Below are 57,671 nucleotides of genomic sequence, written 5' to 3'. Positions count from 1 at the left end.
ACTTGATAAAGGCGATAAAACACTGGTTGGCGAGCGCGGTTTAAAAGTATCAGGCGGCGAAAAACAGCGTATTGCCATTGCCCGCGCTATTTTGAAAAAATCCCCTATTTTAATTTTTGATGAAGCAACATCTGCACTCGACTCTCATTCTGAGCAAGCAATTCTCGCAGCAATGCGTGAAGTTGCCAGTAACCATACGAGTATTGTTATTGCTCATCGGTTATCTACTATTACCGATGCAGACACCATTATTGTGCTCAAAGCCGGACAAATTATTGAGCAAGGTAAGCACGATGAATTACTTACACTCGCCGGAGAATACGCCCGTATGTGGGAACTACAGCATAAAAAATAAATAGTGTGTGACCCCTCTTAGCTCGGATACCTTCAAGTATTCGAGCTAAATAAAGCGTTTATAGAACCTATTAGCCTTTCTCTTTTCTCCTATATTAGTTTTATCGAGCACTGTGGTGATTCACCTCAAAAGATTTGTTTGTCTGATTAATATCAATAACAATCGATAAGTTAAATATTCGTAACAATAAAAATAATTCACTGCTGCTTTAATTAAATCAGTGATACTCAGGAGTAAGTAATGAAAAAGAGTTTAATTGCCGCAGCATTAGCTGCCACATTTATTACCGGTTGTTCAGAGCCGCAAACAACAAAAACACACGAGCAACAACCTAAAGTAGTCACTGCAGCAGTGACAGAAAAAGCAGAGTTAGGTAGTTTTGGTGTTGATCTAACAGCTCGTAACGAAGCAGTGAAACCAGGCGATGACTTTTTTATGTATGCCAGCGGCACGTGGTATGACAACTACGAAATGCCTGCAGATAAAACCCGCTATGGTGCATTTTCTGGATTAGCTGAGCGAAGCGAAGACGATGTTAAAGCTATTATTGAAGAAATAGCCGCACGTAAAGATTTAAACGCAGAAGAAAAACTCGTTGCTGATTTTTACAATGCCTATATGGATACCGAAACACTTAATAAACTAGGTGTAGCGCCAATCAAGCCATTGTTAAGTGAAATTAGTGATATAGCGTCAACCGACGATTTAGCTGAAATGTTTGGTAAATCTTGGTTAACCGGTAATAAAGCCCCTTTTGGCGGCGGCATGTGGTTTAATCGATTAGACCCTAACAAATATGAAATGTCACTAGGTGCGGGTGGGTTAGGCTTACCAGATCGCTCTTACTACCTTGAGGACGCTGAGCGCTTTGTTAAAACCCGTACAGCTTATGTTGCCCACATTGCTGACATGCTTGAGTTTGCAGGAGTAGAAAATACCGCTGAGCGCGCTCAAGCAATTGTTGATCTTGAAACCAAAATTGCACAAGGTCATTGGCCTCGTGAAAAGCGCCGTAATCGCGATTTAACGCTAAACCAAATTGAACGCGCCGATTTAAGCACTGCTTATCCTGGTTTTAACTGGGATTTATACTTTGCGCAAACAGGTTATAAAGTACCTCAGTTAAATGTATCTCAGCCTGAGCCAATAAAAGCGATGATTGAGCTAATCAATCAAGAAGATATTGCAGTATGGAAAGACTACCTAACGTATCACGCTATTAGCGGTAACGCAGGTTTACTATCAGAAGACGTATTTAATACTAACTTTGCTTTTTTTGGTAAAGAACTAAGCGGACAACAAGAGCCTCGCCCTCGTTGGAAGCGTGCAATCAGTGAAATGTCGGGTACAAGTTCGCTTGGTTTTGCTATTGGTAAAATATACGTAGCACGTTACTTTCCTGAGTCATCAAAACAACAAATGTCAGAGCTAGTTGAAAACCTTCGTACAGCCCTTGGTGAACGTATTGATAACCTAGAATGGATGGGCGATGAAACTAAAGTAAATGCGCGCGCTAAACTGGCTGCATTTGTACCAAAAATTGGTTACCCCAATGTATGGCAGTCTTATGAAGGTTTAAGCATTACTAAAAACGATTTAATCGGTAATGTGAAAAACATGCGTGAATTTTTTCATGCAGAAAGTGTTGAAAAAGAGCTACAAAAAACAGACCGTAACCGCTGGGGCATGACGCCACAACGCGTAAACGCTTACTACAATAGCTCGTTTAATGAAATTGTATTTCCGGCTGCGATATTACAACCGCCGTTTTTCGATCCAAATGCCGATCCGGCTGTAAACTATGGCGGTATTGGCGCTGTAATTGGTCATGAAATGGGTCATGGGTTTGACGATCAAGGTTCAAAATCTGACGAAAACGGTGTGCAACGTAACTGGTGGACTGATGCTGACCGCGCTGCATTTGACAAAAAAGCCGATCAACTGGCTGCGCAGTACAGTAAATACGAGCCAATCGAAGGTAATTTTGTTAATGGTCGAAATAGCCTTGGCGAAAACATTGGTGATGTAGGTGGGCTATCAATGGCTTATCACGCGTACAAGCTCAGTTTAAATGGTAAAGAAGCGCCTGTTATTGACGGCGTTACTGGCGATCAGCGTTTCTTCCTTGCGTGGGCACAAGTATGGAAAGAAAAACGTACTGAGCAAAGCATGCTTAACCAACTGCGTGGTGGCACACATGCCCCAGGTCGCTTTAGAGCACAAGCGCCGCGTAACCATGATGCATGGTACAAAGCGTTTGATGTAAAACCAAGCGATGCGTTATACCTTCCTGAAGATGAGCGTGTACGTATTTGGTAAGTAACACTTACTTTTTATTACTTAGTAAGGCAACCTGTTATACAGGTTGCTTTTTTATTGAATTAAATTTACACATAATAGATATAATTCCAACGTCTAGACCCTCGATGATCCCATTAATAAAATACAGTTTACATGGCTTTTAAACGTTACCGATTTAATCTGTTTTAATACTTACTAGCCCTTGAATGCATTTACCTTTAGAATACGCATTATAATTTTATTCTATTATTTACATATATTAAGGCGAAACGCAGATGGGAAGAGCTTACCAAAACAAAAAAGATTCAATGGCTAAGACTGCGGGTGCTAAAACTAAAGTTTATTCTAAGTACGGCAAAGAAATTTATATTTGTGCAAAAAACGGCGGTGTAGATCCAGATGGTAACTTATCATTACGTCGTTTAATTGAACGCGCTAAAAAAGACCAAGTACCAGCACACGTTATTGACCGCGCAATAGACAAAGCAAAAGGCGGCGGCGGTGAAGACTACGCAGCAACACGTTACGAAGGTTACGGCCCTGGTAACTGTATGATTATTGTTGACTGTTTAACAGACAACAACAAGCGTACCTTTGCTGATGTACGTGTTTGTTTTACCAAAGCGAATGCTAAAATTGGCGCTCAAAACTCTGTTTCACATTTATTTGATCACCTTGCTATTTTTGTATTTGACGGTGATGACGACGAAGCAGTACTTGAAGCTCTTATGATGGCTGATGTTGATGTAACTGACGTAGAAGTAGATGACGGTAAAGTTACTGTTTTTGCTCCTCACACAGAGTACAACAATACACGTACAGCGCTTGAAGAAATGGGCGTGACTGAATTTGACGAAGACCTAATTAGCTTTGTGCCACAAATTGAAACGCCGATTGAAGGCGAAGACGTTGAAGTTATGGAACGCTTTTTAGCAATGTTAGAAGATTGCGACGACGTGCAAAACGTTTACCATAACGCGCAATTCTAAAGAGCGATTTAGTAAGTTAGAACGACTTTAAGCCAACAGCTATGTTGGCTTTTTCATTTTTAGAACATGGTATTAATATGAACTCCCTTAAAGAGCTTAAAAGTGGCAAACTTGTTGGTGCTACTCGCCTGCAATTGGTAGAAGAGCTAACGACATTTCCTGAAGAAATCTTTAGCTTAGCTGACACGCTTGAAGTTCTCGATTTATCAAATAATAACTTATCAACACTACCTGATGAATTTGCCTGTTTAACAAACCTGAAGCGTGTGTTTTTATCGTTTAATCAGTTTAAGCATATTCCTAAAGTGCTCGCTAAATGCCCTGCTTTAATTATGGTCGCGTTTAAAGGTAACCAAATTTCTGAATTTGCTTTAAACAGCCTGCCAAAAAATATTGAGTGGCTAATACTCACCGATAATACGTTAAGCGAATTGCCTGAAGATTTTGGTAATTATACCCAGCTTAAAAAGCTTGCGCTTGCAGGCAATCAACTTAAGCAACTGCCAAGTAGCATGGCGCAGTGTAAAAACCTTGAGCTTGTTAGGCTCTCTGCTAATAACTTAACACACGTAGACGACTGGCTGTTTGAATTGCCTAAACTTGCTTGGCTTGCGTTTGCCGGTAACGATTTTAATAAAGCCCAGTGCCTTACAAAAAGCTGCTTAGAAAATAAGTCTCTTAACGATTACACACTTAGTCATGTTATTGGCCAAGGTGCATCGGGCGTTATTCATTTAGCACAAGCTATTGAAAGTGCTGCAGCGATTAAATTATTTAAAGGCGCAATTACCAGCGACGGCTACCCGCTTGATGAAGTAAATTGCTGCTTACAAGCAGGCGATCACGCTAATTTAATTCAAGTACTTGCCTACATTGAGCAAAGTGATCAGCTAGGTTTAGTAATGGAGCTAATAGATAAAAGCTTTGCTAATTTAGGCCTGCCTCCAAGCCTTGAAACCTGTACTCGTGATACCTTTAATGATGATTGCCATTACTCAACTCACGCTATTTTAAAAATTGCACAGCAAATGGTAAGTACCTTACATCACTTGCATATTTGTAAAGTAAGCCATGGCGACGTGTATGCGCATAACACCATGATAAACAAAGATGCTGATGTATTATTTGGTGATTTTGGTGCAGCCACAAACTTAGCCATGTTAAGTGATTATCAACAAAAGCAAATCGAGTTAATTGAAGTACGTGCATTAGGGTGTTTAATTGAAGACTTAATAGGCACGGTAACTGGCGATGATAAACAAAGTGAGCTCTTTGTTAAAATGTCCGATATGGCAAAATGTGCCATGCAACCTACATTAAATCAAAGACCTACATTTACTGAGTTATTAGCAGAGCTAAAATAAATTTAATATTAATAATATAAGCGAGCAAAATGTAACATCTTACTCGCTTTTATTTTATGTTTATTCGGATTTTCCGTACTTATTTAGTGCGCTTAAACGGGTAAACCTGTTGTTTAAGCATACCTACGGGCATGTAATCCCCGACTACACCATACGCTTGTGGCCACTCTTTTTGGCCTTTAACAGCAGTACCAAACACATAATCTAAAAACGAAAAATGTGCAGCGTAATTTCGGTCAATCGCGGCTTTATCTGACGCATGATGCCAATGGTGAAACTGCGGTGTAACCATAAAATATTTTAGCCAACCAAATTTCACACGCACATTTGCATGGTTAAACACAGCCTGCAAACCCACAATTATTACGTACAAACTAATTATTTGCTGTGAAAAACCAAGTACAAATATAGGCGTGAGCACTAAGCTGCGCGTTACGAGTATTTCAAGAATATGCTGGCGAGAGCCCGCTAACCAATCCATTTCTTTAGCACTGTGATGTACGCCATGAAAGCGCCATAATAAAGGGACTTCGTGATAGGCACGATGCACCCAATACTGCATTAAATCAGCCACGAGTATTATTAAAAACAACTGCACTATAAAGGGTGTTTGCTCTATATAACCTTGTACTGTAGATGATACAGCCCAGCCAAAGCCATAATGCACAAAGTGGTTAGTAACGAGTAATACAAAACCAATAATTAAATGATTTACAAAAAAGTGGTTTAAATCGCCTCGCCATTCGCTACGTAATATTTTTTGATCTTTACGATGAGGTAATAACTTTTCAATCACAATAAATATAAGTGTTGAGCCGAGTAAATCTAAAATAAACCAATCAAGCCCTATATAAGGTGTATCAGAAGCAAATTCGTTTACTTCAACGTTTGGTCCGCCAAACATAATAGCGAGTAAAATAAAAAACCACGCTGTAGCCCCTAAACGCTTATTGGTATTACGTACAAAGTTAAGTAATCCTAAACTGCCCGAGACCAATAATGATGCAAACATAAGCTGACGTAAAAAGTCGACGCTGTAGCTTTTTCTCAGCTCTGGTGTGGTTAAATATTCAGGAAAGTGAAACGCTAATACGCCTAAGCAACTCAGTATTGCTAAAAAGCAGGCTATGTAGCCACTTATGTTGCCCTCACCTATCTGAAGATGATTTGTGCGAAATACTTTTCGCGATAGAGCTCTGATCATTTTTATTATTCCTTGCGTCGTATCATTTTTATTATTCCTTGCGTCGTTGAGTTGATTAAATACAACGAAATTCCATTGATTTACACACCCACATATTAACAAAATTTAGGGTATAAAAAATACAAATAGTTCCCTTCTAATTTTGAATTGCAAATATACAGATAAACTAAACGCAAAAAAGCCACGCAATGCGTGGCTTGGTTGGATAAAGCTAAACTTTTACAAGGTCAATTATAAGTACTGACCTAATGCTTTAACTTGGTCTAACATGCGGTTTGAGAAACCCCACTCATTGTCGTACCAAGCCATTACTTTAACTAGTTTGCCATTGGCTTTAGTTTGCGTTGCATCAAAGATAGACGACGCTGGGTTATGGTTAAAGTCGATAGAAACAAGCGGAAGCTCGTTATATTCTAAAATACTCTTCATTGAACCCGTTGATGCTTCTTTCATGATTGCATTGATTTCTTCTGCAGTCGTATCACGCTTAGTGATAAACGTAAAATCAACTAAAGAAACATTGATTGTAGGTACACGTACCGACATACCATCTAATTTACCAGCAAGTTCTGGTAATACTAAACCAACAGCTGCCGCAGCACCTGTTTTAGTTGGGATCATAGATTGAGTTGCACTACGCGCACGGTATAAATCTGGGTGGTAAACGTCAGATAAGTTTTGATCGTTGGTGTAAGCGTGAATAGTCGTCATGCTACCTTGCTCAATACCTACTGTGTCGTTAATTGCTTTTGCAATTGGCGCTAAACAGTTAGTAGTACAAGAAGCGTTAGAAATGATATTGCTGTCAGCATTAATTACGTCGCTGTTTACACCATGCACTACTGTTGCATCTAAACCAGTACCTGGAGCAGATACGATTACTTTTTTAGCGCCTGCAGTAATGTGCTTAGCGGCGTCATCACGTTTAGTGAAAAAACCAGTACATTCTAAAACGATATCTACGTTTAGCTCTTTCCACGGTAAGTTTGCAGGGTCACGCTCTTGCGTTAACGTAATTACGTCATCCCCAATTAGCATAGTGTTGTTTTCAAGTGTTACTTTTTTTGAAAATTGACCATGAACAGAGTCATATTGCGTTAAATGTGCATTTACGTTAGCTGGTGCTAAATCGTTAATTGCTACAATTTTAATTTCGCTGTTTTGAGCTGACTCATAAAGTGCACGTAAAACATTTCTACCGATACGGCCGTACCCGTTAATTGCTACATTAATCATTTTAGACTCCTATTTAAGTTCACTTGCTTGGCGAGCAAGCGCTTCAATTGCTTGCCAGTCTTTATTTTCAATTAGTTGTTTATCTAGCATCCACGTACCACCAACACAAATAACGTTGTTAAGCGCTAAATAATTAGGAGCAGTTGCTAGGCTAATGCCGCCAGTTGGGCAAAAAGTAATATGTGGTAATGGGCCACCGATTGATTTAAGCATAGCTGTTCCGCCTGCAGCTTCTGCTGGGAAGAATTTTAAATACTTAAAACCATGCGACGCAAGTTGCATAACTTCACTTGCAGTTGCAGCGCCTGGTAAAAATGGTATATCTGATGTTTTAGCTAAAGCAATAAGCTCATCGCTCACACCTGGACTCACCATAAAATCTGCACCAGCAGCAACCGAAAGATCAAAACTTGCCTTATCTACTACCGTACCAGTACCTACATAGGCTTCAGGTACTTCTGCTTTCATTAGCTTTACAGCTTCTGCAGCAATGGGTGTACGTAGTGTTATTTCTAAGGCTTTTAAGCCACCGTTGTATAAAGCTCTTGCAAGTGGTGCTGCATCTTCTAATTTTTCGATTACAACCACTGGCACTACGGGTGCCGATGCTAAGATTTTTTCAATACTCATTACTTGTTCCTCATTACCCAGTATGGCTAATATTTATTCAAGTCCAAAAGCACTCGCGCCTAAATCGGCACTGCTTACGATATTTCTAAATCCAGTAAATAATTCACGACCTGTACCAAATGTTGCACTTGGCAGGCTAAGCTCTGCTTCACGCTTAGCAAGTTCTTCGTCGCTAACGTGTACTTTTAATATTCCGTTTGGCGCATCAAGCGTCACTAAATCGCCTTCTCGGATTTTAGCAATAACGCCGCCTTCTACTGCCTCTGGTGCTAAGTGAATAGCAGCAGGTACTTTACCTGATGCACCCGACATCCGACCGTCAGTAACAATGGCTACTTTAAAGCCTTCATCTTGAAGCGTTGCCATTACTGGCGTTAACTTGTGTAGCTCTGGCATACCTTTCGCTTTAGGGCCTTGCTCTTTTAGCACGGCAATAAAGTCTTGGTTTAATTCGCCACGAGTGTATGCATCTTGCAGAGCACTTTGTGAACTAAATACTTTTGCAGGAGCAGTAACGGTTTGATGTTCTTCAGCAACAGCTGACACTTTGATAACAGCTTTACCTAAGTTGCCAGTTAGAAGTTGCAGACCACCTTGCTTACTAAATGGGTTACTCACTGGGCGAAGTACTTCTTCATCGTGCGAGTTTGCTGGGCAATCTACCCATTTAACTTTAGTTGGGCCAGTTGAGTCGCTCATGATCAAGCTATCGTCTTTATCTAAACGAGGCTCTGTCATGTATGGTGCTAAACCATCGCCAAGCATTGTTTTAACGTCTGTATGTAAGTAACCAGCGCTTGCTAGTTCTCGCATTAAGAAACCCATACCGCCTGCTGCTTGAAAGTGGTTTACATCAGCTGAGCCGTTAGGGTAAATACGTGTAAGAAGTGGTACAACTTCTGATAAGTCAGACATATCTTTCCACGTAACCTGAATGCCGGCAGCTTTTGCTATCGCAACAATATGGATTGCATGGTTAGTAGAACCACCTGTAGAAAGCAGACCCACTAAACCATTTATAATCGTTTTTTCGCTGATCACATCGGCTAAACAAGGGCTTTCTTTATCATCCGTAAGCTGCTTAAGCATAGTTTCTACAGCATTACCTGTAAGGCCATCGCGAAGCTCAGTGTAAGGATTAATAAACGAGCTACCTGGAAGGTGTAAGCCCATTATTTCCATCAACATTTGGTTTGAATTGGCAGTACCGTAGAACGTACACGTACCAGCGCTGTGATAAGACGCACTTTCAGCTTCAAGTAAGTCTTCGCGGCTCACTAAACCTTGTGCAAACTTTTGGCGAATACGTGCTTTTTCTTTATTCGGAATACCTGATTGCATTGGACCTGCTGGTAAAAAGAACACAGGTAAATGACCAAACGACAATGCACCAATTAATAAACCAGGAACAATTTTGTCACAAACGCCTAAACAAAAAACGCCATCAAACACATCGTGCGAAAGAGAAATTGCTGTAGACATAGCAATTACATCGCGAGAAAAAAGTGAAAGTTCCATGCCGTCACGCCCTTGCGTAACACCATCACACATTGCAGGAACGCCACCAGCAACTTGAGCTGTAGCATCGTATTTTGTTGCAATGTCTTTAATTAAATCTGGGTAGTCTTTGTATGGCACATGAGCCGATAACATATCGTTATATGAGTTGATAATAGCAAGATTTGGCTGCTCATCAGCCTTTAAGCGCGCTTTGTCATCACTGCTACATGCAGCCATAACATGGGCTATATTTCCGCAACCTAAACCGGCACGAACTCTTGTTTGTTTTTTTGCGTGCGAAATGCGATCTAAATAATCTTGACGGGTATTTTTACTGCGTTCGATAACGCGCTGGGTAACTTCTTGAATACGAGGATGTAACATAATTTAACTCATCTCTATTAGTTAGAGGATAAAGGCTCAGTAGCAACTACAGACTCCACGTAAATAACTGTACTGAGCATCTTTGATTTACCCGTTCAAAGGTACGCTACCAGGGAGCCTCTCACAACAACCCTGACACCGGTGTCACTGTATTAACGCATAGCAATGACACCGGTGTCAACCCCGAGTAACAAAAATAGTTTAATATTTTAACATGACCGAATAATGACCTAATTGATTTTTAGGCACAAACCATGTTTTAGCAAGTTCAGAGTAAAAAAAGCCCGAATAAGCGTCACTCATATTCGGGCTACTGTGAAAGTGTTTTAAACTCACTATTTTATTGCTGAGGTAGACTCGCGTGTAATCAAGCGCGACTCAAGCGTTACCTGATACGGCTGCTCTTGTGGTTGAGCTATGTGTAAAATAAGTTGCGTTACGGCTTGTTTAGTCATTTCTTCAACGGGCTGTGCAATTGTTGTTAACCCAGGCCAAATATGACGTGCAATGGGCGCATTATCAAACCCAGCTATTGAAATGTCATCAGGCACTTTTAATTGGCGCTGAGTTGCTAATTTAAGTACGGCAGCCGCCATGTAATCGTTTGATGCAAATACAGCGGTTGGCCTAGGGGATAAATCTAATATGCTGCGTGCACTATCTACACCTGAGTGATAACTAAAGTTACCCTCCTCGACTAAGCGCTCATCAAATTCTATACCATGGCTTGCAAGTGAACGCCTGTAACCTTTAAAACGTTGTTGCGTGGCACTGTGATCCGGGTGCCCTTTAATAAAGGCTATAGATTTATGACCGAGGTTAATTAAATGCTCGGTAATCTCAAATGCGCCTTGCTCGTCGTTACTACGCACTGAAATTGAATCATCTTGTAGTAAAGCTGAAGCAACTCTTGCATAAGGAATTTTTTTAGATTTTAAAAAAGAAGCAAGCTCAGCAAAATCACCAAAAGGAGGTGTTAGCACAATGCCATCTAATCGAGAAGTTTGTAGTAATTGCTCAATATTATTTATAAGTGCTTCACCACGAAACTCACAAGGGTGTATCAATAAATTATAGTTGTTTTCTTTACACGCTTCTAAGGCGCCCGTTTGCACTCGGGTAATATAACTTTTACTTGGGTTATCGTATAAACAGCCAATAATAAAGCTACGATTTTGAGCAAGACCTCGTGCAATTGGATTTGGGGTGTAATCAAGCTCTTTAAATACCGCAAGCACCTTTTCTCGGGTGGCGGCACTTACATTAGGCTCATTGTTTAACACGCGTGAGACGGTTTTTTTAGAAACCCCTGCATGGCTTGCTACACTATTTATGGTTACTTTTTTCATCTGTCCATTATCCAAATACAACCTGTAAGACCAAAGCCCTATTTGCTATTGTGTAAACACGCAGCAGCGCCAATAAGCGGTATGTTGTCTTGTGTTACGAGTGTTACAGGGATTTGTCCTGCGTACTGCGACATAATACCCTTTTGCGAAAATCGTTCAACAAAACGACTCTCAAGAAGTCTCGCTTGCATACGAGGTAGTATTCCACCGCCAATAAATAATCCACCTAACGCGCCATAAACAACCGCTAAATCACCGGCAACACTGCCAATCCAATCACAAAACTGGTTTAAGGTTGCATCACACACATCACATTCACCACTATTTGCAAGGCTGCTAATTTGTGCGGCATCTAAATTTTTAGCTGTTACACCCTTAACCGCAGACATTGCTTTGTATAAATGCGTTATGCCAGGACCTGAAAAAACTGTTTCGATAGAAACATGGGGATGATCTTTACGTAACTCATTTAATAATAAAGTATCGAGTTCATTAACAGGTGCAAGTGATATATGCCCCCCTTCTGAACTTAGCACTGCGGTAGATTGAGACGTTCTAACTAAGCACGCGGCACCAAAACCAGTACCTGGACCTATAACACCAATGTTTGCGTTATCATCAGCTTGACCTGATTTAACAATGACATTTTGTTTAGGATCTAAGTAAGGGGCAGCGTAAGCAAAGGCAGCAAAATCATTAATGACTTCAAGTTGTTGTAAATCAAAATGAGTTTTAAATTCACTGACGCTAAAATGCCAACCTAAATTGGTTAAATGCACTTGCCCGGCTTTTATTGGCCCTGCAACGGCTAAACATGCGCGTTTGGGTGCAATATGTGGGACTGTTTGTAAATATTGCTCGAGCGCACTTTCAAGAGAACCAAAATTGGCACTAGGAAAAATATTAATGTGCTCTATTATAAATTGGTTAGTCTGTTCATTAAAAGCAGTTATTAAAGCAAAGCGGGCATTAGTGCCGCCGACATCAGCAACTAAGATGGGATCAAATTGGGCAGAAGCGTTTGGGCTCATAGTATTATCTCTTTTGTTAAGCGACTCATGCTTATTATTTTACAATGGTGTACCATTGTTATTTATACTTTGAGCTATCACCTCAAAGTAGCTATCACAGTAAAAAATGCTGCCTATAAAGATATAGACAGCGAATACGTTTTGACAACAAAATGATAAAACACTGACATTATGACACCGGTGTCAGGAATTTATCAATAAAAATATACGTTAATTCACAAAAAACTTGAAATTATTCATCAATAAACGAAAATGACACAATAATTTATCAATTTAATTAAGTTGTAACAATGAAAGGTAAAGCTACCTCATTTGATATTGCCCACTATGCAGGGGTATCTCAATCGACTGTATCTCGCGCTTTACGTAACAGCCACCTTGTTAATGAAGAAACACGGAAGCGTGTTTTCGATATAGCCAAAAAGCTTAATTATAAAGTTGATAAAAATGCGAGTAACCTTCGCACTCAACAAAGTAGTACGCTTGCATTATTGTTGTTTGAAGATCCTACTTCTGACGAGTCCCAAATAAATCCTTTCTTTTTAGCCATGCTTGGCAGTATTACCCGTGCTTGCGCTAAAGAAGGTTACGATTTATTAGTTTCATTTCAATCGGCCAGTGCTGATTGGCAAGCAGACTACGAAGACAGCCACAGAGCTGATGGCATTATTTTACTCGGGTATGGCGATTACATTGATTACCAACCAAAATTTAACACCTTACTTGAACAAAACACTAAGTTTGTTTGCTGGGGTGCAACGGTAGATAACCGTCCCGATTTAACTGTTTGTTGTGATAACTACGGTGGCGGTAAGCTCGCCGCTGAGCACTTTATTGCGCATAGCAGAACTGATTGCGCTTTTATTGGTGACGCCTCTGATCACAGCCCCGAATTTTTTAGTCGTTTTCAGGGTTTTAAAGATGAGCTATTGGCTAACAACGTTAAAATAAATGAGCGTAAAATGGCTAATGCTATCTCTACTGAAGAATCTGGCTATCACGCAACACGCTCACTAATTGCTAATAATATTAAATTTAACGCCTTATTTGCTGCAAGTGACTTAATTGCTATTGGGGCTATACGCGCACTTAAAGAAGCAAATATTAACGTGCCGAAAGATGTTGCGGTAGTCGGCTTTGATAATATAGCCATTGCAAGTTATGTAAACCCACCACTAACTACAATAGAGCAAAACACCACTATTGCTGGGCAAATGTTAGTAGAGAACCTATTAAAACTGATACGTGGTGAAGAAGTTCAAAGCACCCTGTTGCCTCCTATTCTCATTCCTAGAAAGTCAAGCTGAGCCTTCTCTTTCCATGTATATGCCGATTACATCCATTCACATTCGTTTACAAACAAGAAAACCATTTAAAAACAGACAATTAAAAAAAAAATAGCGAAAAAAATCACTTTTAAGGCCCAAAACTGACTGTTTCAGCACCTATTGCGTAGTTACTCACCATTAACCGCATTTACTATTTAGTTTCAATAATGTAAATTTATTGTGATGCTATATTTCACTTTGTTTAATTTATGATTTATAGCTTAAATAACAATAATATCTCAGGGATTTACATATGTTTAAAACTAAAGCACTATCAAATGCAATAAGATATTCTTTATTGCTAGGATCTGTAGCCTTAGCGCCTAACGCGCTAGCCCAGGAAAATGACTTAAACTCAGACGTTGAACTAGAAGAAGAAGCGCCAGAGCGAATTGTTGTAACAGGTTCGCGTATAAGAAAAGCTGAATTTTCAAATGCATCGCCAATTCAAATTATCAACGGTGACTTATCTCGTGAAATGGGTTTATTTGATGCAGGTTCAATGCTCCAGTCAACCAGCCAAGCGGCTGGTGCTCAAATAGATAATACATTTGGTGGTTTTGTACTAGATAACGGTCCAGGCGCTGCAACAATCGGATTTCGTGGTTTAGGTGCTGAGCGTACTCTTGTACTTATCAACGGTCGAAGAATGGCTCCAGCAGGTGTAGGTGGTGCGCCAACTTCACCTGATTTGAACTTAATACCAGGTGTAATGATTGAGCGTGTAGAGAATTTATTTGATGGCGCATCAACCGTTTATGGTTCTGATGCAGTAGCGGGTGTAGCTAACGTAATATTAAAAAAAGATGTTGAAGGCTTTATTTTTGATGCATCTTACCGTCAACCTAAAGGTGAAGGCGGTGAAGAAACTGTACTTTCGGGTATGTGGGGCAAAACCATGGATAATGGTTTTATCACCGTTGGTGTTGAATATTCAGAACAGAAATCTCAATCTTTAGCTGGCAACCCTTTTGTTAAAGGGTGTGAAGAGCGTATTTGGGAAGCTGAAGATGGCAGTATCGTAACCCGAAACAGTGGCTATGGTCCTGTAGCAAGCGGTGAAGATTCATGTGACATTTTCCCTCTAACAAACCGTATTAGCGTACCATCTTTCTTTGGTAGTGTTTATTATACACCTGACTTTACAAACACTGGTATTCCAAACTTCAGCGAATCAACTGTACCATCAAGTCTTGAAGGGTTTTTACCTTCATGGGTAGCGGGCGATTTTGATGGCGATGGTATAAATGATGGTGTATTTGTAGATGGTAACGGCGATGGTTTCCGTGACGTTGATTTCCAAGACCCTCTATACGCTTTCCAACAATCTGATTATTACAAAAGTGGTGATTACAGAAGTAAAAATGAACGTATTTCACTAATGCTTAATGGTGAATATAACTTCCAAGATGATAACGATACAACTTTCTACTACGAAGGTTTATACGCTAGTCGTAAATCACCAATTTTTAGCCCAGGTGCACAGATATTCCAACAAGTAGCGGCATCAAACCCATATAACCCTTGTGGAACAAACGGTATTGACTGTTTTGGCGTGTTAGGTGTGGGCCCTGGTGGACCAGAAGCCGTTCAGCCAATCATCAATATTCGTGGTGACCGTGATCAAACTGAGGTTGAAGTTTCACAATATCGTTTAGTTACTGGTGTTACTGGTAATCTTGGTATGTTTGAAAACATCGGCTTAGACAATTGGTACTACGACGCATCTGTATCGTACAGCGCATCAAAAGGTACTGACCACCGTGTTGGTATTGATGAAGAGCGCTTAATTAACTCATTAGAAACCGCTGTTCTTAATGATGATGGTACTGTTACCTGTGGTACCGGTTCTGATGGATGTGTTCCTGTTAATTTATTTGCAGATAGTATTTATCAAGAAGGTGGCGGTACGCTTTCACCTGAAGAAGCTGCTTACTTGTTTATCGACCGCGATATCGAAACTAAAGTAAACCAGTTTGTTTTCAATGCATTCATGGGTGGTGATTTCTTCGCATTACCATGGAACAACGAAACTGTTGCAGGTATCGTTGGGGTTGAATATCGTCGTGATGAAATTGAATCAAATCCAAATGCTGCTGCATCTCAAGGCTTACTATGGGGCTATTTTGCTGACCAAGGCGCTGATGGCTCACGTAACTTAAAGGAAATATTCACAGAAGTTGAATTCCCTTTACTTAAAGGTGTTAAAGGCGCTGAAGAACTTACATTTACAGCTTCTGGCCGTGTTTCTGAAGAATCTTTCTACGATGCAGAATCAACTTATAGTCTTAAAACAATTTACCGTCCTGTTGAGTGGTTTACTCTACGTGCAACAAAAGGTACTTCGTACAGAGCACCTAACCTACGCGAGCGTTTCTTAAACGGTACGTCTGGTTTTAATACAGTTGCCGATCCATGTGTTGTTCCGGAAGATGCTCGTAATATCGACCCATTGAACCCAGGTTCAGCAGCTACATATAATGCAGCAGAAGAAACACGTGATACAGCTGTACTAAACGCTTGTCAAGCATCAGGTATTGATCCAACTACTCTTGGTTTAGGTCAAAATGGAACTGACTCATACACTGCAGCTTACAGCGCTGAGATTGAAACTGGCGGTACAACTGAGCTTAGTGCTGAAACATCAGTGGCTAAAACATACGGTTTTATCTTTGAACAACCGTTCACTGATGCATTTGATTTAACAATGTCATTAACCCGCTTTGATATTGAAGTAACGAATAGTATTGCAGAGCCAAGCGCTGGTTACAGTATTGGTCAGTGTTATTCTGCTGATGGTAATGATGCTTTCTGTAGCCGTATCGGACGTGACGAAAATGGTCAAATTGATTTAGTTGATGCTAGCTTTATCAATATTGGTTTAATCTCATCTAAAGGTTTTGATTACAATATCTACTTTGAAACAGATACAGTAATCGCAGAAGAAAACCTAGGTATTACACTAGATCTTCAAGCTACTCGCATGACAGAGCAAGTTTTTGACGTGCTTGGTACTATTGATGACAATATGGGCGAGCCAGATTCTCCGGAATGGCGTGGTACCGCTCGCTTACAACTTAAATACTCTGATTTTAGATTTAACTGGGAAACGCGTTTCATCGGTAAAGGTCGTGAAGATGAGGATGATTTAGGTGAATTTGAAGAAGGCACTGCAGGTTGTCGTGGTTTAACTGATGCTAACGGTGAAGCACTTAAATGTCGCCCAGTTGGTTTCACCGATGACTACTTTGTACATAACATTGGTATGACTTGGTCTAACGATGCTTATAAAGTGAACTTTGGTGTTCGTAACGTGTTTAATGAAGCACCTCCTAAAGTAGATCCAAGTGGTTCTTTTTCAAACACTAATATCCCTCTAGGTGTTGGTTATGACACTTCAGGTCGTAGCCCATACATCAGTTTTACAGCTTCTTTTTAATTAGAATTGGCTGAGTAAATATTCAATCCAGATGGCCTAAAATTTTAGGCCATTTTTTTTGAGGGAATAAAAATGAAATTTAAAAAAAGAATATTAGTAGGATTAACCCTACTAGGCCTATCTTCTTTTGCTAATAGCGAAACTGGAGATGCGGCACAAGTAAGCAGTATTGATGCTTTCTCAATGTCATCTGCTATACGCAGTGTTGTAGCATCACCTGATGGTAAGAAGCTTGCTATTTTAAGAGCGACTACTAAAAATGGTGACTATATAATTGAGATAAGAGATCCAAATAACCTAGATGCAGAGCCTGTAAGATTAGGCGCTGATAAAATGCTAATATCTTCAATCGTATGGTTAAACGATGAAAAACTTGGCGTTATGTTTAGGCAAATATTAGAAGATGGAAGTCGCAAATACTGGGTTAATAAGTTTGCAATAACCGATGCAGATGGTAAAAGCGACTGGCTATTACCATTTAAGAAAAAACGAAATGTTCAATTTAATATAATAAATATACTTCCTGACAAAAAAGATGAAGTATTAGTAGAGGTTGATATTAATAATAACTACATTCCAGATGTAGTGCGCTTTAATATTAATACTGGACGAAGCGTTACTGTAATGCGCGGAAATGAAAAAGTATCAGGCTCATTCGTTTCTGACTACGACGGTGAAATAAGAATAGCCCAAGGTTGGAATAAGTCTGATAACGCAATCGATTATTATGCCCGAGATAAAGGTAATGATGATTGGAAAGTAATTAAGCAAGTTAGTCCTAAAAAGCGTGAAAACTTTGAGATTTTAGGGTTTGCGAAAGGTAACCCTAACGAAGTTTATGTTAATGCCAACTTAGGCGAAAATACGACTGGCATTTATATTTATAATATTAAAACAGGTCAGTATTCTGAACGTCAATTTGGTCTTAAGTCTGTAGATACTGATGGTGTAATACTTGATACCGACGGCACCTTACAAGGCTTTCGCTATACAACTAAGCAACCTAAGTTTTATTTCACAGATCCTAACCTACAAGCACTTAACGAATCTGTTGCGTCTTTATTTAAAGGTAAATTTGTACAAATCATCAGTAGCTCTGATAACGATAATGTATTAGTAGTGAGAGTATCTGCTGACGATAACCCTGGCAGCTATTACATTGTTACTAATAAACAGAAGTTAACTAAGATTGGTGATCGCCTTCCGTTTATTGATAAAAGTAAATTAGGAACCGTTAAATATATCTCTTATAAAGCAAGAGATGGACGTAAAATAAAAGCATACGTAACTATTCCTGCAACTAAAGGTCCTTACCCCGCAATAGTACTCCCTCACGGTGGTCCTTGGGTTCGTGACTCTGTTGTATTTGATGACTGGGCACAGTTACTCGCCTATCATGGTTACGTAGTTATTCAACCAAACTACCGAGGTTCTACAGGTTACGGTTTGGAGCATTGGATAGCCGGTGATAATAACTGGGGCTTGAAAAAACAAGATGATTTAGATGACGCCGCACAATATTTAATAGATAAAGGTTTAGCAACAAAAGATAAGCTTGCTTTATTTGGTTGGAGTTATGGTGGTTATGCTGCATTTGCTGCATCTATGCGTGAAAACAACATATATAAATGTGTTGTTGCCGGTGCGGGTGTAAGTGATTTAAGTCGTATCAATGCAACTCTTAACGAAAATCGCTTTTTAAGTATCTTACAACGCCCTACTATTACTGGTGTCTCTCCTGTAGAGCAAGTAAATAAAGTAAATATTCCTATACTGGTTGTACATGGCGATATCGACAGTCGTGTTCCAGTAAAACACAGTAGAGACTTTGTATCTGAGCTTGAAAAGTACAAAAAAGACTTTAAATATATTGAGCTAGAAGATGCTGATCACTTTTCTGATACGCTTTTCTACGATCATAAAAAAGAGTTTTATACAGAGTTGTTATCTTGGTTTGATAATAAATGTGGCCTCAAATAATGTAATAAAAGGGTGGCATTCATTTCATATGAAGAGCACCCTTCATATCAAATCGCCTAATTCGGTGATCTATTTTGAGGTAAGAAAATCGTACTGATAACAAGATAAAAATTTCGTTATTTAGTTATTACCAACAAATAATTAAGTATTATTGCTGATTCATATTAGTTTAAATACAGAATAACTGAATAGTAAAAAAGGCTTCTAAATTTATTTAGAAGCCTTTTTAATAACTGCAGCTTGCTTTATATTAGTCTTTAAGTGACTCGCCAACCACTGGATAATAATCCCATACTTGTTTATCACTGAGTGAGCGTACAAGCTTAATGTATTCTGCATGTGTCCATGCAAGTGGCGTTGCTGAGTTTGTGCCCTCGCCTAGCTCATAACCAGCTTTATTTACACCGACACCATCCCATACTTGCTCTGGTAGCATTAGCCCTTTATTGGCAAATTGCTCCAAACCTTTAACATAACTATTTTTAATTTGCGCTTGTTTAGCATCATCAAAGGCGTTGTTTGCGTTAGCTGCTGCTATTTCATAGTGGCCACGTTCACCTGTGAAAAACGGCCATACACGACCACGTTGGCCTGGTGTATTACTGCCACCCTCGGCATAGTTTGTGCCCGTTACTTCATCTTCGCCGTAGCCATCATTACCATAGCGGCGGTAGCCTGCAAATGTGCCGCTGCCGTCGTCAAAGCTAAAGCTGTATTTAACTTGTAGGTTATCTTCTAGTGTTTCGTCATCGTACTCAGGTAGTGTTTTAACGATGCTTCCATCATTTGCACCGCGTACGCCATAGCGTACTAGCTCTAAAAAACCGCCATCTAAAATTTGCTTTTTATTAAACCCTTCGCGGCCATTATTAGCGTTAATTTTAGTGTTTGAGTTTGCATCGGTATCTTGGCCTATACGAATAAAGTATTCGCCATCGCTATTCTCGCCTTTTAAGTTACCTTTAGTGGTAAACATTTGCGATTCAATATCGCTGCTGTATTTTTTAGCTGTATCTAAGTAGCGCTTTGCGTTTGTATCATCGCCACTTAGTGTTGCAATATCACTGGCTGTAATAAGGCCAGCTACTATTGCTGCAGTAGTCGAAGGCGAATAACCGCTTTGCTCTTCCCAACGCTCTTGTTGGGTTGCCGGTGGTGTAATTTGCGTGTCGTTCCATAAAATTTTAGCAAGGCCGCCATCAACCAAAAAATCAGCCGCGGGTTTTAACATTTTTCCGTACCAGCTTTTTAGCTCTTCATCACTAAGTACATTGGCTTTATGTAACTTCCAAGCAAGCATAATAGGCATAGCTGTTTGGTCAAGCTGTACGCCGACCCATTCAAGCTCACCATCTACGTGCGTTTTTTGTAAAAACCAGCCTGTATCGCCTTTATTACCTGGTGTTTTGCTATTTACTTGCACTTTTTCAAGGTATTCAAACGCTGTTTTTGCTGTGGCTGTATCGCCGAGTGCCATAAAGGCCATGGCTACTTGATAAAAGTCGCGCACCCATACTGCTTTATAGCCAGTAGAGCCCTCTTTGGCTGAAACAGTTTCGCCCCATGGATTAGATAGAGAAGCAATTAATGCCCCTGCGTGTGTTTTATCTTCTTGTGCTTTTAGAACCATGGCGCTGGTGTATAAAAGCTTACCGTTATCGGCTGTTTGTTCAATCATTTTATTGAGCGGTTTGAGACTTTGGAGGTAATCTTCCCAGCCTAGCGCTTCACCTTTACCGTTATAGTGATCAAGCACCGCTTGGTACCCTTTTGCTAAGCTTTTTTCGCCTTGCTTTATACTTTGCTGCTGCGTTTTACCAAAACTAAGTGCTAAATCAAAGGTGGTATTCGCGCTTATGTCGCCAAGCTCTGCAAGCATGCTTACATTACCTGCTGTATCGCCGGTATTTGTGTATTGTGTATTTATAGATTGCGTAGTTTTAAGTGCGTTAATACCATCGCTTTCACCGGTAAAGCCCACTGTTTTATCTTTAAATGAGGTCGCTGATTGAAGTGATAAATAGTTATCGTCTTCCCATGCGACAAGGCCTTGCTCAGTCGTTTTAGCGAAGTCACCTAGCCCGTTATTATTAATATACGGATTAACAGACACATATGCTTTTAGCCCTTCAAGCTCAGTGTTAAATACACTGCGTACAAATAATGTTTGCCCATCTGGGTCAGTAAAAATGTGTTTTTCTAGGCTAAAGCGCCCTTGTTTATCAGTGCTAGTTACTTTGTAGGCAAGCGATAACGGGCGACCTTGTGCATCTTTATGTAAGTAATCAATGGTGACATCTAAATCATCAGCTTCACTAACGGTAAAGTCTTTACCTGTTACTATAAATTGCATGTCTTTTATTTGAGCTTGGTGAATAAGCCCAAACATGGATTCGGTGATCATACCTTTAGCAATTGAAAACCACACCTTAGATACATCGCCCGTTGCAGCTGAATCACTGTATTGGCCGTTTTGGTATTGCTCGTATGACGTGCCAATACCTGTTTTACCCGCATAAGCCCAAAAAGGCTCTGTGCCTGGGGCGCCTGGTGCTGATGTAACCTGTGCTGTGGTACTTTCGTTAGTTGTGCTTGTGTTTTGAGCGCCGCAAGCGGTTAAACCTAACGTTAAAAGTGAGGCGGTTATAAGGTTATATTTTTTCATTGTGTGTCCTTAATTTGAATTTTTAACGCGCATTACCGCAACGGCAGCGACAACGAACGAGGCTGCACCAATTAACAATGCGTAAATAGGCTGATTAGAAAATACGTGGCGTAAAATGAGCCCTAAAATGCTGGCGGCAAGTAACTGAGGTATAACTATAAAAAAATTAAAAATACCCATGTAAACGCCCATTTTATTACTTGGCAGTGCGTTACTTAGCATGGCGTAAGGCAGCGATAAAATAGACGCCCACGCAAACCCCACCCCAATCATAGGAATAAGTAACATTTTAGGATCTTGAATAAACATAAAGCTTGCAAGACCTAACGCGCCCAGCAATAAATTAAAGCAATGCGCGCCTTTTAATCCCATTTTTTTAACTAAAAACGGAATACACATAGCGGCAATTGCGGCAAATCCATTGTAAGCGGCAAATAAAATACCCACCCAGTCAGCACCATCGTTAAATGCTTTAGAGGTTGCATCACTACTACCATAATGAAAGCTTGTTACTGCTGCGGTGGTATAAATCCACATGGCAAATAAAGTAAACCAGCTAAAAAACTGCACCCATGCAAGCTGCTTCATAGCCTCTGGCATAGTAAATACATCTTGCACTACTTGGTAAAAACCACCTTGAGTTTTGTTAGCACTTTTAAGCGCCGCTGCAATCCACTGCACAATACCAAACGCTAATAAACCACCAGCTAATAGGTATAATTCTTTTTCAAGCGATAAGCCCATTACTAATACAAGGGTTGCTAAACCCAGCACTACAAAAATAATGGCGCCTTTATTAAAGTTAATATCAACCAGTTTGCTGGTAGTTGGTTGAGCGCTTTGCTTTTCAAAAGCCGCTAATTGCTCTGGGTTATACTCTTTTGTACGTGCTACGGTCCAAAGCACAGCAACAAGTAGCACCACCCCACCCCAATAAAATGAGTATTTAACAGACTCTGGAATTTGCCCAGGCGCTGCAGTATTACTTACATCAAACCAGTTGGTCATCATCCATGGTAATGCTGAGGCTAGTACCGCACCAATACCAATAAAAAAGCTTTGTAACCCGTAACCTGTAGCGCGTTGTTTTTCTGGCAAGTTATCCCCAACAAGTGCTCTAAACGGTTCCATGGTTACGTTGATTGACGCATCCATAATCCATAACATACCGGCAGCAATCCAAAGCGTTGGCGAATGCGGCATAATAAATAGTGAAAGCGTTGTTAACACTGCGCCTATAAAAAAGAACGGACGGCGACGACCAAAGCGCCCCCATGTTTTATCGCTCCAGTAACCAATAATAGGCTGTACGATTAAACCAGTAAGCGGTGCTGCAACCCATAAAATGGGAATATCATCAACTTGTGCGCCTAATGTTTGAAATATTCGGCTCACATTGCCGTTTTGTAGTGCAAAGCCAAATTGAATACCTAAAAAACCAAAGCACATATTCCATATTTGCCAAAAACTCAGGTTTGGTTTGTTGCTGTCATAATTATTATTTTGATTATTCATGATTAGCCTTATTAGTTAAAACTGCGCTGCTAAATGCATCAAGTGTGAGGTTAAATGTAGCGCCTTGCGGGTGAGCTTTAAGCTGGGTGGTGTGATTTTCAAGTAAATCATTTAATAGCGTATTTTCACTCATTGCTCCTAATTGTGCCTTTGATAAATTAACCGTAATTGTTTGAGGTTGTTCACTAAAGTTACTTAATACGTACAGCGCTTGTTGGCCAAGTTTGCGCGTAAAACCTACAACTCGCTCACTTCCTGTAACGCTAAGCTCAGTCATTTCACCGCCTACCACAGCAGGTAAACTATTTAGTGACATAATCGCTTTGTAGTAGTCACGAAGTGCTACTTGCTCTTGTGTTAAATTAGCACCGTCAAACTTGCCATTATTCATCCATGCTTGGTGCGCTGGCACGCCAATGTAGTCAAAAATACTGGTGCGTGTAGCTGTGCCAAATCCTGCGTTTTCTGAGCCATCTTCTCCCACATCTTGACCAAAATATAATAACGTGGGTGCGCGGCTCATTAAGTTAGAAACCACCATAGCCGGTTTACCCCACACAGCGTTACCTGCAAAGTCAGGGCTCGCGATGCGTTGTTCGTCGTGGTTTTCTAAAAAGTGCAGCATGTGCGCTTCAATATCAGTAACTTGGCTTTGGGCTGCAAAAATAGTATTAGCAGCTTGCTTACCCTGCATAATGGCTTTTAGTGTGTCATAAAAGCCTACTTTGTCGTAAAGGTAGTCCATTTTACCTTGGTGAATATACGCACGGTACATTAGCGGGTTATACACTTCGGCTAACAAAAAGGCGTCGCTTTTTTGCATTTTTATCGACGAATTTAAAAAACTCCAAAACTCTACTGGCACCATTTCGGCCATGTCGTATCTAAAGCCATCAACGCCTTTATCGAGCCAAAAAAGTGCTATGTCTCTAAATTTGTACCAGCTGTTAGGAAGTTCTTTATCTTGCCAAAATGCATAATGAGCACGGTAGTCTTTATTTTTGTATTCACTTGGCAATTGAACAAAATCGTAGCTACCATCTGGCTTTACGCCATAATTTACTTTTACTGTTTCGTACCAATCGTTTATATCGGGTTTTGGTGCACGGGCACCGTTACCTGTCCATTTAGCGGGTGTTTCATCAAAAAAGCCATCCGCTAATGGGCTTTCATTACCCCCTAATACTTTGTACTCTGGCGATGTTGGCACCTGAAAAGACTGCCCTGGTACGTAGTAAAAGTTATTATTTTTATCGTACGCTTTAGTGGTGTCGTCTTGTGCGCCAAAGTCTTTAACGCCTTTAGGTTTGCCAAGGGATTGGTAATTTCGTGCTACATGGTTAGGCACTATATCAATAATGACTTTCATGCCATGGTTATGTGTACGCTCAACAAGTGCGCCAAATTCATCCATTCGCTGAGTAACATTAACTGCTAAATCAGGATTTACATCGTAGTAGTCTTTAATAGCATACGGTGAACCTGCACGGCCCTTTACTACATCGGGGTCATCTTGCGAAATGCCGTAGTCGGTATAATCGCCTACTAACGCATGGTGTAACACACCGGTATACCAAACGTGCGTGGTACCTAGCTCTTTAATGCCTTTTAGGGCTGCATCGTTAAAGTCGGCAAATTTACCTACACCATTTTGCTCTTTAGTGCCCCATGGCACATTGGCTGTTTCGGTATTACCAAACAAACGCGTAAATACTTGATATACAACCGGCTTGGTAAGCTCATTTTGCGTGTGGGTAGGTGCTTGCTGTTGTTCAGGTTTGTTATTTTCTGAACACCCTGTAGCAATAAGTGCACTACAAAGTACTGCGGATACATAAACTGATTTTTTCATTGTGTGTCTTTTTTGTCAGTATTGTTATTAACTTTATACTAAAGATTACTGCAGCAACCATACAGTTGCTGCATACGTATTCAGGTAAACTATTGAGAGGTATTTATAATTAATACCGTTGCACTCATTGCCGGTAAAGCAACTGTATTACCCAACACCTGTGTTTTGTGGGTGAATAAGTTAAGTGCTTTGGTATTTTTTGGTATTACTTCCTGCATATACTCAATATTCTTAGTTAGCTCTTTTGTGTTTTTATTCATAAATACCAACACCGTTTGCTCGTCGCTAATACGCGCGTAACTATACACGCCTTGTTGAGGCGTAAAATGTACAAGCTTTCCTTTATCTAATGCTGAGCTGTTTTTTCTAAAATTAAGCAGCGTACTAATGGTGTTATGCATGTCTTTTTGCTGTTTTGTTAGCCCCTCGCCCGTAAAGGCATTACGTGTTTGGCCTTTAAATCCACCCGGGAAGTCGATTCTAATATCACCATGGTCTTTACTTGGGGTGTTATCCAATAGTACTTCGGTGCCGTAATACATTTGCGCTATACCACGTGTGGTTAAAAATAACGTCATCGCCATTTTTGTTTTAGCTACGTCTTGGCCAAGTTCAGTATAAACACGGCTCATATCGTGGTTATCTGCAAATACCATAATGTTATCTGTATCTGGGTATAAAAAGTCATTAGCTAACGACTCATAGACTTTAACCCAGCCCGTGTTCCAGCTTTCTTCTTCATTTAGCGCTTGAATTACCGACTCTTGCAACGAAAAGTCCATCACGCTTGGTAAGCTTGATGTATAACCATCTTGGTTATGCTTGCCACGTTGCCAGTAAGAGGCAATAGCAGGGTTTGACGTCCACTCTTCTCCAACAATATTAAAGTTTGGGTACTCCTGCATTATGGCTTTTGTCCAATCACTCAAAAATGCTTTATCTGAGTAAGAGTAGGTATCAACACGAATACCACTTAAATCGGCGTATTCTATCCACCAAATAGCATTTTGAATTAAGTATTCACTTAACAGTGGCTGGCGCTGATTTAAATCGGGCATGGTTTCTACAAACCAACCATCGTTAAACTGGCGCTTGTCGTATTCACTCGCGTGTGGGTCTTGTATAGTTTGGCGCGCATGGCTTGTGGCGTTTTTACCTTTTTTAAACTCGCCATTAAAGTTAATCCAATCTTTAGTTGGCTTATCTTTAACCCAAGTATGCTCAGAGCCAAAATGGTTAAGAACCATATCCATTACCAGGCCTATGCCCTGCTCTTTTGCTTTTACCGAGAGCGTTTTATATAACTGGTTTGAGCCCATACGTGGGTCAACATTATAAAAATCTGTAATTGCATAACCATGATAAGAATAATCTGGCATGTTGTTTTCAAGCACTGGGGTAAGCCAAAGCTGTGTAACGCCTAAATTGTTTAAATACGGTAATGCGTTTATAACACCTTGAATATCACCACCGTGGCGCCCGCCCTTAGTACTAGGATCAGCGGCTTCTAACATGCTAGGAACGCTATCGTTTTGTTTATCACCATTAGCAAAGCGATCTGGGTTAATTAAATAAAGCGTATCGGATGATGTAAACCCTTGGCGGTTTGCGCTGTTTTTATTACGTTCAAGTAGTGAAAACTCAAAATTTTGACTCGCTTCGCTGGTGTTAAACACAAGCGTTCCTGCTTTAGCGGTATCAGTAATAGTAATATTTAAAAATACATAATTTGGGTTATCTGTACGGGTTACTTTATTTAACTTAACACCATTGTATTTAGCTAATTTAATTTGCTCGTTTGCAATATTTTGCTCATGCACCATGATGGTTATGGTATTTTTGTTCATGCCAACCCACCAATTAGCAGGCTCAACGTTAAGTGCGTAGCTAATGGTTGGTAAAGTACAGGCACTTACAAGTAAAAGTGTGTTTAAAAATCGCATCATCAGGCCTTTTTAATTTTTGCTAAAAAATCTTTATGAGTGGGTAATTGATCTACTGTTGAGGTAATAAGCGTTTTTAATGTAGAAAATAAGTCGTTTAGTTGTTCACTGCTTAATGAGTCAACAATACTGTTGTAATCATCGGGGATGAGGCCTTGGCCAATAAATACCTGTTGCCAAGCAACTTCGGCAAATAGTTCATCGTTTTCGCGCACTACTTTGCCAGTTTCCTTAAATAATTTGAGCTTGTGGGCCAATGAGTGAGGAATGTCCATTTGCTTGCATTGTCGCCAAAAAGCAGAATCTTCTCGCTCCGTCAGTTTGTAATGCAAAATAATAAAATCGCGTATGTGCTCTATTTCTATCACGCTTTGCTTATTAAATTCAGTAACTAAAGTTTCGCTTATGCCATTGTGTGGAAACAGCTTTATTAAACGGGTTACTGCACTTTGTATTAAGTGGATACTAGTTGACTCTAACGGCTCTAAAAAGCCACTAGCAAGACCAACCGACACCACGTTTTTATGCCACTGCTTTAAGCGCCGTCCTGTTTTAAATTTTATAACACGTGGCGCCGTAATGGGCTCAGCGGGTAAATTATTTAATAATAACTGCGTTGCTGCATCGTCAGATAAATAACGGCTACGGTACACCAAGCCATTACCTATTCGGCTTTGCAGCGGTATTTGCCACTGCCAGCCTGCGCTGTGTGCAATTGAACGCGTATAAGGTTTTAGCTCGCTAGTACCTTGAGATTGCACTGCAACGGCGCTGTCGCATGGTAAGTAATGAGACCAATCTACAAAACCTGTATTAAGGGTTTGCTCTATGAGTAAGGCGCGCTGCCCTGTAGCGTCTATAAAAAGGTCGCCATTTATCTGCTGTGTGTTATCAAGGGTTAATGATTTTATATTCCCTGATAGAGGGCATTGTTCAACCTGCTCTATTTTGGCATCAATATGATCAACACCGCGTGACATTGCGAGCTTTTTTAAAAACTCGGCATATAAAGTTGCGTCAAAATGGTACGCATAGCTTAAGCCAGGTAATTGCGTGTTAGGTATGGTATTTAATGGTGCAAACTTATGCTGTTTAGCTGCTTGGTAGTTAAGAGAAAAATCCCATAAGCTTTTTTCTGTACCGCTAATGTGCCCTTTTACCCAAAAATTGTAAAAATCGCAAAAGGGGAAGTCTTTTCCAAATGAGCCAAAAGCATGCATGTAGCTATGAGAGGTGGTTTTCCAATTTTCGAACTCAATTCCTAGTTTTATAGATGCATTAGTAGCGTTTATAAACTCTTGCTCGTTTATACCCAGTGCGTTATTAAGCTGAATAATAGGCGGAATTGTTGCTTCACCCACGCCTATAGTGCCAATAGTACTTGACTCAATAAGGGTTATTTTGATTACTTTACCTAACACTTTATTAAGCAAGGCGGCTGTTATCCACCCTGCTGTGCCCCCGCCTGCGATTACGACGTGTTTTATTGGTTTCATATTATTGTCCACGTTTACAGTTTAAAGCTTTGTTAAGTTTGATAAAGTAGCTATAAAAAAGCCCTTGTAAAACAAATTACAAGGGCTCCTACACACAACCTTTATTATAGCTGGTAGCTAAAGCCTAACAAGTAAGTGCGACCATAATCTTGGTAGTCGCGAACTTGTAGCGCGTTATCGCCAGAAAGCGATGTGAACGGCTCTTCTGTTAAGTTTTGAACTTGGAACTGAATTGATAAACCTTCAAGGCTCTCAACCCCTGCTTCAGAGAAGTCATAACCTGCCTGAATATCCCAAATTGTTTCGCCGATAATATTCACTTGCTCTGTATTAAAGCCTAATCCGTAAACATCACCTTTGAAGTCACTACGCTTACGCATGCTGGTTCGTAATTGCATGCCATTCATCTCGTAGTAAACCGTTAAGCTTTGAATTTTATCTGATAGACCCGGTAGTTCGTACTCATTGCCATTTCCATCTTCAATATCAGATTCAATACCTGTATGACTAGCAATTAAGCCAAAGCCTTCAAGAGACGGGTGGAAAATTTTAAATGGTAACGCTAGAGATATCTCGTAACCGTATAGGTCACCGCCGCCGCCATTTACTTTGCCACTGCCAGTACCTTCTGACGTAGCTGGTACTTCACCTGTTGATGGGTCCGCAACACCCGACATATCAATCGCGTAAGTACCGTCAAAAATCCACTGGGTTAAGTCTTTATAGAAAAATGCAGCAGAGAAGTAACCTTCATCACTAAAGTAGTTTTCATAAGATAAATCGTAGCCTGTTGCTTCTTTAGGTTCTAAATTAGGGTTACCACCCGATACAGACCAAAAGTTACCGTTTTCATCCGGTGTATCATTATATGATGCATTAACAGAGGCGTTCATTTCATCTATACGCGCACGTGAGATTGTTTTAGCTGCGCCAAAACGTATTGTTTGCTGCTCATCAATCGCAAGTGATAAATTTAAGCTTGGTAAAACGTGAGAATAATCGTGACCAATATCTGTAGGTGAAGTAATGACTAGACCAGTATTCCCATCTACACCAAAAGCATTACCTTGAGAGGATTGATCTGTATGAACATAGCGCACCCCAACATTACCAGTTAATGGAAGACCACTTACTTCTGCATTAATATTAGCTTGTGCAAATGCTGAGGTGATTTCTTCTTTTACTGTCCACGACTTAGTTGCATGAGTTGAGCTAGTTAAACTTTCGTCAAGGGTTTCATAGTAACCATCATTAACTAAACCATTTACATCATAGGCTATCATGTCGCCTAGCCCAATAAAGTCAAGGCCAACACTGCCTAAACGGTATTGCTCAGGTACACTAAGCATTCCTGGGTTTTCAAGAGAAAAATCAGTTAAAGTCAAGAAGTAACCTTGCGAAGATTTAGACTTTTCACGCTCTTTATAACCTAAGCCAAATTCAATTGAGCTAATGTATTCGTTTTCTAGTACTTTAGACGCTGCAAGTTTTAATGTAACTAATTCATCTTCAATAGTTGGAGCATTAATAAAACCGTCTTGAGCTTGGTTTTCATACTCTGTGCCAGTTAATCCATATGCATCATTTAGTGCAGAGCTTGCACCCCACGAAAGCGGCCCACCTAATTGAATTAGATCATAATCGCTGTAATCTAAGTCATGTGAAAAAGTAGCGCCAGTATTGCCACCATTAAAAGCATAACCTAAGTTATCTGCTACACCGCGAGAATCACCACGCCCTGTACCTGAGTAGCTTTCTATACTCCAAATTTTACGGTCAACTTGCGAGTAGCTTGCGTCAAATTCTACTGACCATGAATCATCAATATCGTATTTAGTGTTAAATCCAAATGCAGTTAGTTCAGCATCACGCTCTTGGTAATCGTTACGCACAACAACACGTTGGCCTTGTGTTACAGCACTTGTTATAAATCCACTTTCTGCATCTACTATAGCACTGCTTGCATCAATACTACCTTGACCCCAAGCAAAAGGAACTTCAATGCCGCGCAAAATTTGCTCGTCTGTAAAGTCTACATACAACGCATCAAACGTCATATTTAGTTTATCTGTAGGCGCTGCCTCTAGAACAAGCATTGCTGAATCACGTTCAAGCGTTGATGAACGAACATATGGTTTAGCACCGCCTAAAATTGAATACGAGTTACCATCTTCAGCAGTGAATTCAGGGTACCCCCATGAATTCCAACGTTTTTCTTGGTTTGGCGAGCTCATGGTGTTTAGTGCAAATGCAATACCAATGGTGTCATCAGCAAACTGGTCGATATATGAGAAAGTGCCACGGTAACCGTCGTCGTTGCCGTCAGGGTTTAATTTATCAAAGCTTGTTTGCTCATACTGTCCATTTACTTGAACAACACGTTCACCTTTACTTAGTGGGCGAACTGTTTGCATGTTAATTATGCCCGCAATACCCTCTGCATCTAAATTTGCACTTGGTGTTTTATAAACAGTTACACCGCTCATAATTTCTGATGGGTAAAGGTCAAATTCTACGCCGCGGTTATCACTAATAGATACTTGCTCGCGGCCATTAAATGTGGTGCCACTTTCGTTTTCACCAAAACCACGAATTGATACTCTACTTGCGCGACCATCTAGGCGTTGTGCTGTTAAACCTGGTAAGCGTGCAATAGACTCAGCAATAGATGAATCAGGTAGCTTACCTATATCTTCTGCTGAAATTGACTCAACGACTTGAGTAGAAAAACGCTTTGTGTTGATTGATTCTACAACACTGCCACGAAAGCCTTTTACTTCGATAACCTCAACGTCATCATTTTTAGCTGTATCTTCTTGTGCTGCTACAGAGGCAAAGCTTGCTAATCCTGCAGTAGCCATTGCCAACGTTAATATACTTGGTTTGAACATAGACATGATGTTTTTCCCGTTACCCATATTGTGATACTCGCTTCTTTATTTGAGTGATAGTCAAACAGGCGAGCTAATTTTGTTGTCAGGATGAATATTAACGCCAGCTTTATTTTATTAACAACTTTATGCATACGTATTCAACAGTTATAGCACGACTTCAGATTAATAAAAACCTTGCCAAACAAACATTAAACTATTGATTTTGTTGTAAATAAAATTATTGAAAATGACGCAATCAACATTACATGTAAAATCTACTGTATCAAAAACTAAAAGTTAACAGGACGCAATGTAAACAAAGTGAAACTAATTAGTATCGCTATTCAAAATAAGAAATATTAGACACAATTCAAATGTTTAATTGGTCAGACCATTAAATTCAAAACATAAAATATATTTTCTCTTGTATGACAAACCGTTATGTTTAATAAAAGTCAGAAAGTAAGTGAGCACCATAATTGGTAAAAATCCAACACATAAATAAAACACCTTTAAGCTAGCTATAAGTACTTATTTTTAATAATTTAATTGCGTTAATTTTAGTGCATACGTATGCAGACTTTTTACAGTGTACAAGGCTTCACGTATGCTTTTTGCAAATAACGTGATTAATCGTAATCACAAATAAAAATAGTCTAAATACTGTGTGGAATGACGGAGAAAAGCATGACCCAAAAGCAGTGGTATAAAGGTGCGGTTATTTATCAAGTTTATCCGCGTAGCTTTCAAGATAGCAACAACGATGGCATTGGTGATTTAAGAGGGATTATTAATCGTATTGATTACATTAAAAGCTTAGGCGTTGATGCTATTTGGATTTCACCTTTTTTCAAATCGCCAATGAAAGACTTTGGCTATGATATTAGCGACTATCGTGACATTGACCCGCTTTTTGGTGACCTAAATGATTTTGATGAGCTAATAAGCGAAGCCCACACTCGTAATATTAAAATAATTATTGATCAGGTGTTAAGCCATACATCAGATCAACACCAATGGTTTACTGATAGCCGTGAAAATCAAAATAACAGTAAAGCCGACTGGTATGTTTGGGCTGACGCAAAAGATGATGGAACAGCCCCAAACAACTGGCTATCTATTTTTGGTGGTGGTGCTTGGCAGTGGGAGCCTCGTCGCGGGCAATACTACCTACATAATTTTTTAACCGAACAACCGGATCTTAACTTTCATAACCCAGATGTTCGAAAAGCTGTGCTTGATAATGTTGAGTTTTGGCTTAAAAAAGGCGTTGATGGTTTTAGGCTTGATGCAATTAATTTTTGCTATCACGACGCGCAATTACGTGATAATCCGGCTAAACCAAAAGATAAGCGCCAGGGTCGTGGTTTTAGTGAAGATAATCCGTATGCATTTCAGTACCATTACTACAATAATACTCAGCCTGAAAATATTGAGTTTATGCAAGATATTCGCACATTACTTAATAAATACCCAGGTACTGTATCGCTTGGCGAAATCTCATCAGAAGATTCATTAGCTACAATGGCGCAGTACACCCAAGGTGGCGACAAACTGCACATGGGTTATAGCTTTGAGCTATTAACAAATGATTACTCAAGTGAATATATTAGAACTACGGTTCAAACTCTAGAACAACGTATGACTGAAGGCTGGCCATGCTGGGCATTTAGTAATCATGATGTAGAGCGCGTAGCGAGCCGCTGGAGCGAAAATGGCGAAGTAAACCCTCAACAATGTAAAATGCTAACCGCCCTATTAGCTTCTCTTCGCGGCAGCGTGTGTATGTATCAAGGTGAAGAGCTAGGTCTGGGTGAAGCAAGTGTGGCATTTGAAGATTTACAAGACCCATACGGCATTACATTTTGGCCTAATTTTAAAGGGCGTGATGGCTGTAGAACACCAATGCCTTGGGATCTAGCTGATTCATCTCATGCAGGTTTTAGTGAAGTAAAACCTTGGCTACCCGTTGATAATGCACATAAGCAGCAATCAGTAGCTATACAAACAGATGATAACAACTCAATTTTAAATGCCTACCGTGAGTTTATGGCATGGCGAAAAAGCCAAACAGTTTTACTTGAAGGTGATATTGAATTTATAGAAACGCCAGAGCCTGTGCTTGCTTTTTATAGAACGCTTGGAAAGCAAAGAATGCTTTGTATGTTCAATCTCAGCGCTAAGCAAACAAGTATTGATATGCCAACATCAATCGTTAAAGAATACACCGAGCTTAGCCACCACAGCGCAAAGTTAGACCGAGGCACCACAATACTTGAGCCTTACGCATGTTTTTACGCTCAGTGTTAATGACTCAAAAGTTACGTTTAGTGTATACGTAAGCGCGTTACACACGAAAAAGCCCAAGCTATTCACTTGGGCTTTTTTTATTTAACGCATTCTAGTGACTTTTAGTTTCAACATTTAGACATTCAGTTAAAGCAAATAATACGGCTGATATTACAAATTTAAAATATCCTCATAGCAGAAATATACAATGACGCTTATGCATTTCATTTTTGAACCTAAAAAATCACTTTTCCTAAAACAATCTAAAGGTTATTAATATAAAGCGCAGAATCAAGTTTTCTTAGCTACTAAATATATTACTCCAGCTGATAATGCTGTACTTACTAAAGTTTAAAAACCGACAAGTAAATTACTCATCCTCACGATAAAAAAATTTCGTTATCTTTTATTTCAATTTCGATTAAAAATCAACATACCAACAGAGTTGTTCTGGATTGGGCACTACTGATTTATACCTAACTTTAAACTGGATAAATCAGTCATCACACCATTTTTTTAGGAATAAACGAATGAAAAAAGCATTGCTAGCACTAATCGTAGCACCACTATTTGCAGTATCTGCGACTTACGCGGTTGCAGACGATGCGCCAACAGCTTCAGCCGAAATGATAAAAGAATACACAGAAATGTGTGTTAACTGGGCTAAAGATGATGACGTAAGCAATGAAGAGCTAAATGCCTACGTATTAAAATGCGTAAATGATGAGCTTGAATCTGAAGGCTATAAAAAAGTATCTTCTGTTAAGATTTAATTATACCAATTACATTTAATTAGTGATCAATTATAGCGCTAAGAATAAAGCTCAATAGCTAAGCGAAAAAGCATGACATATATTTGTTCTCGGCAGCTGCTCCCTGCAATGCCTACTGTCTGCATCTATGCAGTCATATATGAATAGTTTTTAACGCAGTAACTGAGTTATTTAATACGCTAAAATGACCATGTTTTTAATCAAATTGGTAACACGCTTAGGTGAATGTACTGCTAATAAAGCCGTTGCGAAAGCATTCAACTAGGCACAAAAAAACCGGAATAGACACAAGCTGTGCATTCCGGTTTTTTTATGATTTTTTAAATCTACAAAAGCTATGAATAAGCAATAACGAGCTTATTCATCTTCTTTTTTAGCTTTCGCTTTAGGCTTAGCTTTAGCTGGTGCCTTTTTTGCAGCTGCTTTCTTTTTAGGCGCTGCTTTTTTCTTCGCTTCTTCTGTCCATTTACCTGCTTCATAATGAGCAGTCCAGCCGGTAGCTTTACCGTCAACTTCAGTCATAACATACTGAGATTTATTTTTACGGCTATAGCGTACAACAGCAAGATTACCATCAGGATCTTTAGCTGGTGCATCTGCTAAATAATAAAACTTAGGCGAAATGCGGTCTCTAAAGCGTTTTAGTTCTTCAACCTTGGGTGCTCGTGTTTCACGTGACTTAGGAAAAGTATTTGCGGCTAAAAATATACCCGCAGCGCCATCACGTAAAACAAAATACGCATCTGACTTCTCACACTCTAATTCAGTAATGTGAACAGGATCTTCTTTTGGTGGAGCAGCCTCACCATTTTTAAGTAACTTACGTGTGTTCTTACACTCGTCGTTATTGCAACCAAAGTACTTACCAAAGCGACCCGATTTAAGCTCCATGTCAGAACCGCACTTATCACATTCGATAATTGGTCCGTCGTAGCCTTTAATTTTAAAGGTACCTTCTTCAACTATATGCCCTTTACATGCTGGGTTATTACCACACACATGTAGTTTACGGGTTTCGTCAATTAGGTATGAGTCCATTGCAGTTTCACAAATAGGACAACGCTTCATCTGCATTAATTTTTCGGTTTCTACGTCTTCGACATCAGCAGCAACCGCTTCATCGCCCGACACTAAGTTCATTGTTGTAGTACAACGCTCTTTTGGCGGAAGGCTGTAACCAGTACACCCTAAGAAAACACCGGTTGAAGCCGTACGTATGCCCATTTTGCGGCTACATGTAGGACATTCTATATCGGTTTCAACCATCTCATTAAGACGCATGCCACCATTCTCTGGCTCGTCTTTAGCGACAGTTAGTTGCGTTGAAAAATCAGCATAAAACTTATCTAAAACTTGAGTCCATACACGCTCGCCTTCAGCAATGTCATCTAAACGACCTTCCATTTTAGCTGTAAAATCAAAGTTCATTAAATCAGTGAAGTTTTCAACTAAGCGGTCAGTAACAATTTCACCCATTTTTTCAGCAAAGAAACGGCGATTTTCTACACGTACATAACCACGATCTTGAATTGTTGATATAATCGACGCATAAGTAGATGGACGACCAATACCACGCTTTTCAAGCTCTTTTACTAAACTAGCTTCACTAAAGCGAGCTGGCGGCTTAGTAAAATGCTGCTTAGGATCAAGTTCTATTAAAGTAAGTATTTCACCTTCTTTAACAGCTGGCAGTGATTGATCTTCTTCGTTCTTTTTACGCACCGCAGGTTGTACTTTTGTCCAACCGTCAAAGCGAAGCACGCGGCCTTTTGCTTTGAGCTGGAAATCGTTAGCTGCAACAGTCAGTGTTGTTAAGTCGTATTCAGCAGGTACCATTTGACACGCTACAAACTGACGCCAAATTAACTCATACAGCTTTTTAGCATCGGCATCTACGCCTTCGATATGACCAGACAACACTGTAACGCTTGAAGGACGAATTGCCTCATGCGCTTCTTGTGCATTGCCTTTAGAGCTATAGTTAATTGGATCTTTTGGTAAATATTTAGCACCAAACTCGTTCGTTACATACTCACGACACATTTCAACCGCATCTTTTGAAAGATTGGTTGAATCGGTACGCATATAAGTAATATAACCGCCTTCATACAAACGCTGAGCGAGCATCATAGTCTTTTTAACGCCATAACCTAGGCGTGTACTTGCCGCTTGTTGCATGGTTGAAGTAATTAATGGCGCACTTGGGCGACTTTTACTTGGTTTTTCTTCAACGCTAATTACTTTGTATTCTGCATTCTCAAGGCTTTTAACAGCTGCGCTAGCCTGAGCTTCATTTACAGGCTTAAATGCCTTTCCTGCTTGTTTGGTTACTTCTAAGCGTAACTCAGACTCAGTATTCTTAACATCAGCGTGAATATCCCAAAACTCTTCAGGGATAAATGCCTTAATTTCACGTTCACGCTCAACTAATAAGCGTACCGCAACAGACTGAACTCGTCCTGCAGATAGACCACGTGCAACTTTTGCCCACAACAAAGGAGAAACCATAAAGCCTACAACACGGTCTAAAAAGCGTCGTGTTTGCTGAGCGTAAACCATGTCAGTATTAAGCTCACCTGGTGTTTCGAAGGCTTGTTGTATTGCGTTTTTGGTAATCTCGTTAAAAACTACGCGCTTATACTTTTCAGGTTCGCCGCCAATGATTTCTTGAAGGTGCCAAGCAATTGCTTCCCCTTCTCTATCCAAATCCGTTGCGAGGTATATTTGATCTGCATTTTCAGCCAGCTTTTGTAATTCTTGAACAACCTTCTCTTTACCTGGCAGGATTTCATAATGCGGCTCCCAACCTTGCTCAGGATCAATACCCATACGCGCGACTAGGTTAGTATAATCTCGTTGCTTTTTATACGCTGCTTTCTCTTCAGGTTCCATTTTGCGAACTTCTGCTGGCGTTTTAGTTGCCGGCACTTTAGCTTTGCTCGAACCTGAAGTAGGTAAATCACGTACATGCCCAATACTGGACTTTACGATGAAGTCATTACCTAAATATTTATTAATTGTTTTAGCCTTAGCAGGTGACTCTACAATTACTAGCGATTTGCCCATAGTTGCCTATTTCTAACCAAATATTAAAAATGTGTTTTGCCGACATAAGCGGCGCGAATATTTATAGGTATATCTACAAACACTAGTTGTTACAAGCTTTTAATACAAACTTTTCAGTATTTACTGAATAAACGAACAATTTTTGTCGTTAAATTAAACAAACAGGTGTTTTTAGATTAATTGATGTGGAATATATAGAACAGAAACAAAAATGCCAACCTAAAGGTTGGCATTTTTTATTTTAAACGATTATAAATCGTCGACTACTGAAACTGAAAATGGTGAAACTAAACCTGAAGGAGCTTCAACTGATATATTTAAGCTACCCGATGGACTATCGTTACCACCTGTCAAAGGTTCCCGTTTAATACCAAAAGAAACACCTACTGGAACAAAGCTCGTAGTATTAGGAAATACATAACTAGTTTCGCCAGTAATTTCACCGTTATCAGTACTAATAGATACCTCAGTACCTGCAGGCATAGGATTATTATACATATCTGCAATATACATAATCAGACTGACACTACTAGTCCCTGTTGGAGTCTGGGTTAAATCTATTTCACTGACTTGACACATCTGTTGGCTTGTTGGATCAGCTTGTGAGCGACGTACTAATGGGCTCGCTGGATCACTGTTTATATGCACCTCAGAAGCTGTTACGCCTGCAATAGCAGAGCAATCATCAGCATAGGTTACTAATCTAAAGAATGCCGCATCACCCGACATAACAATCTCTTGGTTTTGAAATACATTAACCAATTGACGGCTACATAGTCCTGCGGTTTCGTCTTCTTCACGACATAGTAAACCATTGTATAAACCGTTTTGGGTAGTCCAAGAACCATTACCATCAAAATCTACGAACTCTTCAAACTCATCACCTGTTGAATTGTCACGAGAACATGGGTCTGTTCCATCACTACAATCTTTGCCGCCAAAAGTACCATCTTCATTGTTATCAATAAAAGCTTCTGGGATATCAAATAAATCATCAAAGAAGTCTTCGCTATCAAAGTAACCATTACCATTTAAGTCTGAAAAAGTCTCTTCACCAATAGCATATGCATGAACGGTTGCTCGTCCACCAAGTGGTAAATCTATTGTAAGATCATTATTTAAAATACCTAATGGGCACGGTAATCCACCATCACATTTTTGAGCAATTGTATTTTCGTACATTGAATCAGTAAAAGGACGCGGGTTGCTACTTGTCCAAGTAACGCTACATGCTCCATTCGTTGTAGTACAACTTGGCTCAATAACTCCACCTTCTGTAATAAAAGTAACGGCCGTACCATCTGGAACAGGATTATTAAAGTGATCGGCTAAACGTGCGTTAACCGCTACTGTATTACCATCAACATTTAATGCATGGGGATTGAAAATAGAACGCGATAGCGAAAAACTATTTTGATCAGCTATACCTGTACTAACAACAAGAATATCTGAAGGGGCTGTTACAACAACTGTATTACCTTCTACCTCTTCTTCACTTGATGCAATAACACGTACAGGTGTTGCAATCGAACCCGATAGTACTGATGTCTTCACTTCGCCACTGGCATTAGTAATAGCGCTGGCAGTGCCTAATGTAATGCCACCTACAGCAGTTGAAAGTTCAAAGTTAACCGTTCTTGACGCTAAATCGTTCCCGTTTGAATCGACAAGTTTGAAAGTCACTTCTGAAATTTCAGTACGGTCAGCACCACCAGTACCTTTTAATGCAATTACAGGCTCTGTAACATCTATAAACTGTAAAAAACCAATATTTGCAGGTGATACATTAATTGTAGTATTTGCAGAAACGGTATCTCCACCAGTAATAACCGTTGCTGTAATAATATCACCACCCACACAAGTTAAAGGGCGATATGTAGAACGTGCAAATCCACCAATACTAGTCACTGTTTCATCAATTGATGCCTGCCCCGAACTTACACAGCCCGATGAGAATTCAACCGTTAATGGAGTTGTATATAACTCACCATCTTTAGAAATTTCAATAGAAATTAGAGCCGTAGCCCCTGCCGCTAATAGCTCATCATCAGCAATAGAGCTCGAAATAGAAATTTCGATATCTACCGCAGCAATCTGAAACGCTTTAGTCAAGTTACTATCAAGTACAGACACGGTGATTTCACCTGCCCCTACATCTTGCCCAGGAACAATATCGAGTAGTGCGATACCATTTGCATCTGTAATTGCAGTGCCTGTTGAAGGAGTAATAGATCCAATAGTAGTAGTAGCGGTTACTAAAGCTTGAGTAAGTGGTGTTGTAGAGTCTTCATTAGTCACTTCAATAAATAAAATAGCTGAAGAATCACCTGAAATACTTGTTACCTCTTCACATAAACTTGCATCTCTAGTTGTTTTAAAATCAACCGGACAGTTTTGCAAAATTTTAAAATTGATATCCGCAGTGCTTTGATCTGGGTTTACAGCATCGCCTCGGGTGTAAAAGCCCAACGTTTTCTCCACACCTTCATACTGTGCGGTTATTAAACCAGCACCTTCGACAGTACCTGAAGTTAAATTAAGTGAAGCTATACCATTTTCGTTTGTTAATGCTGTTCCAATGCTTGGGATAAGATTACCTAGGGTAGAAGAAAAATTAACAACGGCCCCCTCTACTTTAATACCATCACCATCAAGAACAGTTGCTTTAACCACACCACTATCGGCTGCACTAATGGTACTAATTTCGGTCAATGAAGTCGAAGATGTAAGACTCAATCCTATAGAAAAGTCTAACGACTCACCCTGAACGGGTGCATCACCTTCGGTAGTAAATGTATAACCATCAGAGCTGTAAACAATGTTTTCATTATCAGTGTAGGTTGCAACTATAGAACCTGCACCAACTTCTGTACCAGCTAGAAGGCTTATTGTTGCAATGCCTTGAGCATTTGTTAGTGCTGTGCCGTTAGTTGGATTGATTGTTCCTAAACCAGTGAGTACGAATTCAACAAGCTTAAATGCAGCAGGCTCTCCATCAATCTCTAGCTCAACTTGAACAGTAAGAGGGTTTGAATAATCAACATTACGAGTATTCTCACCTGAACTGTTTACAGCTGTGATATTTAACTGAGGTTCTGTTGACGCGGTACCATCAGATTCAAAAGCAAATGTATCCGTGTAACTGACACTATCAATCGTAAAAGTGGCTGTAACTTCACCTGCACCTGCACTTGAACCTGCTATTAGTTCAATAGTCGCTACGCCATCTGATTGAGTAAGAGCGGTACCTGCTACTGGGTCTAGCTCACCAATAGAATCCGCTAACGTGAATGTAATACGCTCGCCAGACACTGCATCACCATCTTCATTAACTAAACTAGCTCTTAATTCTAAAGGAGCATCAGCAGTAACACTATTCGACTCAGTATCACTCGCTTTCAAATAACCTTTCAAACTTATTGTATAGGTTGATGTTTCCGTCGTGGAATCACCATCACTAATAGAGCCGTCTTTTTCAAGTGACCCACCGCCACCACAGGCTGTGAGTAAAAAACTTAGCAATGAAATGCCGAGCAGTCGCATTAAAGGCATGAACCTCTCCCTAGCGTTGTTATTATAATCAAAATTAATTTTCACTTAATATTAACCTATAACTTAGTCTAAAATCTCAGTTTTTTATTACTTTTTTGCGCAAAATAATTTTAAATAAATACCAATTTTTTCTGTAGTAAATATTTCCTTGCTGGTAGTCTATGGCAAATTTATAAAATGTAGATCAGGGAATATGTCAAAAATCCGTTCAATGAGTTTAACCACTCGCATCATGATTGGTATGGCGCTTGGGGTTGCAGTAGGTTTTATATTTCAGGCTATATTAGCTGGTGAAGACGATTATCTAATACCACTTGGGTTATTCTCTTTGCCAATTAAAGCCTTTTTTGTTGATGGTATTTTCCATGTTGGTGGCCAAATATTTATTGCCAGCTTAAAAATGTTAGTTGTGCCTCTTGTTTTTGTATCGCTCGTTTGTGGTACCTGTAGCTTAAGTGACCCTAAAAAACTAGGCCGCCTAGGTGGTAAATCTATTGGTTTATATTTATTAACTACGGCTATTGCTATAACGGTGGCTATTACACTTGCCTTATTATTTAGCCCTGGTGAAGGTATAAGCTTGCCATCCAATGCAACTTATGATGCCAAAGAAGCGCCTACCCTTGCACGTGTAATTATAGATATGTTTCCTACTAACCCATTTGAAGCCATGGCCAAGGGTAATATGCTTCAAGTTATAGTGTTTGCACTATTATTTGGTGTAGCAATGGCATTAAGTGGTAAAACAGGCAAACGCGTAGCAAGTGTTTTTGAAGATTTAAACACAGTAATCTTAAAACTAGTTACGCTGTTAATGAACATTGCACCTTATGGCGTGTTCTTTTTAATGGCAAAACTATTTACAACAATTGAGCTTAACTTAATTGTTAGCCTAGCCAAATACTTTGGCGTTGTAGTGCTTGCACTGTTATTACATGCTTTCGTAAACTACACATTGCTTTTAAAAATATTAACGGGCTTAAACCCGCTTATTTTCTTAGCAAAAATGAAGCACACATGCTTATTTGCATTTAGTACCTCGAGCTCAAGCGCAACTATGCCTATTACACTTGAAACTGCTACTAAAAAACTAGGTGCTAATAACTCGGTTGCCTCATTTACTATCCCACTGGGTGCTACCATTAACATGGATGGCACTGCCATCATGCAAGGTGTGGCTACCGTATTCATTGCACAAGTGTTTAGTGTAGATTTAACAATTTCTGATTATCTAATGGTTATACTAACAGCAACACTTGCCTCTGTAGGTACAGCAGGCGTACCAGGTGTTGGTTTAATAATGCTCGCGATGGTACTTAACCAAGTTGGCTTACCTGTAGAAGGGATTGCAATTATTATCGGTGTAGATAGATTACTTGATATGACACGTACAGCAGTTAATGTAACCGGTGATTGTATGGTTACCTGTGTTGTTGCCAAGTCTGAAGGTGAACTTGATGAGAGCATCTTTAACGACCCTAATGCAGCTAAAGACTTAGAAGATTATCATAAGTCTATTGACTCATAAGCTACATTTATACAGCTATAAAAAAACCTTGATGCAATACATCAAGGTTTTTTTTCGAGTAGAAATAATTAAACTGAATCGTAAAAAAATTCTAATCTAAGGATTTAGGGATTTAAATTTAGAGAGTAAGTTTATTCCCACTTTATTTACACCACTACTCAGGCCAAGAGCTAGCTTATCGCTTAATCCCTTTTTAATTTTGTATTTAATCTTATAAATTTGGCGCTCATGTTGCTGCTCCAGTAATGCATCATCACTTGTCTTTATAACATCTACCAAACCTTTATCAATCGCTTGAGTTGCAAACCAATGCTCGCCTGTCGCAACTAAGTTTATATCTAAGCTTGGGCGTTGAGTGCTTACAAACGTTTTAAATAAATCATGTGTTTGTTCAATTTCTTCACGAAATTTTTCACGGGCCTTATCTGTGTTTTCACCAAATAAAGTAAGCGTACGTTTAAACTCACCTGCAGTTATTTGCTCAAATTCCACATCATTTTTCTTTAATATTTTATTAAAGTTTGGTATTTGAGCTATCACACCAATAGATCCAACTATGGCAAAAGGGGCTGCTAGTATCTCATCGGCTACACACGCCATCATGTAACCACCGCTCGCTGCTACTTTATCAATTGCAACACTCAAAGGAATACCGGCATTTTTAATACGCTGTAGCTGAGATGCAGCAAGTCCATAGCCATGCACTACTCCGCCGCCACTTTCTAAACGAATAAGTACTTTGTCTTTACTTGGGTTAGCAATAGAGATAATGGCTGTTATTTCTTCTCGTAAGCTTTCTACTTCGTGAGCGTCCATACTACCTACAAAGTCAATTACATATAAACGAGGTTTAGGCTCATCTTTATCTGCTTTTTTACTTTGCGATTTAAGCTGTTTTTGGTGTGCTTTAAGCTCTTTTTTACCCAGCGTATTTTGTAGAAAACTTTCTTTAAGATCGACTAATTGCTCTGATATGTCGTCAATTTGTATTTCACCTTTTTTGGCTTTAGGCTTAACTGCAGCGCCAACTATTAGCATTAGAATAACTGCTATAGCGATAACAAAAGTAATTGTTTTAGCAAAAAACAAACCGTATTCGTATAAAAATTCCAACTGGTTTCTCCATTTATAAATTTCAGCTAATTTAGCATGCTTTAAAGCAAAAAAAAGCCACTTTTCAGTGGCTTTTAAAGGTTAATTATTTTACTGGTTATTAATCAGTCACAACCTCAGGGTTGGAAACTAATAACATTCGACCGCGAGCAGCTAAGTAAGTAGCTACTTGCAACTGCATTTCTGTATTAGCGGCAGCACTGCCTTCAACAGTTGCAGCTTGTGCAGCATCTTGAGCTGGCGTTAATATAGAACCATGATGCCCTTTAGTAAATTTAACTAAGTAGCTTGTTGGTGTTTCAGTCAATGCTTGCGAAGTACTTACTGTTTCAAGACCCATCAAGTTAGCTAATGGGATTGTGCCAGAAATAGGATTATTAGCTGCCATTGGTGGTATCACTTGGTCAGGCTTGTTATCAACACCATCGCCCACAACAACATTAGTATAAACAGGAGTGCCTAATGCTTTTACAGTGGCTGCGTAATTAGTTGGATCGCCACTATCAAGTGCTGTTTGCGCAGCAAATGCAAATTGAGTAAACACTCCTTGAATATTAGTTAGCTTACTTGTTTCACCAGCTGTAGTTAACGAAGCTACATACTCGTTATAACCACAGGTTAAATATGCTTCCATATCTGGCAATACTGCACCACAGTTAGACACTGCATCAACTTGTAAATACGCGTTAAACTCATCAGCTTCTGTTGTACCTGCTTGTGAAAGTACTGAACCTTGAATAAATGGACCAAATGCAGCTGATTCTAGTAAGAAGCTAGCTATACCGCCGCCGCCACTTGCAAGTGCTACTGTGTTTACATTAAATAATGGGTCAACGGTTGGCGCTAATGGGTTATTAGCTTGTGCAATAAATGCAGGGGCTACAATAGAGCCTAATGAATGACCAATGTAAGTTACATCTTGCGCATTAATCGTTGCATCATTAATAAAGTTTAGACCTAAACGTAAACCTAATAAATCAGCCGCTGATTGACGTAAGCTATCACGCGCAACAAGTAATGAACTTAAGTTCATGTAACTAAGCACAGAACCCGTTGTTGCATTAAAGTCGTCTGTTCCATCACCATCAACATCTATTCCACGCTCACCATGTCTTGGATGGTCAATAGCAACTGTTGCAAAGCCTTGAATAGAAAGCTGCGCCGTTAAAGCAAGCATACTTTCTTTTTGTGTTGTAATACCGTGTTGCATAATAACAACTGGCCATCCGCTATCAGGCATTGCGATAGGATCTAATTGTAACTGCGCACGTACACCATTAATTATTGGTAAAATAGGCTTAGTAACTTGCACTGGCACATTTGCCATGCTTTGTACTTTTGGAATGGAGTTATATTTTGTTACATGACGTGTGCTATCTAGTCCTAAGTCACGTAATTGCCCGTCACTTAATGCAGAACATAAACCATCATTTTCACTAATAGGATCTGTCGGAAATGCATCACCAGCAACGGCCTTGTAACCGATTATTGCCACCGCGTTATCACACATACCTTGCCAATATGTATCACTTAAATCACTAATATCAGTACCCGTTGGTGTACCTAGATACATCGGTAGCATAATGCTACCTTTTTGATATTGCACACCAGAGAAAGCAGCAGACACTTCTACACCCTGAGAAGCAAATACCTGTTGCACATTTACCATCGGTTGTTCAGGAACTTGAAGCGCAGGCGTTGGCATCGCAGGCTGTTGCAAACTTGCAGCTAGCAATTTTTTAATTGTCCCAAGTACTGGCCCCGCAGACTGAATAGTCATTGCGCTAGAAAAAATAATATCTTCTTTTGTTATATTTCCTGAACTTACAACTACATTTTCGTAACTGTTAACAGCGCCCTGCAAACCAAGTTGGGCTTCTGTAATTAATGGCGCTTCTTGCTTAACCAGACCATAACTAGAAGAAGGCTCGATAGAGCGTCCTAATGAATCTTTAAGGCCAGTAGTTAGTACATTGATGTATGAGCTACCTGCCGTAAATGGTTTTAAAGGAATAATTGCAACGGCATCACCAGAAGCTTGAGTAACAAAATCAACACCAAAAGTAAGCTCACCGACCAATTTACAAGCTGTACCGGCAGCAACAACTGAACATTCTGCGTCAGTTAAACTTGCACCCATTACTACTTCAAAAATGCGAACTGTACCTGGTGTCCCAGCAGACGTTTCATCTAAGCTAACATTTGGCGGAAATGTTAAATCGATTTTATAAGGAACCTGAGAAGACCAACCGTCAAGTGCGCCTAGAGCAAGCTGAGGATCTGCATAAGCTGCTCGAGAAATAGACACATTGTTGTCATCTAATTCTCCAGGAATATTAAGTGTACCGTCTTGGGTTCCACTCATTAATAAATCATTAGGTACCGATAAGATACCTGCAGCAGGGTCAAAAGTAACCGTTGCTGTTGGAATAACGGTTGCTGTGTCGTTCTTAACATCTTCTAACGTTTCTCCGCCGCCACAACCTGCCAAGGCAGCTGTAACAGAGAGTGAAAGTAGCATTTTTTTCATATTGTTGGCTCCGCACATATTTTATTTTTATAGTGTGTTTAATCAGTGTATTAAGTTAAAACAATGTAATCAGGTTATTAATGAGACATTAGACCAGTTAAACTTAACGTAAAGTTTCTATTTTCGCCACCTAATTTTACAATAAATTCGATTACTTCACGTTTCGCTATGTTAAAATCAAAAAAAATAGATGAATGGGTACTTTTATGCACACATATCAAGCGGCTGAAAACGCACTTAAAGATAAAATTATTTTAATAACAGGCGCCGGTGATGGTATTGGCCGAGTAGCAGCAATTACGTATGCAAAATACGGCGCTACAGTTATCTTATTAGGAAAAACAACTAATAAACTTGAATGTGTTTACGATGAAATTGTTAATGCAGGTTACCCTAAACCTGCAATTGTGCCCATGGACTTAAAAGGCGCAACTAAACAAAACTACCGTGACCTTGCTGCAACAATTGAATATCAATTTGGCCGCCTTGATGGCTTGCTTAATAATGCAGGTATTTTAGGGTCACTTGGTCCACTTGAACATTTTTGCTCATCTACGTTCGAAAACATAATGAAAGTAAACGTGACCGCGCAAGCGATGATCACTAAAGCGCTTTTTCCTGTTCTTCGTAAGTCTGATAATGCATCGATAGTATTTACGTCATCAGGTGTAGGCCGCAAAGGCCGTGAGTTTTGGGGGCCATACGCCATCTCAAAATTTGCTGTAGAAGGCATGATGCAAACATGGGCATGTGAAGTAGGCAAAACGAATATTCGTATAAACTGTATTAATCCAGGCGCTACTCGCACTTCTATGCGCGCTGCTGCATACCCAGGAGAAGATAGAGACGCGCTTGCTACACCAGAAGATTTAATGCCAACTTACTTATACTTGATGAGCGATGATTCTAGTAAAGTGAATGGCGAATCGTTAGATGCTCAAGTAAAAAAGTAATTTAGAGTTTAAAAAATTTATACAACACACATTAAAAAAGCCGCAATTAGCGGCTTTTTTGTGTGCAATAAATAACTAATTTATTATTTACGTTTGGTAGGCTTAACACGTTGATTGTGTTTTTTAACTGCTTTGCGGATCTGGTTGATTTTAGCGCGTTTATCTTTGCGTTTTTCAGGCATAACAGAAAGCTTAGTTTGTGTCTCGCGCCCTAATTTAACGGTTTTGCGTAAGTAGTTTACTGTTTCTAAATCATACTCCATCCAACCACCTTGTGGCACGCGCTTATCAAGCTCTAGTTTACCGTAACGAATACGAATAAGACGAGATACTTCCGCATCTTGAGACTGCCATAAACGACGTACTTCACGGTTACGTCCTTCATTTAACGTTACGTTAAACCAGCGGTTAACGCCTTCGCCACCCATAGGGGTTACAGTCGTGAATTTGGCTGGACCATCTTCAAGCTCAACACCACGTAGTAAGTTTTTAACCGTTTCATTGGTTACTTCACCAAATACACGCGCAGAGTATTCACGCTCTACTTCATAGCTTGGGTGCATCAAGCGGTTAGCTAATTCACCATCATTAGTAAAGAGCATCAAACCCGAAGTATTAACGTCTAATCGGCCAACCGCAATCCAACGCTCACCATCAATACGAGGAAGTCGGTCAAATACTGTACGACGCCCTTCTGGATCTTTACGTGTGCTTAACTCACCTTCGGGTTTGTTATACATAATCACACGACAGATTCTATCTGCTTTTTCTTCAATCTTTACAGTGTGCCCGTCAACACGAATCAAATCGGTTTCTTCAACACGGTCTCCTAACTTTGCCACTTTACCGTTTACACTAACGCGGTTTGCATCAATGTATTTTTCCATTTCACGGCGTGAGCCTACGCCTGCACGGGCTAAGACTTTTTGTAACTTTTCACCTTGTATAATACTCATTCGGATGGTTCTCTCACAGAAGGATCGCTCAATAACTGGTTAATTTTACTTTGCTGCTCTGTTGGCAGCGCAGGTAAGTTTTCAAGTCCAGTTAACGAAAAATAATCTAAAAATTGTTTAGTAGTTGCATATAAAGCCGGCTTACCCGGAACCTCTTTATGCCCTACCACTTTAACCCACTCTCTTTCGAGTAGGGTTTTAATAATATTCGAACCCGTAGTAACACCCCTTACTTGCTCAATTTCACCGCGCGTAATGGGCTGCCTATATGCAATAAGTGATAATGTTTCCAGTAAAGCACGTGAGTATTTTGGTGCGCGTTCTTGCCACAAGTTATTTAACCAAGGGCTTAAACTACTACATGCCTGAAAACGATACCCACTACCAACTTCAACTAAGCGAATACCACGAGTTTGAAAATGTTCTTGTATTGTATCTATTGCGTCGTTTATTCGCGCCATAGAAATAGCTAAATCTATTAATACAGTATCTTTAAGGTGGCGTTTACTAACAGGCTTATCTGCAACAAAAATAGCTGCTTCAATGATCTCAACTAGTTGTTCATCACTAATTCGCCGACCCGCCATACACACTCTTAACAAATAAAAATACACAGCCATCTATTATGACAGAACAACACCAAACTAGGAAAATATATCTACTAAATAACTAGATTTTAAATACAAAAAAGCCAGTGATTATCACTGGCTTCTAATTTACTCTTTAAAACAACAAATATTAGCTGTGTTTAATGGCTTCTAATGCATCATCTTCAGCTACTGCGTTACCGTATTTTTTAATGTAACCCATAAACTCGCTTTTACTGATGCGCTTATCTTGGTTTTTATCCATGTAACCAAAGTGATTTGAAATATCATCATCGTTACCTTCAACTACCGAAATATAGCCATTACTGTCGTTATCTAAGCTTGAAAAGCTGCTTTCAATTTTATCGAATTTAGCGATTTCAGCTTTAAATGCCGACTCACTTACTTCAGAATCAGTGGCTACTTTACCATTGTTTAACTTCATGTAAGAGTTGAATTCTTTGCGGCTAATTTCGTTATCCATATTGGTATCAATATTTGAAAAATGGCCCCAAATGCTATCGTCATCAGCTTCAACTTTTGAGATGTAGCCATCGCTGTCATTATCTAAACTTGCAAAGTCACTGTCTATTCTTTCAAGACCCTGATTAGATGAACAAGCCGCTAGGCTTAATGATGCTAAAATAGTGGCTGCTAATGTTAACTTTTTCATAAGACGTATCCTTCGTAATTAATTAAATGTCACTTTAACTAATACAAATCCAATGCCAATAATAGTTAACTTATAAGAATCAATAACTTAATCTTGGTTGGTGCATTTATTGAACAGTTTCAACAAGTTAAGCTTGCAAGCTTTGCAAACAACCTTGTAATTTTTGCAAAAAAATACCCGGTAAAAAACCAGGTATCTCAATTTTAGTTATATAGTTCAGCTAATAATTAGATTGCTGCGTTTTGGTAGCGTTTAACAAACTCAGTAACGTTTTGACCATTACATTTTAATGAGTTTAAGTTACCAATTTTTTGACGAACAGGTGCTAAACCTTGTTTTAAAGCCGTCATACATAATTGAGTTTCTTGTTGAGCGTCTTTTGCAAATACTTCTACTTTCTCAACTGATGCGTTGCTTAATGTCGTTTTTTTAGCAATATCGCGAATATCTTCACCATTACATAAAATGCTTTTAGAAAAACGAGATAAGTAAACACCGTGCTGAGCAGCTTCTTTACGAGCAACACTAAAGCCTTCGTTTGCGCTTAGTACACATAACTTAGACTCAATTTTATTATCTTGACTGAAGTAAGTATTGCTTTGTGCTGAAGCAGTTGCAGATGCTAATAAAGCAGTAGCTAAAAGTAGTTGTGTTTTCATGAGAGATCCTATTTGAACGAGCTAAACAAGTGAATTTCGCGCATTATATATTCAATAAAGTTAAGTTCAATTGAATTTTTTATTTATTTAAAAAATTAATACTGCATTTACAATGTTTAAACCTTACTCACCAATTGATCAACATTTGTGCAGCTATTTTCTCATTTCAGTCATGTTATGTACGCGTATTTACTGATACAATTTAATTCATTAAATAGATCCAATTTTAAGGTAAATTTTATGAAAGTGATTTCTTTCAATATCAATGGTCTGCGTGCTCGTCTCCACCAATTACAAGCAATTATCGACAAACATCAACCAGACGTTATTGGCTTGCAAGAGATTAAAGTTCATGACGAAGCATTCCCACTAGAAGATGTACAAAAAATGGGATATCACGTCTACTTTCATGGCCAAAAAGCCCATTATGGCGTAGCTATGTTATGCAAAAAAGAGCCTAAATCGGTCTTAAAAGGCTTTGCTACCGATACAGAGGAATCGCAAAAACGCATGATAAGCGTCACTGTTGAACAAGATAACGGTCGCGACCTTACAGTCATGAATGGCTATTTCCCACAAGGTGATAATATTAATCACGAAACTAAATTCCCTTATAAACGACAATTTTATAAAGATTTAATGACACACCTTGAAACCAACCACACCCCCGATCAAGACGTCATTGTTATGGGCGATATCAACATATCACCCACCGATTTAGATATTGGTATTGGCGAAGTTAATGCAAAGCGTTGGTTAAAAACGGGTAAATGTTCTTTCCAACCGGTAGAGCGTGAATGGCTTGCAACATTACTTAATTGGGGCTTTAAAGACACCTTTAGAGAACAAAACCCAGAAACAGACGATCAATATTCGTGGTTTGACTATCGCTCTAAAGGGTTTGTAGATAACCGAGGGCTTCGAATAGATGTAGTACTTGCAACTAATGAGCTTGCAGCACGCTGTATAGATAGTGGTATTGACTACGAACTGCGCGGTATTGAAAAACCCTCAGATCATGCCCCTATATGGTCAACATTTAAGTAATTACTATGCTCAGCATAACAATACAAGGGCTACTTTGGGCCCTTGTAATTATTATTGCCCTACTAAGCTTTGATAAAAAAACATATAAAACATTGCTTAATACGCCAGCCCGTCAAACTGGAGTTCTTGCATGTGCGTTAGTATTTGCAGTGCTTTGGCGAATAAAAGCAGGAATTTTAACGGGCCTTGATTTACACATACTAGGTGTTACCGCCGCTACATTAATTTTAGGCTGGCGATTAACGATTTTAAGTAGCCTACTTGCCACAGCGCTACTAACTGCATTTGGTCAAATTGAACTTGAACTGTTACCAGTACAACTGCTTATTGGTGCGTTTATTCCTATTTTACTAAGCTACCTTGGCTTTATAATTAGTTACCAGTATTTACCTCGTCATTTTTTTGTTTATATATTTGTTTGTGCGTTTATAACTGCAGGGTTTATAGCCTGTATAAAAATAAGCCTAGGTGCTTTATTTTACTTAGCTATAGGGCAATACAATTGGCAAGAACTTGCAGATAACTACGTTTATTTAAGTGCCATAATTTGGTTTCCTGAAGCAATGCTCAACGGCATGGCTATAACAATTATGATCACCTATCGCCCGCATTGGGTAAAAACTTTTTACGATAAGGACTACCTAGACTCATGAGTCTACAATATCAATGCCCGCTATGTAACCTCGCACTTTTGAAAGCTGATTCAACACTTCGTTGTGCTAACAACCACAGCTTTGATTTTGCCAAAGAAGGCTATGTTAATTTACTGCCAGTACAACAAAAAAATTCAAAACAACCGGGCGACTCCCTTGAAATGGTGCAAGCTAGACGCGCATTTTTAGAGCGTGGGTACTACCGCTTTTTACAACAAAATCTTAGCGAGTTAGTCGGTCGAATAAGCGCGAATACGGTTATTGATTTAGGATGCGGTGAAGGGTTTTATACCCAGGCAATAGCAAGTAAAACAGACGCTATAGTGTACGGCGTCGATATTTCAAAATCTGCCGTTAAATATGCGGCAAAGCGCTACCCTAATTGCCATTTTAGTGTGGCATCAATTAGCCAAGCGCCTTTTGAAAGCCAATTTGCTGATGTACTTATTAGCGTATTTGCACCTTTGTTTGAGGAAGAGATTGAACGTCTTGCTAATAAAAACGCAACATTAGTGGTAGCAAGCCCAGGCCCTTATCATTTAAAAGAGCTAAAATCGTATATATATTCAGAAGTAAACGAACATACTGAAATAGCCACGCCAAAAGGGTTTCAAAAATCAGAACAGGCTCTTTTAACAGAGCATGTAGCGCTTAGCTTTACTGATATTAAAAACTTAATAATGATGACGCCATTTGCATGGAAATTTAGACCCGAGCACTGGACAGCACTCGAACAAAAAGGTGAACACAATGTCACCTTATCATTTTATATTACTCAGTTTACCAAAATAGATGATGGTATAACCCGCTAAAACTGCTCTTTAGTAAATGCTCTATCCATTTTTTCAAACATATCTTTAAGTAAGTTAGCAAGCTCCATATAACGGGGCTTGTTCTCACTTAACTGCGTTTGATATCCATTAGCCGCCATTTTAGTGTACAGCTCGTTGTACCATTTTTGCATCGCAGGATCTAAAGGCGTTTGCGCTCGTTTACCTAACCAAAATAAACCTTGTAAAGGTAACGATATAAAAAATAATGCACTCGCAATAGCTTGCGGTAAAAAATCAGAACCTAAGTAATTAAGCTGAAAAAACAACGTTAGCATAGCCAAGATTGGCATTACTGTAATGGCAAGCTCAGTCGCTCTAATCACTCTAAACTCTAAAAACAAAGGCGCAAGCTCTTTACGCATTGGCCATTTTTTACCATACAAACGGCCTGTTTGTAGTTGTGACATCACACTTTTTTGCATCATGACTCCTCACAGATACTGCTTTTAAATACAATAGAAAACGAGCTATACCAAAGTGTAACACAAAATGAGGGAGTTACACTTTCTCAGTAAAAGAGCTTAAATTTCCCCTTTAATGGCGAACAATCCTAACTTAAACATCATAAATAAGGTAAAATATTTAACATTGAGTTAACCACTTTGCAGTTGAACATTTAATTGTTTTAGCTTTATTTAATACCGTAAGTGTAACTATCACGTATTAACGTTCACTTACTAAACTTGTTTATGGAAATTGAATCTATGCCAACAACCTCCTCTGAATCCCAACATGTTTTAGTTTTAAACTGTGGTAGCTCTAGTTTAAAGTTTGCCATTATTGATGCAAACGACGGTCACGAAATTATATCAGGCCTTGCTGAACGCTTGGGCGCCAAAGCCCCCTCCATTAAATACAAATTTAATGGAACTAAGACGGTTATCGACTTAGCGGCTAATCAAGCACATGCTGAGGCTATAAATACGCTTGTAAGCTTAATAAAGGATCATAACCTTGATGAGCACCTTATTGCTGTTGGGCACCGTGTTGTTCATGGCGGAGAGCATTTCACAAAGTCAGTCTTAATTGATGAAGACGTAATTAACGGTATTACTAAAGCGTCTTCTTTAGCGCCGCTACATGGTCATGCGAACTTGTTAGGTATTTCATCTGCACAAGCTTCATTTATAGGTTTACCCCAAGTAGCAGTATTTGACACAGCATTTCATCAAACTATGGATGAAGTTGCCTACCTTTACGCCCTACCCTATAAGCTTTATACAGGCTACGGTGTAAGACGCTATGGTATGCACGGCACAAGTCATTACTATGTAGCAGGACAAACTGCTAAATTATTAAATCAGCCTATAGAGAAGAGTAATTTCATTAGTGCTCATTTAGGTAATGGCTGCTCTGTTACTGCAATAAAAAATGGTAAAAGTGTTGATACCAGTATGGGTTTAACGCCATTGGCTGGTATTGTTATGGGTACTCGCAGTGGAGATATTGACCCCGGTTTATTTAATTTTTTAACTACACAGCTTAGTTACAACGCTCAGCAAATAGATAATTTATTAAACCAAGAAAGCGGCCTACTAGGTATTAGCGAACTCTCTAACGATTGTCGAACGATTGAAGAAGCCGCTGTTGCCGGACATAAACAAGCACGTTTAGCGCTGGATATTTTTTGCTACCGACTAGCCAAACAAATTGCAGCCTACATGGTACCATTACAACGTTTAGATGCACTTATATTTACTGGCGGCATTGGCGAAAACTCCGATATCATACGTGAAAATGTCATTAATCAATTAGCTTTTTTAGGGTTCAGTTGTGACCAGAAGAGCAATCTTGATGCACGTTTTGGTAATCAAGGTATTATTAGTTCAGCCAATACTTCACCCAAAGTGGTAGTAATGCCGACCAACGAAGAGTGGGTTATTGCACTTGATGCCGCTAACATCGTAAAGGAGCTTTAATATGGCACGTCGTATTATGTTAATTCCTGTGTCTACCGGTGTGGGTTTAACGTCGGTATCAGTTGGTTTAGTTCGCGCTCTTGAGCAAAAAACAGTTAAAGTTAACTTTTTTAAACCCATCGCTCAGCCTCGTTCAGGCGAAACAGGTCCTGAAAAATCAACACAAATAGTCACTCAAGGTTCACCTATTAACCCACCCACCCCTTTTGCTCTTGATTATGCTGAGCAAATGATTGGCGACGGTAAAGGTGATGATCTACTAGAGGAAATTGTTGAACGCTTTGAAAGTAAAATAAACGACGATGAAGTAGCTATTATTGAAGGTATGGTGCCTACTCGTCGCCAACCTTATGCTGGGCGTGTAAACCGCGAAATTGCGCAAACACTCGGCGCTGAAATTGTATTTGTACTTACCCCTGGTAATTACACCATTACTCAAATAGAAGACCGCCTAGAAATTGCAGCAGGTAATTACGGTGGAATCGATCATCCTCGTGTACTGGGCTGTATTTTTAATAAAGTAAATGCGCCACTTGATGAAGAAGGCCGTGCACGCGCCGATTTAGTCGACGCTTACAAACCCGAAGAGCTTGAAAACGAGTTAAATCGTTTAGCGTCTTTACCTATTTTTAAAAAAAATCCGTTTATGTTGCTTGGCGCAATCCCATGGGATTTTGACTTAGTAGCGCCACGCGTAAAAGACTTAAGCGCGTATTTAAAAGCAACAATAATTAACGAAGGCGATATGCTTCATCGTCGCCTGCGTCGTATCACTTTTTGCGCTCGTACGGTTTCTAATATTTTAAATTATTTTACGCCAGGTGCTTTATTAGTAACACCGGGCGATCGCTCTGACATACTTGTTGCTGCGTGTTTATCTGCTATGAACGGCACTAAACTTGGCGCTATATTACTCACCGGTGGCTTTGAGCCAGAGCCACGTATTATGGCTTTGTGTGAACAAGCCATGCAAACCGGTTTACCAATACTCGCAACCGATGCCGACACATGGCGCACATCACTATTACTGCATAACTTTAATATGGAAGTACCAAATGATGATGACCAACGCATTGAAAAAGTAAAAGATCACAACGCAGAACATATCAATTCAAGCTGGCTCGATACTCTAGCTCAAAGTGTAGGCAAAACGCGTAAGTTATCACCACCTGCATTTCGTTATTTATTAACCGATAAAGCACGTAAAGCAGATAAAACCGTAGTATTACCAGAAGGGAATGAACCTCGTACAATTAAAGCGGCTGCTATTTGTGGTCAACGTGGCATTGCTAAAACTATATTGCTTGGCGATCGCGAAGAAATAATGCGTATTGCACAGCAGCAAGGTATTGAGCTAAACGAACATGTAAGTATCATCGAGCCAAAAAGTATTATAAATGATTATATTGCGCCTATGGTCGAAATTCGTAAAAGCAAAGGCCTAACTGCCGTTGTAGCACAAGAGCAACTACAAGATAACGTCGTACTTGGCACAATGATGCTTGAGCAAGGTAAAGTGGATGGTTTAGTATCGGGCGCGGTTAATACCACTGCCAATACAATTCGCCCGCCCCTGCAGTTAATTAAAACAGCGCCAGGATCATCGCTGGTATCTTCCGTATTTTTTATGCTGCTACCTGACCAAGTGTTAGTTTACGGTGACTGTGCTATAAACCCCGACCCTAATGCTGAACAACTTGCTGATATAGCGATTCAATCTGCCGACTCTGCAGCTGCATTTGGCATAGAGCCACGTGTAGCAATGATAAGCTATAGCACAGGTACATCAGGTACGGGTGCCGATGTTGAAAAGGTACGTGAAGCCACAAAAATAGCAAAACAAAAACGTCCTGATTTAATTATCGACGGCCCACTACAATACGATGCCGCTATAATGGAAAATGTAGCACTTAAAAAAGCACCTAACAGCCCTGTAGCTGGTAAAGCGACTGTATTTATATTCCCAGATTTAAATACAGGTAATACAACATATAAAGCAGTACAACGCAGTGCCGACTTAATAAGTATCGGCCCTATGCTTCAAGGTATGCGCAAACCCGTAAACGACTTGAGCCGTGGTGCATTGGTCGATGATATTGTGTATACAATCGCCTTAACTGCAATTCAGGCAGCCCAAGCAGAAGCGCTAATAGCACATTAAACACAACGTGTGCTTTTTATAGCCTAGCTATTATTTATTTAATAATTAACTAGTTAGGCTATTTATACCCTGCAACCCCCATACTTATCCACAGAAATTGTGGGTAAGTTTTTAATCTCTATTAAAACCCACTTCCAAATGCTCATTTTAGTCACGCTTACACCTTTAACTTGAAGGCAATAATCTATACTATAAAGCTATCAATAATGCTGTATCGCAGGCGTTTAATGTCAAAACAAACATTACAATTACACAGCACGGTTTTATCTATTCACAGTTTAGATGTTGACGCCGATATACCTGCGGCGCTACTCAAGCTTCCTTTATTTTTTATATCTAAAACCCAGGATGAACTATCTATTGTTTGCCCTAGTAGCTTTGAAATAGAGAGTTTAGATACCGAATCTGATTGGCAAGCACTTGAGGTGGTTGGCCCACTTGGTTTTTCGCTGACCGGAATAATGGCTAATATATCTGGTGTATTAGCACGCGCTAAAATTTCTATTTTTTCAATCTCAACCTACGATACCGATTATATTTTAGTAAAAAAGCAAACGGCCTCACTAGCACTTAACGCCTTAAAAAAAGATGGTTACAACGTGGTGGCCCAATAGCATATGAAAGCACAAACAATTGAATATCTAGCACTCAATAAAACTCCCCGCAGTGCCATCCTTATTACAAGCCCATTTACAGGTAAAGTAATACCGCTTCAAGAACACCCCGAACCTATTTTTAGGTTTGGTATTCTCGGTCCTGGTATTACTGTAAAGCTCAGTAGCCACAAAATTTTAGCGCCGTTTGATGGCACGTTATTACAAGTAAAAAACGCAGGTACTGAGTTTATTTTACAGGCTAAAAATGGTTTAAAAGTTTTAATCAACTTAACTATTACCGGTTCGCAATCAATTACACATACTCATATTGCACAGTTAAATGGTAGTG

Annotated in this window: 39 protein-coding genes (2 of these 39 cut by a window edge); 18 read left to right on the top strand and 21 right to left on the bottom strand. The window is 39.5% G+C overall.

From position 1 onward, the window contains the following. From H5126_RS11570 to H5126_RS11555, 4 genes are all read left to right on the top strand, one after another. Positions 1–355 carry the 3' portion of an ABC transporter ATP-binding protein/permease gene (locus tag H5126_RS11570; RefSeq protein ID WP_182715333.1) on the top strand. The gene continues 1,424 nt to the left of window position 1, outside the view, so only the last 355 of its 1,779 coding nucleotides appear in the window; its start codon lies off the left edge, out of view; the stop codon is at positions 353–355. A gap of 240 nt (positions 356–595) precedes the next feature. Then, on the top strand, positions 596–2,674 hold the full coding sequence (locus H5126_RS11565) for a M13 family metallopeptidase (protein WP_182720877.1): 2,079 nt from the start codon (positions 596–598) through the stop codon (positions 2,672–2,674). 257 nt (positions 2,675–2,931) lie between these two features. Further along, positions 2,932–3,645, top strand: coding sequence for a YebC/PmpR family DNA-binding transcriptional regulator (locus tag H5126_RS11560; RefSeq protein ID WP_002959761.1), 714 nt, complete (start codon positions 2,932–2,934; stop codon positions 3,643–3,645). Between the two features lie 41 nt (positions 3,646–3,686). Then, on the top strand, positions 3,687–5,009 hold the full coding sequence (locus H5126_RS11555) for a leucine-rich repeat-containing protein kinase family protein (protein WP_259413572.1): 1,323 nt from the start codon (positions 3,687–3,689) through the stop codon (positions 5,007–5,009). 79 nt (positions 5,010–5,088) lie between these two features. On the opposite strand, the gene H5126_RS11550 is transcribed toward H5126_RS11555, so the two are convergent. From H5126_RS11550 to glk, 6 genes are all read right to left on the bottom strand, one after another. Further along, positions 5,089–6,213, bottom strand: a complete 1,125-nt coding sequence (locus H5126_RS11550; RefSeq protein ID WP_024597617.1) for a sterol desaturase family protein — start codon at positions 6,211–6,213, stop codon at positions 5,089–5,091. 231 nt (positions 6,214–6,444) lie between these two features. Next, on the bottom strand, positions 6,445–7,449 hold the full coding sequence (gene gap / locus H5126_RS11545) for a type I glyceraldehyde-3-phosphate dehydrogenase (protein WP_002959757.1): 1,005 nt from the start codon (positions 7,447–7,449) through the stop codon (positions 6,445–6,447). Positions 7,450–7,458: 9 nt separating this feature from the next. Then, complete coding sequence (gene eda / locus H5126_RS11540; RefSeq protein WP_002959756.1) at positions 7,459–8,079, bottom strand: bifunctional 4-hydroxy-2-oxoglutarate aldolase/2-dehydro-3-deoxy-phosphogluconate aldolase; 621 nt, start codon at positions 8,077–8,079, stop codon at positions 7,459–7,461. Positions 8,080–8,112: 33 nt separating this feature from the next. After that, positions 8,113–9,963: a phosphogluconate dehydratase gene (gene edd / locus H5126_RS11535; protein ID WP_182692865.1), complete on the bottom strand. Its 1,851-nt coding sequence runs from the start codon at positions 9,961–9,963 to the stop codon at positions 8,113–8,115. A gap of 335 nt (positions 9,964–10,298) precedes the next feature. Next, positions 10,299–11,312, bottom strand: coding sequence for a LacI family DNA-binding transcriptional regulator (locus tag H5126_RS11530; RefSeq protein ID WP_182197028.1), 1,014 nt, complete (start codon positions 11,310–11,312; stop codon positions 10,299–10,301). Positions 11,313–11,350: 38 nt separating this feature from the next. Next, the gene (gene glk / locus H5126_RS11525) at positions 11,351–12,343 is read right to left on the bottom strand and encodes a glucokinase (protein WP_002959751.1); all 993 of its coding nucleotides are present in this window, start codon (positions 12,341–12,343) and stop codon (positions 11,351–11,353) included. 290 nt (positions 12,344–12,633) lie between these two features. On the opposite strand from glk, the gene H5126_RS11520 reads away from it, so the two are divergent. The 3 genes from H5126_RS11520 to H5126_RS11510 all read left to right on the top strand — a co-directional run bounded on the left by H5126_RS11520 (position 12,634) and on the right by H5126_RS11510 (position 19,090). Next, complete coding sequence (locus H5126_RS11520; RefSeq protein WP_024596123.1) at positions 12,634–13,650, top strand: LacI family DNA-binding transcriptional regulator; 1,017 nt, start codon at positions 12,634–12,636, stop codon at positions 13,648–13,650. 274 nt (positions 13,651–13,924) lie between these two features. Continuing rightward, positions 13,925–17,110, top strand: a complete 3,186-nt coding sequence (locus H5126_RS11515) for a TonB-dependent receptor (protein WP_024596124.1) — start codon at positions 13,925–13,927, stop codon at positions 17,108–17,110. A gap of 72 nt (positions 17,111–17,182) precedes the next feature. Next, the gene (locus H5126_RS11510; RefSeq protein ID WP_182721319.1) at positions 17,183–19,090 is read left to right on the top strand and encodes a S9 family peptidase; all 1,908 of its coding nucleotides are present in this window, start codon (positions 17,183–17,185) and stop codon (positions 19,088–19,090) included. A gap of 250 nt (positions 19,091–19,340) precedes the next feature. On the opposite strand, the gene H5126_RS11505 is transcribed toward H5126_RS11510, so the two are convergent. From H5126_RS11505 to H5126_RS11480, 6 genes are all read right to left on the bottom strand, one after another. Beyond that, positions 19,341–21,755, bottom strand: a complete 2,415-nt coding sequence (locus H5126_RS11505) for a glycoside hydrolase family 15 protein (RefSeq protein ID WP_182721318.1) — start codon at positions 21,753–21,755, stop codon at positions 19,341–19,343. 9 nt (positions 21,756–21,764) lie between these two features. Beyond that, a complete protein-coding gene (locus H5126_RS11500) occupies positions 21,765–23,270 on the bottom strand; it encodes an MFS transporter (RefSeq protein ID WP_182721317.1) in 1,506 nt (501 codons plus the stop codon). Beyond that, positions 23,263–25,122: an alpha-amylase family glycosyl hydrolase gene (locus H5126_RS11495; RefSeq protein WP_182715328.1), complete on the bottom strand. Its 1,860-nt coding sequence runs from the start codon at positions 25,120–25,122 to the stop codon at positions 23,263–23,265. The genes H5126_RS11500 and H5126_RS11495 overlap by 8 nt, the downstream gene beginning before the upstream one ends. A gap of 89 nt (positions 25,123–25,211) precedes the next feature. After that, positions 25,212–27,068: a glycoside hydrolase family 13 protein gene (locus H5126_RS11490; protein WP_182721316.1), complete on the bottom strand. Its 1,857-nt coding sequence runs from the start codon at positions 27,066–27,068 to the stop codon at positions 25,212–25,214. Beyond that, the gene (locus H5126_RS11485; RefSeq protein WP_182721315.1) at positions 27,068–28,561 is read right to left on the bottom strand and encodes a tryptophan halogenase family protein; all 1,494 of its coding nucleotides are present in this window, start codon (positions 28,559–28,561) and stop codon (positions 27,068–27,070) included. The genes H5126_RS11490 and H5126_RS11485 overlap by 1 nt, the downstream gene beginning before the upstream one ends. A 104-nt stretch (positions 28,562–28,665) precedes the next feature. Then, positions 28,666–31,458, bottom strand: coding sequence for a TonB-dependent receptor (locus H5126_RS11480; RefSeq protein ID WP_182693524.1), 2,793 nt, complete (start codon positions 31,456–31,458; stop codon positions 28,666–28,668). A 663-nt stretch (positions 31,459–32,121) separates the two neighbouring features. Here H5126_RS11480 and H5126_RS11475 point away from each other — a divergent pair. Both H5126_RS11475 and H5126_RS11470 read left to right on the top strand, forming a co-directional pair. Next, on the top strand, positions 32,122–33,744 hold the full coding sequence (locus H5126_RS11475; RefSeq protein WP_182715325.1) for an alpha-glucosidase family protein: 1,623 nt from the start codon (positions 32,122–32,124) through the stop codon (positions 33,742–33,744). 509 nt (positions 33,745–34,253) lie between these two features. Continuing rightward, a complete protein-coding gene (locus H5126_RS11470; RefSeq protein ID WP_002959734.1) occupies positions 34,254–34,496 on the top strand; it encodes a hypothetical protein in 243 nt (80 codons plus the stop codon). Between the two features lie 357 nt (positions 34,497–34,853). Here H5126_RS11470 and topA read toward each other — a convergent pair whose 3' ends face one another. Both topA and H5126_RS11460 read right to left on the bottom strand, forming a co-directional pair. Continuing rightward, on the bottom strand, positions 34,854–37,562 hold the full coding sequence (topA, locus tag H5126_RS11465) for a type I DNA topoisomerase (RefSeq protein ID WP_149602799.1): 2,709 nt from the start codon (positions 37,560–37,562) through the stop codon (positions 34,854–34,856). Between the two features lie 249 nt (positions 37,563–37,811). Then, positions 37,812–41,114, bottom strand: coding sequence for an Ig-like domain-containing protein (locus tag H5126_RS11460; RefSeq protein WP_182711330.1), 3,303 nt, complete (start codon positions 41,112–41,114; stop codon positions 37,812–37,814). Positions 41,115–41,307: 193 nt separating this feature from the next. Between H5126_RS11460 and H5126_RS11455 the strand changes: the two genes are divergently transcribed. Beyond that, positions 41,308–42,642, top strand: a complete 1,335-nt coding sequence (locus H5126_RS11455; RefSeq protein WP_024606768.1) for a dicarboxylate/amino acid:cation symporter — start codon at positions 41,308–41,310, stop codon at positions 42,640–42,642. A 96-nt stretch (positions 42,643–42,738) separates the two neighbouring features. On the opposite strand, the gene sohB is transcribed toward H5126_RS11455, so the two are convergent. Continuing rightward, positions 42,739–43,755 carry a protease SohB gene (gene sohB / locus H5126_RS11450; RefSeq protein WP_182681383.1) on the bottom strand — a complete coding sequence of 339 codons (1,017 nt, stop codon included), beginning with the start codon at positions 43,753–43,755 and terminating at the stop codon, positions 42,739–42,741. 100 nt (positions 43,756–43,855) lie between these two features. Next, positions 43,856–46,285 (bottom strand): VolA/Pla-1 family phospholipase, encoded by a 2,430-nt coding sequence (locus H5126_RS11445; protein WP_182721428.1) that lies wholly within the window; start codon positions 46,283–46,285, stop codon positions 43,856–43,858. Positions 46,286–46,491: 206 nt separating this feature from the next. Between H5126_RS11445 and H5126_RS11440 the strand changes: the two genes are divergently transcribed. Further along, complete coding sequence (locus H5126_RS11440; protein WP_002959717.1) at positions 46,492–47,238, top strand: YciK family oxidoreductase; 747 nt, start codon at positions 46,492–46,494, stop codon at positions 47,236–47,238. Positions 47,239–47,321: 83 nt separating this feature from the next. On the opposite strand, the gene rluB is transcribed toward H5126_RS11440, so the two are convergent. From rluB to H5126_RS11420, 4 genes are all read right to left on the bottom strand, one after another. Further along, the gene (gene rluB / locus H5126_RS11435) at positions 47,322–48,194 is read right to left on the bottom strand and encodes a 23S rRNA pseudouridine(2605) synthase RluB (RefSeq protein WP_024595359.1); all 873 of its coding nucleotides are present in this window, start codon (positions 48,192–48,194) and stop codon (positions 47,322–47,324) included. Beyond that, positions 48,191–48,781: an SMC-Scp complex subunit ScpB gene (gene scpB / locus H5126_RS11430; RefSeq protein WP_002959713.1), complete on the bottom strand. Its 591-nt coding sequence runs from the start codon at positions 48,779–48,781 to the stop codon at positions 48,191–48,193. Before scpB ends, rluB begins: the two co-directional genes overlap by 4 nt. A gap of 151 nt (positions 48,782–48,932) precedes the next feature. Continuing rightward, positions 48,933–49,454, bottom strand: coding sequence for an EF-hand domain-containing protein (locus H5126_RS11425; protein ID WP_182720372.1), 522 nt, complete (start codon positions 49,452–49,454; stop codon positions 48,933–48,935). 227 nt (positions 49,455–49,681) lie between these two features. After that, on the bottom strand, positions 49,682–50,113 hold the full coding sequence (locus H5126_RS11420; RefSeq protein ID WP_007582577.1) for a hypothetical protein: 432 nt from the start codon (positions 50,111–50,113) through the stop codon (positions 49,682–49,684). Between the two features lie 240 nt (positions 50,114–50,353). On the opposite strand from H5126_RS11420, the gene xthA reads away from it, so the two are divergent. The 3 genes from xthA to H5126_RS11405 are packed head-to-tail and all read left to right on the top strand — an operon-like array spanning position 50,354 to position 52,625. Beyond that, positions 50,354–51,160 carry an exodeoxyribonuclease III gene (gene xthA, locus H5126_RS11415; RefSeq protein WP_182720373.1) on the top strand — a complete coding sequence of 269 codons (807 nt, stop codon included), beginning with the start codon at positions 50,354–50,356 and terminating at the stop codon, positions 51,158–51,160. Between the two features lie 5 nt (positions 51,161–51,165). Further along, positions 51,166–51,813, top strand: coding sequence for an energy-coupling factor ABC transporter permease (locus tag H5126_RS11410; RefSeq protein WP_182692884.1), 648 nt, complete (start codon positions 51,166–51,168; stop codon positions 51,811–51,813). After that, positions 51,810–52,625, top strand: coding sequence for a putative RNA methyltransferase (locus H5126_RS11405; RefSeq protein ID WP_182720374.1), 816 nt, complete (start codon positions 51,810–51,812; stop codon positions 52,623–52,625). Before H5126_RS11410 ends, H5126_RS11405 begins: the two co-directional genes overlap by 4 nt. On the opposite strand, the gene yfbV is transcribed toward H5126_RS11405, so the two are convergent. Then, the gene (gene yfbV, locus H5126_RS11400) at positions 52,622–53,068 is read right to left on the bottom strand and encodes a terminus macrodomain insulation protein YfbV (protein WP_024596543.1); all 447 of its coding nucleotides are present in this window, start codon (positions 53,066–53,068) and stop codon (positions 52,622–52,624) included. The two genes, H5126_RS11405 and yfbV, sit on opposite strands and share 4 nt — an antisense overlap. A 282-nt stretch (positions 53,069–53,350) precedes the next feature. On the opposite strand from yfbV, the gene H5126_RS11395 reads away from it, so the two are divergent. The 4 genes from H5126_RS11395 to H5126_RS11380 all read left to right on the top strand — a co-directional run. Next, entirely contained in the window at positions 53,351–54,565 is a 1,215-nt protein-coding gene (locus H5126_RS11395) for an acetate kinase (protein WP_182720375.1), read from the top strand. Between the two features lies 1 nt (position 54,566). Continuing rightward, positions 54,567–56,726 carry a phosphate acetyltransferase gene (gene pta / locus H5126_RS11390; protein ID WP_002959697.1) on the top strand — a complete coding sequence of 720 codons (2,160 nt, stop codon included), beginning with the start codon at positions 54,567–54,569 and terminating at the stop codon, positions 56,724–56,726. 227 nt (positions 56,727–56,953) lie between these two features. Further along, a complete protein-coding gene (locus H5126_RS11385; RefSeq protein WP_002959696.1) occupies positions 56,954–57,340 on the top strand; it encodes an ACT domain-containing protein in 387 nt (128 codons plus the stop codon). Positions 57,341–57,343: 3 nt separating this feature from the next. Beyond that, positions 57,344–57,671 carry the 5' portion of a PTS glucose transporter subunit IIA gene (locus H5126_RS11380; protein ID WP_002959694.1) on the top strand. Its footprint extends 170 nt past the window's final position, so 328 of the gene's 498 nt are visible here — the first part of the coding sequence; its start codon is at positions 57,344–57,346; its stop codon lies off the right edge, out of view.

Source organism: Pseudoalteromonas sp. SG45-3, from assembly GCF_014164075.1.
Lineage (GTDB): Bacteria > Pseudomonadota > Gammaproteobacteria > Enterobacterales > Alteromonadaceae > Pseudoalteromonas > Pseudoalteromonas distincta.
The sequence above is the reverse complement of the archived record's forward strand: the minus strand, read 5'-3'. Positions and strand labels throughout refer to the sequence as shown.

Coding starts and splice junctions, on each gene's coding strand:
- H5126_RS11565 (WP_182720877.1), top strand. CDS start 596: ATGAAAAAGAGTTTAATTGCCGCAGCATTAGCTGCCACATTTATTACC.
- H5126_RS11560 (WP_002959761.1), top strand. CDS start 2,932: ATGGGAAGAGCTTACCAAAACAAAAAAGATTCAATGGCTAAGACTGCG.
- H5126_RS11555 (WP_259413572.1), top strand. CDS start 3,687: ATGTTGGCTTTTTCATTTTTAGAACATGGTATTAATATGAACTCCCTT.
- H5126_RS11550 (WP_024597617.1), bottom strand. CDS start 6,213: ATGATCAGAGCTCTATCGCGAAAAGTATTTCGCACAAATCATCTTCAG.
- gap (WP_002959757.1), bottom strand. CDS start 7,449: ATGATTAATGTAGCAATTAACGGGTACGGCCGTATCGGTAGAAATGTT.
- eda (WP_002959756.1), bottom strand. CDS start 8,079: ATGAGTATTGAAAAAATCTTAGCATCGGCACCCGTAGTGCCAGTGGTT.
- edd (WP_182692865.1), bottom strand. CDS start 9,963: ATGTTACATCCTCGTATTCAAGAAGTTACCCAGCGCGTTATCGAACGC.
- H5126_RS11530 (WP_182197028.1), bottom strand. CDS start 11,312: ATGAAAAAAGTAACCATAAATAGTGTAGCAAGCCATGCAGGGGTTTCT.
- glk (WP_002959751.1), bottom strand. CDS start 12,343: ATGAGCCCAAACGCTTCTGCCCAATTTGATCCCATCTTAGTTGCTGAT.
- H5126_RS11520 (WP_024596123.1), top strand. CDS start 12,634: ATGAAAGGTAAAGCTACCTCATTTGATATTGCCCACTATGCAGGGGTA.
- H5126_RS11515 (WP_024596124.1), top strand. CDS start 13,925: ATGTTTAAAACTAAAGCACTATCAAATGCAATAAGATATTCTTTATTG.
- H5126_RS11510 (WP_182721319.1), top strand. CDS start 17,183: ATGAAATTTAAAAAAAGAATATTAGTAGGATTAACCCTACTAGGCCTA.
- H5126_RS11505 (WP_182721318.1), bottom strand. CDS start 21,755: ATGAAAAAATATAACCTTATAACCGCCTCACTTTTAACGTTAGGTTTA.
- H5126_RS11500 (WP_182721317.1), bottom strand. CDS start 23,270: ATGAATAATCAAAATAATAATTATGACAGCAACAAACCAAACCTGAGT.
- H5126_RS11495 (WP_182715328.1), bottom strand. CDS start 25,122: ATGAAAAAATCAGTTTATGTATCCGCAGTACTTTGTAGTGCACTTATT.
- H5126_RS11490 (WP_182721316.1), bottom strand. CDS start 27,068: ATGATGCGATTTTTAAACACACTTTTACTTGTAAGTGCCTGTACTTTA.
- H5126_RS11485 (WP_182721315.1), bottom strand. CDS start 28,561: ATGAAACCAATAAAACACGTCGTAATCGCAGGCGGGGGCACAGCAGGG.
- H5126_RS11480 (WP_182693524.1), bottom strand. CDS start 31,458: ATGTCTATGTTCAAACCAAGTATATTAACGTTGGCAATGGCTACTGCA.
- H5126_RS11475 (WP_182715325.1), top strand. CDS start 32,122: ATGACCCAAAAGCAGTGGTATAAAGGTGCGGTTATTTATCAAGTTTAT.
- H5126_RS11470 (WP_002959734.1), top strand. CDS start 34,254: ATGAAAAAAGCATTGCTAGCACTAATCGTAGCACCACTATTTGCAGTA.
- topA (WP_149602799.1), bottom strand. CDS start 37,562: ATGGGCAAATCGCTAGTAATTGTAGAGTCACCTGCTAAGGCTAAAACA.
- H5126_RS11460 (WP_182711330.1), bottom strand. CDS start 41,114: ATGCCTTTAATGCGACTGCTCGGCATTTCATTGCTAAGTTTTTTACTC.
- H5126_RS11455 (WP_024606768.1), top strand. CDS start 41,308: ATGTCAAAAATCCGTTCAATGAGTTTAACCACTCGCATCATGATTGGT.
- H5126_RS11445 (WP_182721428.1), bottom strand. CDS start 46,285: ATGAAAAAAATGCTACTTTCACTCTCTGTTACAGCTGCCTTGGCAGGT.
- H5126_RS11440 (WP_002959717.1), top strand. CDS start 46,492: ATGCACACATATCAAGCGGCTGAAAACGCACTTAAAGATAAAATTATT.
- rluB (WP_024595359.1), bottom strand. CDS start 48,194: ATGAGTATTATACAAGGTGAAAAGTTACAAAAAGTCTTAGCCCGTGCA.
- scpB (WP_002959713.1), bottom strand. CDS start 48,781: ATGGCGGGTCGGCGAATTAGTGATGAACAACTAGTTGAGATCATTGAA.
- H5126_RS11425 (WP_182720372.1), bottom strand. CDS start 49,454: ATGAAAAAGTTAACATTAGCAGCCACTATTTTAGCATCATTAAGCCTA.
- H5126_RS11420 (WP_007582577.1), bottom strand. CDS start 50,113: ATGAAAACACAACTACTTTTAGCTACTGCTTTATTAGCATCTGCAACT.
- xthA (WP_182720373.1), top strand. CDS start 50,354: ATGAAAGTGATTTCTTTCAATATCAATGGTCTGCGTGCTCGTCTCCAC.
- H5126_RS11410 (WP_182692884.1), top strand. CDS start 51,166: ATGCTCAGCATAACAATACAAGGGCTACTTTGGGCCCTTGTAATTATT.
- H5126_RS11405 (WP_182720374.1), top strand. CDS start 51,810: ATGAGTCTACAATATCAATGCCCGCTATGTAACCTCGCACTTTTGAAA.
- yfbV (WP_024596543.1), bottom strand. CDS start 53,068: ATGCAAAAAAGTGTGATGTCACAACTACAAACAGGCCGTTTGTATGGT.
- H5126_RS11395 (WP_182720375.1), top strand. CDS start 53,351: ATGCCAACAACCTCCTCTGAATCCCAACATGTTTTAGTTTTAAACTGT.
- pta (WP_002959697.1), top strand. CDS start 54,567: ATGGCACGTCGTATTATGTTAATTCCTGTGTCTACCGGTGTGGGTTTA.
- H5126_RS11385 (WP_002959696.1), top strand. CDS start 56,954: ATGTCAAAACAAACATTACAATTACACAGCACGGTTTTATCTATTCAC.